The 57,671-nt window shown below is 34.3% G+C and carries 55 protein-coding genes, 1 tRNA gene and 1 other annotated feature (1 of these 57 running past the window's edge); of the genes, 47 read left to right on the forward strand and 9 right to left on the reverse strand.

Annotation, left to right across the window (positions count from 1 at the left end; genetic code table 11):
• Positions 1–103 carry the final stretch of a L,D-transpeptidase family protein gene (locus tag ACYUJ6_RS01025; protein ID WP_461844049.1) on the forward strand. The gene continues 737 nt to the left of window position 1, outside the view, so only the last 103 of its 840 coding nucleotides appear in the window; its start codon lies beyond the left edge, outside the window; the stop codon is at positions 101–103.
• A gap of 219 nt (positions 104–322) precedes the next feature.
• On the opposite strand, the gene ACYUJ6_RS01030 is transcribed toward ACYUJ6_RS01025, so the two are convergent.
• On the reverse strand, positions 323–1,312 hold the full coding sequence (locus tag ACYUJ6_RS01030; protein ID WP_461844050.1) for a YeiH family protein: 990 nt from the start codon (positions 1,310–1,312) through the stop codon (positions 323–325).
• A gap of 106 nt (positions 1,313–1,418) precedes the next feature.
• Here ACYUJ6_RS01030 and ACYUJ6_RS01035 point away from each other — a divergent pair, with 106 nt between their 5' ends.
• The 14 genes from ACYUJ6_RS01035 (at position 1,419) to ACYUJ6_RS01100 (ending at position 16,095) form a co-directional block, all read left to right on the forward strand.
• Positions 1,419–2,294 (forward strand): LysR family transcriptional regulator, encoded by an 876-nt coding sequence (locus ACYUJ6_RS01035; RefSeq protein ID WP_461844051.1) that lies wholly within the window; start codon positions 1,419–1,421, stop codon positions 2,292–2,294.
• 186 nt (positions 2,295–2,480) lie between these two features.
• Positions 2,481–2,630, forward strand: a complete 150-nt coding sequence (locus ACYUJ6_RS01040) for a hypothetical protein (protein ID WP_461844052.1) — start codon at positions 2,481–2,483, stop codon at positions 2,628–2,630.
• A gap of 301 nt (positions 2,631–2,931) precedes the next feature.
• Positions 2,932–3,486: a cob(I)yrinic acid a,c-diamide adenosyltransferase gene (locus ACYUJ6_RS01045; protein ID WP_461844053.1), complete on the forward strand. Its 555-nt coding sequence runs from the start codon at positions 2,932–2,934 to the stop codon at positions 3,484–3,486.
• 36 nt (positions 3,487–3,522) lie between these two features.
• Positions 3,523–5,220, forward strand: coding sequence for a methylmalonyl-CoA mutase family protein (locus tag ACYUJ6_RS01050; RefSeq protein WP_461844054.1), 1,698 nt, complete (start codon positions 3,523–3,525; stop codon positions 5,218–5,220).
• A 26-nt stretch (positions 5,221–5,246) separates the two neighbouring features.
• A complete protein-coding gene (locus tag ACYUJ6_RS01055) occupies positions 5,247–5,651 on the forward strand; it encodes a cobalamin B12-binding domain-containing protein (RefSeq protein WP_461844055.1) in 405 nt (134 codons plus the stop codon).
• Between the two features lie 5 nt (positions 5,652–5,656).
• On the forward strand, positions 5,657–6,613 hold the full coding sequence (meaB, locus tag ACYUJ6_RS01060) for a methylmalonyl Co-A mutase-associated GTPase MeaB (protein ID WP_461844056.1): 957 nt from the start codon (positions 5,657–5,659) through the stop codon (positions 6,611–6,613).
• Positions 6,614–6,638: 25 nt separating this feature from the next.
• On the forward strand, positions 6,639–7,826 hold the full coding sequence (locus ACYUJ6_RS01065; protein ID WP_461844057.1) for a M24 family metallopeptidase: 1,188 nt from the start codon (positions 6,639–6,641) through the stop codon (positions 7,824–7,826).
• Positions 7,827–7,874: 48 nt separating this feature from the next.
• Positions 7,875–8,852, forward strand: a complete 978-nt coding sequence (locus tag ACYUJ6_RS01070) for a CoA transferase subunit A (RefSeq protein WP_461844058.1) — start codon at positions 7,875–7,877, stop codon at positions 8,850–8,852.
• Positions 8,853–9,665, forward strand: coding sequence for a CoA-transferase subunit beta (locus tag ACYUJ6_RS01075; RefSeq protein WP_461844059.1), 813 nt, complete (start codon positions 8,853–8,855; stop codon positions 9,663–9,665).
• Between the two features lie 255 nt (positions 9,666–9,920).
• Entirely contained in the window at positions 9,921–10,913 is a 993-nt protein-coding gene (locus tag ACYUJ6_RS01080) for an NADH:flavin oxidoreductase (RefSeq protein WP_461844060.1), read from the forward strand.
• 62 nt (positions 10,914–10,975) lie between these two features.
• Entirely contained in the window at positions 10,976–12,094 is a 1,119-nt protein-coding gene (locus ACYUJ6_RS01085; protein WP_461844061.1) for a DUF362 domain-containing protein, read from the forward strand.
• Between the two features lie 326 nt (positions 12,095–12,420).
• Complete coding sequence (locus tag ACYUJ6_RS01090) at positions 12,421–13,521, forward strand: 2-hydroxyacid dehydrogenase (RefSeq protein ID WP_461844062.1); 1,101 nt, start codon at positions 12,421–12,423, stop codon at positions 13,519–13,521.
• Positions 13,515–14,351 (forward strand): class II fructose-bisphosphate aldolase, encoded by an 837-nt coding sequence (locus tag ACYUJ6_RS01095; RefSeq protein ID WP_461844063.1) that lies wholly within the window; start codon positions 13,515–13,517, stop codon positions 14,349–14,351. Before ACYUJ6_RS01090 ends, ACYUJ6_RS01095 begins: the two co-directional genes overlap by 7 nt.
• A gap of 238 nt (positions 14,352–14,589) precedes the next feature.
• Complete coding sequence (locus ACYUJ6_RS01100; RefSeq protein WP_461844064.1) at positions 14,590–16,095, forward strand: FGGY-family carbohydrate kinase; 1,506 nt, start codon at positions 14,590–14,592, stop codon at positions 16,093–16,095.
• Between the two features lie 33 nt (positions 16,096–16,128).
• On the opposite strand, the gene ACYUJ6_RS01105 is transcribed toward ACYUJ6_RS01100, so the two are convergent.
• Complete coding sequence (locus ACYUJ6_RS01105; RefSeq protein ID WP_461844065.1) at positions 16,129–17,571, reverse strand: aminotransferase-like domain-containing protein; 1,443 nt, start codon at positions 17,569–17,571, stop codon at positions 16,129–16,131.
• A gap of 78 nt (positions 17,572–17,649) precedes the next feature.
• Positions 17,650–18,273, reverse strand: coding sequence for a LysE/ArgO family amino acid transporter (locus ACYUJ6_RS01110; RefSeq protein WP_461845403.1), 624 nt, complete (start codon positions 18,271–18,273; stop codon positions 17,650–17,652).
• Positions 18,274–18,640: 367 nt separating this feature from the next.
• Between ACYUJ6_RS01110 and ACYUJ6_RS01115 the strand changes: the two genes are divergently transcribed.
• Positions 18,641–19,489: a MurR/RpiR family transcriptional regulator gene (locus tag ACYUJ6_RS01115; RefSeq protein WP_461844066.1), complete on the forward strand. Its 849-nt coding sequence runs from the start codon at positions 18,641–18,643 to the stop codon at positions 19,487–19,489.
• Between the two features lie 117 nt (positions 19,490–19,606).
• On the opposite strand, the gene ACYUJ6_RS01120 is transcribed toward ACYUJ6_RS01115, so the two are convergent.
• Positions 19,607–20,014: a hypothetical protein gene (locus ACYUJ6_RS01120; protein ID WP_461844067.1), complete on the reverse strand. Its 408-nt coding sequence runs from the start codon at positions 20,012–20,014 to the stop codon at positions 19,607–19,609.
• 189 nt (positions 20,015–20,203) lie between these two features.
• On the opposite strand from ACYUJ6_RS01120, the gene ACYUJ6_RS01125 reads away from it, so the two are divergent.
• From ACYUJ6_RS01125 to ACYUJ6_RS01155, 7 genes are all read left to right on the forward strand, one after another.
• Complete coding sequence (locus tag ACYUJ6_RS01125; protein WP_461845404.1) at positions 20,204–22,096, forward strand: sigma-54-dependent Fis family transcriptional regulator; 1,893 nt, start codon at positions 20,204–20,206, stop codon at positions 22,094–22,096.
• 343 nt (positions 22,097–22,439) lie between these two features.
• Positions 22,440–23,501, forward strand: coding sequence for an NAD(P)-dependent alcohol dehydrogenase (locus ACYUJ6_RS01130; protein WP_461844068.1), 1,062 nt, complete (start codon positions 22,440–22,442; stop codon positions 23,499–23,501).
• 415 nt (positions 23,502–23,916) lie between these two features.
• Positions 23,917–25,062, forward strand: coding sequence for a 1-propanol dehydrogenase PduQ (locus ACYUJ6_RS01135; RefSeq protein ID WP_461844069.1), 1,146 nt, complete (start codon positions 23,917–23,919; stop codon positions 25,060–25,062).
• Between the two features lie 163 nt (positions 25,063–25,225).
• The gene (gene eutS / locus ACYUJ6_RS01140) at positions 25,226–25,576 is read left to right on the forward strand and encodes an ethanolamine utilization microcompartment protein EutS (protein ID WP_369705281.1); all 351 of its coding nucleotides are present in this window, start codon (positions 25,226–25,228) and stop codon (positions 25,574–25,576) included.
• A 19-nt stretch (positions 25,577–25,595) separates the two neighbouring features.
• Entirely contained in the window at positions 25,596–26,027 is a 432-nt protein-coding gene (locus tag ACYUJ6_RS01145) for a EutP/PduV family microcompartment system protein (RefSeq protein WP_461844070.1), read from the forward strand.
• Between the two features lie 133 nt (positions 26,028–26,160).
• Complete coding sequence (locus tag ACYUJ6_RS01150) at positions 26,161–27,144, forward strand: type I phosphomannose isomerase catalytic subunit (protein ID WP_461844071.1); 984 nt, start codon at positions 26,161–26,163, stop codon at positions 27,142–27,144.
• A gap of 148 nt (positions 27,145–27,292) precedes the next feature.
• Positions 27,293–27,838 carry an NADH peroxidase gene (locus ACYUJ6_RS01155; protein ID WP_461844072.1) on the forward strand — a complete coding sequence of 182 codons (546 nt, stop codon included), beginning with the start codon at positions 27,293–27,295 and terminating at the stop codon, positions 27,836–27,838.
• Between the two features lie 77 nt (positions 27,839–27,915).
• Here ACYUJ6_RS01155 and ACYUJ6_RS01160 read toward each other — a convergent pair whose 3' ends face one another.
• Positions 27,916–29,262 carry an Ig-like domain-containing protein gene (locus ACYUJ6_RS01160; protein ID WP_461844073.1) on the reverse strand — a complete coding sequence of 449 codons (1,347 nt, stop codon included), beginning with the start codon at positions 29,260–29,262 and terminating at the stop codon, positions 27,916–27,918.
• A 333-nt stretch (positions 29,263–29,595) separates the two neighbouring features.
• On the opposite strand from ACYUJ6_RS01160, the gene ACYUJ6_RS01165 reads away from it, so the two are divergent.
• Entirely contained in the window at positions 29,596–30,423 is an 828-nt protein-coding gene (locus ACYUJ6_RS01165) for a YihY/virulence factor BrkB family protein (RefSeq protein WP_461844074.1), read from the forward strand.
• A 48-nt stretch (positions 30,424–30,471) separates the two neighbouring features.
• On the opposite strand, the gene ACYUJ6_RS01170 is transcribed toward ACYUJ6_RS01165, so the two are convergent.
• Positions 30,472–31,875, reverse strand: a complete 1,404-nt coding sequence (locus ACYUJ6_RS01170; protein WP_461844075.1) for an FAD-dependent oxidoreductase — start codon at positions 31,873–31,875, stop codon at positions 30,472–30,474.
• A gap of 212 nt (positions 31,876–32,087) precedes the next feature.
• Positions 32,088–32,330, forward strand: a binding site (T-box leader).
• A gap of 82 nt (positions 32,331–32,412) precedes the next feature.
• Here ACYUJ6_RS01170 and cysK point away from each other — a divergent pair.
• From cysK to nth, 5 genes are all read left to right on the forward strand, one after another.
• Positions 32,413–33,324 (forward strand): cysteine synthase A, encoded by a 912-nt coding sequence (cysK, locus tag ACYUJ6_RS01175; protein ID WP_461844076.1) that lies wholly within the window; start codon positions 32,413–32,415, stop codon positions 33,322–33,324.
• 118 nt (positions 33,325–33,442) lie between these two features.
• Entirely contained in the window at positions 33,443–34,039 is a 597-nt protein-coding gene (gene epsC / locus ACYUJ6_RS01180) for a serine O-acetyltransferase EpsC (RefSeq protein ID WP_461844077.1), read from the forward strand.
• 25 nt (positions 34,040–34,064) lie between these two features.
• On the forward strand, positions 34,065–35,039 hold the full coding sequence (gene queG, locus ACYUJ6_RS01185; RefSeq protein ID WP_461844078.1) for a tRNA epoxyqueuosine(34) reductase QueG: 975 nt from the start codon (positions 34,065–34,067) through the stop codon (positions 35,037–35,039).
• A 60-nt stretch (positions 35,040–35,099) separates the two neighbouring features.
• Complete coding sequence (locus ACYUJ6_RS01190) at positions 35,100–35,804, forward strand: lysophospholipid acyltransferase family protein (protein WP_461844079.1); 705 nt, start codon at positions 35,100–35,102, stop codon at positions 35,802–35,804.
• Positions 35,805–35,816: 12 nt separating this feature from the next.
• The gene (gene nth / locus ACYUJ6_RS01195; protein WP_461844080.1) at positions 35,817–36,488 is read left to right on the forward strand and encodes an endonuclease III; all 672 of its coding nucleotides are present in this window, start codon (positions 35,817–35,819) and stop codon (positions 36,486–36,488) included.
• 86 nt (positions 36,489–36,574) lie between these two features.
• On the opposite strand, the gene ACYUJ6_RS01200 is transcribed toward nth, so the two are convergent.
• Entirely contained in the window at positions 36,575–37,813 is a 1,239-nt protein-coding gene (locus ACYUJ6_RS01200; RefSeq protein WP_461844081.1) for a competence/damage-inducible protein A, read from the reverse strand.
• 175 nt (positions 37,814–37,988) lie between these two features.
• Here ACYUJ6_RS01200 and ACYUJ6_RS01205 point away from each other — a divergent pair, with 175 nt between their 5' ends.
• The 3 genes from ACYUJ6_RS01205 (at position 37,989) to ACYUJ6_RS01215 (ending at position 40,595) form a co-directional block, all read left to right on the forward strand.
• Entirely contained in the window at positions 37,989–39,146 is a 1,158-nt protein-coding gene (locus tag ACYUJ6_RS01205) for a VanW family protein (protein ID WP_461844082.1), read from the forward strand.
• A gap of 61 nt (positions 39,147–39,207) precedes the next feature.
• Positions 39,208–39,294, forward strand: a tRNA-Leu gene (locus ACYUJ6_RS01210).
• Between the two features lie 416 nt (positions 39,295–39,710).
• On the forward strand, positions 39,711–40,595 hold the full coding sequence (locus tag ACYUJ6_RS01215; protein WP_461844083.1) for a DMT family transporter: 885 nt from the start codon (positions 39,711–39,713) through the stop codon (positions 40,593–40,595).
• Positions 40,596–40,613: 18 nt separating this feature from the next.
• Here the strand turns inward: ACYUJ6_RS01215 and ACYUJ6_RS01220 are convergent, their stop codons facing one another.
• The gene (locus ACYUJ6_RS01220; RefSeq protein ID WP_461845405.1) at positions 40,614–41,195 is read right to left on the reverse strand and encodes a hypothetical protein; all 582 of its coding nucleotides are present in this window, start codon (positions 41,193–41,195) and stop codon (positions 40,614–40,616) included.
• 177 nt (positions 41,196–41,372) lie between these two features.
• Here ACYUJ6_RS01220 and ACYUJ6_RS01225 point away from each other — a divergent pair, with 177 nt between their 5' ends.
• The 15 genes from ACYUJ6_RS01225 to ACYUJ6_RS01295 all read left to right on the forward strand — a co-directional run bounded on the left by ACYUJ6_RS01225 (position 41,373) and on the right by ACYUJ6_RS01295 (position 57,087).
• Positions 41,373–42,110, forward strand: coding sequence for an N-acetylmuramoyl-L-alanine amidase family protein (locus ACYUJ6_RS01225; RefSeq protein WP_461844084.1), 738 nt, complete (start codon positions 41,373–41,375; stop codon positions 42,108–42,110).
• Between the two features lie 359 nt (positions 42,111–42,469).
• Positions 42,470–42,937: a tRNA (uridine(34)/cytosine(34)/5-carboxymethylaminomethyluridine(34)-2'-O)-methyltransferase TrmL gene (gene trmL / locus ACYUJ6_RS01230; RefSeq protein ID WP_461844085.1), complete on the forward strand. Its 468-nt coding sequence runs from the start codon at positions 42,470–42,472 to the stop codon at positions 42,935–42,937.
• Positions 42,938–42,956: 19 nt separating this feature from the next.
• The gene (locus tag ACYUJ6_RS01235; RefSeq protein ID WP_461844086.1) at positions 42,957–43,796 is read left to right on the forward strand and encodes a DegV family protein; all 840 of its coding nucleotides are present in this window, start codon (positions 42,957–42,959) and stop codon (positions 43,794–43,796) included.
• A gap of 200 nt (positions 43,797–43,996) precedes the next feature.
• Complete coding sequence (gene rpoN, locus ACYUJ6_RS01240; RefSeq protein WP_461845406.1) at positions 43,997–45,358, forward strand: RNA polymerase factor sigma-54; 1,362 nt, start codon at positions 43,997–43,999, stop codon at positions 45,356–45,358.
• A gap of 130 nt (positions 45,359–45,488) precedes the next feature.
• Entirely contained in the window at positions 45,489–46,514 is a 1,026-nt protein-coding gene (locus tag ACYUJ6_RS01245) for a sugar-binding transcriptional regulator (RefSeq protein ID WP_461844087.1), read from the forward strand.
• Between the two features lie 52 nt (positions 46,515–46,566).
• Positions 46,567–47,574, forward strand: coding sequence for a type I glyceraldehyde-3-phosphate dehydrogenase (gap, locus tag ACYUJ6_RS01250; protein WP_461844088.1), 1,008 nt, complete (start codon positions 46,567–46,569; stop codon positions 47,572–47,574).
• Between the two features lie 108 nt (positions 47,575–47,682).
• Positions 47,683–48,879, forward strand: coding sequence for a phosphoglycerate kinase (locus ACYUJ6_RS01255; RefSeq protein WP_461844089.1), 1,197 nt, complete (start codon positions 47,683–47,685; stop codon positions 48,877–48,879).
• A gap of 21 nt (positions 48,880–48,900) precedes the next feature.
• Positions 48,901–49,647: a triose-phosphate isomerase gene (gene tpiA / locus ACYUJ6_RS01260; RefSeq protein ID WP_461844090.1), complete on the forward strand. Its 747-nt coding sequence runs from the start codon at positions 48,901–48,903 to the stop codon at positions 49,645–49,647.
• Between the two features lie 21 nt (positions 49,648–49,668).
• The gene (gpmI, locus tag ACYUJ6_RS01265) at positions 49,669–51,201 is read left to right on the forward strand and encodes a 2,3-bisphosphoglycerate-independent phosphoglycerate mutase (RefSeq protein WP_461844091.1); all 1,533 of its coding nucleotides are present in this window, start codon (positions 49,669–49,671) and stop codon (positions 51,199–51,201) included.
• 92 nt (positions 51,202–51,293) lie between these two features.
• Positions 51,294–52,586 carry a phosphopyruvate hydratase gene (eno, locus tag ACYUJ6_RS01270; protein ID WP_461844092.1) on the forward strand — a complete coding sequence of 431 codons (1,293 nt, stop codon included), beginning with the start codon at positions 51,294–51,296 and terminating at the stop codon, positions 52,584–52,586.
• Between the two features lie 214 nt (positions 52,587–52,800).
• Positions 52,801–53,034: a preprotein translocase subunit SecG gene (secG, locus tag ACYUJ6_RS01275; protein ID WP_461844093.1), complete on the forward strand. Its 234-nt coding sequence runs from the start codon at positions 52,801–52,803 to the stop codon at positions 53,032–53,034.
• Between the two features lie 188 nt (positions 53,035–53,222).
• The gene (gene rnr, locus ACYUJ6_RS01280; protein ID WP_461844094.1) at positions 53,223–55,352 is read left to right on the forward strand and encodes a ribonuclease R; all 2,130 of its coding nucleotides are present in this window, start codon (positions 53,223–53,225) and stop codon (positions 55,350–55,352) included.
• Positions 55,353–55,388: 36 nt separating this feature from the next.
• On the forward strand, positions 55,389–55,859 hold the full coding sequence (gene smpB, locus ACYUJ6_RS01285; protein ID WP_461844095.1) for an SsrA-binding protein SmpB: 471 nt from the start codon (positions 55,389–55,391) through the stop codon (positions 55,857–55,859).
• 257 nt (positions 55,860–56,116) lie between these two features.
• The gene (locus ACYUJ6_RS01290; RefSeq protein WP_461844096.1) at positions 56,117–56,470 is read left to right on the forward strand and encodes a sigma factor-like helix-turn-helix DNA-binding protein; all 354 of its coding nucleotides are present in this window, start codon (positions 56,117–56,119) and stop codon (positions 56,468–56,470) included.
• Positions 56,471–56,502: 32 nt separating this feature from the next.
• Positions 56,503–57,087: a RuBisCO large subunit C-terminal-like domain-containing protein gene (locus tag ACYUJ6_RS01295; protein ID WP_461844097.1), complete on the forward strand. Its 585-nt coding sequence runs from the start codon at positions 56,503–56,505 to the stop codon at positions 57,085–57,087.
• 136 nt (positions 57,088–57,223) lie between these two features.
• Here the strand turns inward: ACYUJ6_RS01295 and ACYUJ6_RS01300 are convergent, their stop codons facing one another.
• Positions 57,224–57,664, reverse strand: coding sequence for an iron hydrogenase small subunit (locus tag ACYUJ6_RS01300; protein WP_461845407.1), 441 nt, complete (start codon positions 57,662–57,664; stop codon positions 57,224–57,226).
• Positions 57,665–57,671 lie beyond the last annotated feature (7 nt).

The following is a 57,671-nucleotide window of genomic DNA, read 5'->3' on the forward strand; positions in this document are numbered from 1 at the left end:
ACTTGGCAGATCTGCTTCTCATGGTTGTATAAGATTAGCTCTTGAAAATGCAAAGTATATTTACGATAATGTTCCCATAGGATCAGGAATCCTGATACAATGATTTCAGTCAGCACTATTAAATTACTGGAACTTGGTAATTTAATAGTGCTTTTTTTGCATTTTTTCAAGTTTTCATATTGATAAATATTAAGTAAGATTTATTAGTAAAATAGAGTTGCCTTTATGGAATATATAATAAAACAAATTGCTGAAAGGGTTCAATTGACAGGATATACACTTAAGGTATTACCTGGCATATATTTAAACTAATCAATTACTTTTATTTCAGCATCACATGCTGAACACCAAGTGAGGTAAGGGCCAGAACTACCCAACATATAAATCCCAGAAGAATTGGCTTTCCGCCGTTTTTCACAAGTTTAACAAGATTGGTGTTTAGTCCAATAGATGCCATTGCCATAACAATAGTAAATTTGCCTAAATTTGATAGAACACTGCTCATTCCAACTGGCATGGAAGCAAAGGTGTTGATCACTGAAGTTATTATAAATCCCAGTACAAACCATGGAAATATTTTTATGATATCGTAGCTGCTATTTTTATGTCCTGCTTCTTTTTTAGAAGTATATACAGCTAAAACAAGCGTGACGGGAACAATCATTAATGTTCTTGTCAGCTTTACAATGACTGCCAGGTTGCCTGCGGAATTGCTGAAAGAGTAGCCCGCGGCAACTACTGAGGAAGTATCGTTAATTGCAGTCCCAGCCCATAGGCCAAAGTTTTGATTGCTCATACAAAGTACATGTCCAAGGAAGGGAAACAAAAATGCGGCAATTACATTAAAAAGAAATATGGTGGAAATGGAATGGGCAACTTCTTCCTCATCTGCATGAATAACAGGAGCCGCTGCTGCAATGGCTGATCCACCACATATTGCGGAACCCACACCAATAAGAGTTTTTATATTTCCATCCAGTTTTAAAAGTTTTCCTGCAGCAAAGGCGGTGATAAATGTTGCTGACAGTGTGAAAACCATTAAAACAAGCGTTTGTTTTCCAACCCTGAAAACATTAAAAAGATTCATGTCAAACCCCAGCAGAATAATGGAATACTGCAGCAGCTTTTTTGAGGTGTAGCTTATACCATCATTAAATAAGCTCGGCCTTTTCCAAAATGCCAAAAGCATTCCAAATAGGATCCCAAGTACCGGGCTTCCAATAATAGGAATGGTTTTACCTATCAGCCATGCCGGGACTGCTATGAAGCCTGCAAGTACTACACCTGGTAATCTATTGATTATTGTTTTCATAATGTCTTCTCCTCTCTGTGGTCTATCATACGCCTTGACATAATATAAGTAAAATATTATTATTTAATCATTACAATAAGTAAATAGTAATGTATGAGGTGATATTATGACTTTAAGGCATTTTAAAATATTTGTGGCGGTGTGCGATACCATGAATATGACTTCCGCTGCCAAAATACTTTTTATGTCACAGTCTGCAGTTAGTCAGGCAATTGCTGAACTCGAGAATTATTATGATGTCCGGCTTTTTGAAAGGTTATCCAGGAAATTATACATAACCAGAGCAGGTAAAAAGCTTTTAAGCTATGCCCGTCACATTATTCGGATAAACGTAGAGGTGGAAAACGATATGAAATCTTTGCGTAAGAACGGTTACATACGGATTGGTGCCAGTGTTACTGTGGGAGCTCACGTATTGCCAAAGCTTGTCTCGCATTTTAAACAAATAGATCCACAAGCTGATATCCGGGTATTTGAAGATAATACTGAGAAGATTGAAAATATGATTATTCACGATGAGATTGACATAGGTCTTGTGGAAGGTGAAACAACCTCACGGGATGTTTTGAATATACCATTTATGAATGACGAACTGCTGCTCATTTGTTCAACCAATCACCGATTTGCTCCATTTTCAGTTATAGAACCGAGAGAACTTGAACAGGAAAAATTTATTATCCGTGAAAAGGGCAGTGGAACCCGTAAAACATTTGAGGACAGGATGACAGCCAATAATTTGACCTGGAAAGTTACTTGGACATGCAATAATGCTGATACTATCAAAATGGCTGTTGAGGAAGGACTTGGTGTGTCTGTTATTTCCAAGCGTGCCGTTGAAAACGAGGTGGCCGCTGGACGGCTTTGTCAAATAGCTGTGAAGGGAATTGAATTTAAAAGACAGTTCAAGATCATCTATCATAAAAACAAATATTTTATGAAATCAATGAAACAGTTTATAGATTTATGCATTAAAAATAAATAAGAGCGGACCTGTATTTTTTATAATTGCATTTACATAGTTTTATTGGTATATGATAAAATTATTGATATTAAAATAGTTTGTTGAATCAATTATGGAGGGTTGGAATATGTGAAAAGTACTTTAAGGTTTTTAAGGAATTTTATGATTTTTATGAAAAGGCCATAGAGGTATAGGGGTATTTCAAACTTGCAAAAAGCAAAGGTTTCTGATAGAATAAATGGGAATGAATACTGTGTTTTACTCTGTCTATATTTTGGATTGTTAAAAAAAGAACAATTATATACTGATAAATTTCTTCATCTGAAAATATATGTTTCAGATGCTGTTTTTGCATAGAAAGCTTTTCCTCTATATTCATAAGTTTTAGATTTATAAAATCAGGGGAAAATCCTATGATATATATTTAATTATCAAATGATTCTTGGGTTCAGGCAGGGAACTTGTCTATAAGGAATGATGATTTTCACACCTGAATTATGGAATAACTTATCCGGGGTGAGGCATTGATTATCTCACATTTTATTAAGTGCGGGCCTTAACAATGTTAAACGTCGGATGGATAACAGACTGGAAAACAATAGAACAAGGGATTTAGGATTATGTTAAATTAGCACAATTTGAGAAAGAAGGTGATAAGATGTCGACAGTGGAATCAGTGCAATCAAATATTGCCAGACATGGCCTGGTAATGGTGGTTACAGGTAATGGTAAAGGCAAAACGACTTCTGCATTCGGTCAGGCCTTACGTGCCATTGGCCATGGGTATAAGGTATTTATCCTTCAATTTATGAAGGGCAGGAAATATGGAGAAATTATAGCTGCAGAAAAGTATCTTCCGGATCTTACGATTGTTCAATGTGGTCTTGATAGTTTTGTTATGAAAGACAATCCGGCTCCAGTAGATATTGATCTTGCACAGAAAGGTTTTGAGAAGGCTAAAGAAGCTGTAAAAAGCAAGAAATATAATCTGGTTATACTAGATGAGATTAATGTAGCTGTGAATTTCAATTTAATTTCTGAACAAAAGGTTATAGATTTAATTAAGCAAAAGCCACCTGAACTAAACCTGTTATTAACTGGAAGATACGCTTCAGACAAAATTGAGGAAATTGCAGATATGGTAAGTGATATAACTGAGATTAAACATCATTATAATGCAGGAATTAAAGGTCAGGCAGGCATTGAATATTAAATAAATATTTTTGTAACATATTTCTTTAAACTAAGAATGGAGGTAAGAAAATTGTTCGATAAAGAAGTTCTCGATAAATCTAGCCAATTACGAAAAAAATGGGAAGATGAAGTTAAAAAGACAATTGCTAAACATCCGGATCAAAAAGAAAATTGGACTACAGTTTCCGATGAACAGATAAAAAGGGTGTATGGCCCTGAAGATATTAAAGATATGAATTTTGAAAAAGATATATCATACCCGGGGGAGTATCCGTTTTTAAGGGGTAATCAGCCTACAGGCTATCGTGGAAAGTATTGGACCTTCAGAATGTTTTCAGGCATGGGTACAGCTGTAGAAACTAATGAAAGATGGCATTATCTTTTATCTACAGGACAGACTGGATTAAGTACTGCCTTTGATTTCCCAACTCTCATGGGTTATGACAGTGATTCACCTAAATCCAGGGGTGAAGTTGGAAAATGTGGAGTTGCCATAGATACTATTGCAGATTTTCAGGATCTTATAAAGGGTATTCCCTTGGATAAAATAAGTACTTCAATGACTATTAATCCTCCTGCAACAATACTATGGGCCATGTACTGCGCATCAGCACAGATGCAGAATGTTCCACTTAATAAAATAAGCGGTACTATTCAAAATGACATGCTTAAAGAATTTATTGCTCAAAAGACTTTTATGTGCCCACCAGAACCATCTGTAAAACTCATCAGTGATACAGTGGAATTCGGTACTAAATATGTGCCTAAGTGGAATACCATAAGTATCAGTGGATACCATATCAGGGAAGCAGGTTCAACAGCTGTCCAGGAACTGGCTTTTACTTTAAGGGATGGTGTGGAATACGTAGAAGATGCCATAAAACGTAAAGGATTAAATGTAGATGATTTTGCACCTAGATTGTCATTCTTCTTTAATTCTCACATCGATTTCTTCGAAGAAATTGCAAAAATGAGGGCTGCACGTAGAATGTGGGCCAAGATTATGCGTGAGCGTTTCAAAGCCAAAAATCCTCGTTCACTGTGGATGAGATTCCATACACAAACTGCAGGATGCTCACTGACTGCTCAGCAGCCTTATAACAATGTTGTTAGAACTGCAGTTGAAGCTTTAGCTGCTGTTATGGGCGGAACTCAGTCCCTTCACACCAATTCATTAGATGAAGTTTTATGTCTGCCTTCTGAACAGGCAGTACAGATTGCTCTTAGAACTCAGCAAATTCTTGCAGAGGAGACTGGAGTGGCAAATACTACAGATCCACTTGCAGGCTCATACTTTATTGAATCTCTTACTAATAAAATGGAAGAAGAAGCATGGGAATATATCAATAAGATTGATGAAATGGGAGGAATGGTTGCTGCTATAGAAAAAGGATTCCCTCAAATGGAAATATCAGATGCAGCATATAAGTTCCAGCAGCAAATAGATGCTAAGAAAAAGATTGTAGTTGGAGTTAATAAATATGTGGAAGAGAATGAAAAAGTGGATATCCCAATGGTTGAGATTGATGAATCCGTGGAAAAGGAACAGCTTAAACGTTTAGCTGATGTTAAAAGACAGCGTGATGGACGTCAGGTTTCTAAATGTCTCAAAGATTTGGAAACGGCATGTAAAAAGGGAGAGAATGTTATGCCTTATTGCATAGAAGCAGTTAAAAGCTATGCAACTGTTGAGGAGATCTGTAATGTTTATAGAGAAGTTTACGGTGAATACCGTGATCCTGGCATATATTAATAAAATAACTTAAGGAGGAAAATGTAATGTCAAATAGAAAGATTCGTGTGTTGTTGGCTAAACCAGGACTTGATGGACATGATCGTGGTATTAAAGTACTGGCTAGATGTTTTCGTGATGCTGGTTTTGAAGTAATTTATACAGGATGCCATCAGACTCCTGAACAAATTGCATCTGTTGCTATTCAGGAAGATGTAGATTTAGTTGGATTGAGTTGTTTATCGGGTGCACATAAAACCTTATTTCCAGAAGTAACTAAAATATTGAAAGAAAAGGGTGCAGGAGATATTTGTGTTATAGGTGGAGGTATTATTCCTGAACAGGATATGGATGCACTATACAAATCTGGAATCAAGGCTATTTTTACTCCAGGAACTCCTTTAGATGAAACTGTTGACTGGATTAATAAAAATGTAACTCCAAGGGTGTGAATATGATGAGCGAAATAAGTAAAAAAGTTTTGAATGGAGATGTGCGTTCAGCTTCACATATTATAAGAAATTTAGAAGATCAAATTCCAGGTACTGAAGAGATTATGAAAGATCTATTTACGGCCTCTGGTAAATCCCACATAGTGGGATTTACCGGTGCACCGGGAGCTGGTAAAAGTACCTTGATTGATGAACTTATTACAGTATATCGTAAAAAAAGAAAAACTATTGGCGTATTGGCAGTTGATCCAACCAGTCCTTTTACAGGAGGGGCAATTTTAGGAGATCGAATTCGTATGATGAATCATTCTGAAGATACAGATGTATTCGTTAGGAGTTTGGCTACCAGAGGTTATATGGGGGGATTATCCAAGGCCGTCGGTGAAGGAATTCATGTTATGGAGGCTCTTGGAAAAGAAAAGATTATTGTAGAAACCTGCGGAGTAGGACAGCAGGAGGTAGATGTATTTAACCATTCCCATACAGTAGTTGTTGTCCTTGTACCAGGCATGGGCGATGAAGTTCAGGCTATTAAGGCAGGTTTGATGGAGATTGCAGATATTTTTGTAATTAACAAAGCTGATAGGGATGGCACGGGTAAACTTTATCAGGAACTTATAAATATGATATCTATGTCCTCCAAAAACCCAGGTTGGAAGATTCCTGTTATTAAGGTGGCGGGATTCAAGGAACCTAAGAAATTTTCTGAAAACGTTGAAGAATTATGCAATAAGATAGATGAACATTATGAATACTTGGTTAAAAGCAACCTTTTGTCCAGTCGTGCAAGGAGAAAAACTGCAGCAGAACTCAACGAGGCATTATGGGCTAAAATACTTCAGCCGGTGCTGGATGATTTGAATTCCAGGGGAGAAATGGAAAAGATGGTTGACAGGTTGATTAATAAGGATACGGATCCATATACGCTAGCCGAAGAAGTGGCTCGTAAATATATGAAATAAGTAGATACGAAAGGGGAAAATTGATATGAAACATACTCCCGAGTCTGAAATATGTACTAGAATTTCACATTTCCAAAAAAAGCTTCAGGAAAAGAATATTCAAGGATCAATTATTTTATTAAATAGTGATATGTTTTATTTTACAGGCACAGTTCAAAATTCATTTTTATATATACCTGATATCGGAGAACCTATACTTATGGTAAAAAGGAGTATGCGCCGGGCATTAGATGAATCACCTCTTAAAAATATCGTGTCCATTAAAAGCCCCAAACAGATTCCTCAGATTTTATCGGATTTTGGTTATAATTCCATAAATAAGATAGGGCTTGAATTGGATGTACTGCCAGTTAATCTGTATAAAGCTTATGAAAAGATATTCCCCAATATTGAGTTTTACGATATTTCTCCTCTTATAAGAGGGATGAGATCTATAAAGTCACCTTATGAAATACAGCTTTTACGAAATGCAGTAGGTGTAATAGACGAATCGTTTTTGCAAGTACCTTCTTTTCTTCGTGAAGGTATGCCGGAGGTGGAACTGGCAGCATTATTTGAGGCTGAAATGCGTAAACGTGGATATTCCGGATATTGCAGGACTAGAGCATTTAATCAGGAATTTTTTTATGGAAATGTATGTACTGGAAGCAGCGGATTTTGTCCCAGCTTTTTTGACGGACCTGTAGGGGGATCAGGAGTTTCGGTATCCCATCCCCAAGGTGCAGGATGGAAAAAAGTAAACAGGGATGAAGTTGTTTATATAGATTACACTTGTATTATTGAAGGATATGCAGGTGATCAGACAAGAGTGTTCTGTATGGGCCAGCTTACACCCAGGATGGAAAAGGCTTTTAAAGATGCGGTGCTTATTGAATCGGAAGTAGCTAAAAGTATTAAACCGGGAATGCTGGCTGAGGAACCATATTTTTTAGCTCTCAAAATGGCAGAAGAAATGGGTTATAAGGATAATTTTATGGGTTATAAGGAAGATAGAGTTAAGTTTTTAGGACATGGTATAGGCCTGGAATTGGATGAATGGCCGGTGCTTGCAAAGGGAGCCAGAATTCCGATTATGCCTGGAATGACTTTTGCCATGGAACCTAAATTTGTATTTCCTGAAGGTGCTATTGGTACGGAAAGCAGTTTTGTGATGACAGAAACAGGATTGGAGAATATGACCACAATTCCTGAAATAATTACTTACTTAAAATAAATGCGGTGAAAGATAAAATTTATTGTTGAATTAAAAGGGGGAAATAAATTGAGCAGACCTAAAAAGATTACATTAAAAGAAGCGGCTTCTTTAATTAATGATGGTGATGAATTAGCTTTTAGTGGTTTTACCATTTGGAGACGTCCTGTGGCAATTTGTTATGAAATAATTAGACAGCATAAGAAAAATCTGCATTTATTTGAGGTACAAGGTGGGTTCCACAGTGACTTATTGGTTGGTGCAGGATGTGTAAGCATTTGGGAAGGTGCCTGGATGGGACAAGAGATGTTAGGAAAGATAGGAGAGAATTTAGCACGTAAACAGATGAACGGTGAAATTCTAGTGGATGATTATAGTCATGGTCAGACCGCAGGAAGACTTATGGCAGGAGCATTGGGACTTCCCTTTTTCCCTTGTGCATTATCCATGGGTACTGATATATTTAATCCTGAATACGATCAGCTGGCTAAAGCAGGTTTAAGAGATGGGAAACATCGTAATATACCAGCCAAGAAGTATGTAATGGCGGATGATCCTTTTTTCGACAGAGGAAAATGTGCATTGTTTCCAGCTGTGAATCCTGATGTGGCTTTGGTTTATGCACCTATAGTAGGAGATGAAGGTACTGTACGTGTACTTGCACAGCCTTATAATGATGAAGAAGTTATTAAGGCATCTAAGAAAGTAATTGTAATATGCGAGGAGATTGTACCTGATGAATATTTGAGAAGAGAACCCAATGCCAATATAGCTTCCGGATATCAGGTGGATTATGTGGTGGAATGTCCATGGGCGGCACATCCAACGGGATCACAATACTATTATGATACGGATGCCAAGTTCTTAAAGGACTATAACCGTAATGTACGTGATCAGAAAGCATTTGATGAATTTGCAGAAAAATGGATATTTAGTGTGGACAGTCATGAAGAATATCTGGAAAAACTGGGTGTAAGAAAGTTGGAAGAGCTGCGTGCTAGTTCTATTATGGGTTATTCAACTAGGGCCAAAAGGGGGAAGAGATAGATGGTTAATTCAGAGGAATATTGTAAACCCGGGGAGTTTAAGCCTATAGATTTGCTGGCTGCTGCAGCTGCCAGGGAAGTTCATGATGGCGATGTTGTATTTGCAGGAACTGGACTGCCTATGCTTGCCATAACTTTGGCCCAGCATCAGCAGGCACCTAATGCAGTATGTGTATACGAGGGCGGAAGCATTGATGGAAGACCCCTTAATATACCTACTTCCGTAGGCGATGCCCGATGTGTTTATCAGGCTTCCAGGGCTACGGGATTATTTGATGCCTTTTATGGACAGCTGCATTCCGGTTATGTGGATTTAGGTTTTTTAGGCGGAGCTGAAATTGACAAGTACGGAAATGTAAACTGCACAGTAATAGGTGATTACAACCATCCTAAAAAAAGATTTACAGGAAGTGGTGGTAATGCGGATATCTGCTCTTTTGCCAAAAAAACTGTATTTATTATGGTACAGGAAAAACGTAGATTTAAAGAACATGTTGATTATGTAACTTCGCCGGGCTGGAAGGTAAGAAATTGGCCGTCTGGAGAGTGGGTTTCCAAGAAAGAAGTTTATGGATCATATTTTAAAGGTGGAGTTTCTGCTGTAATTACAGATATGGCAGTATTTCGCTTTGACGAAAATGGCGAGATGTATTTAGATACCGTACATCCTGGTTTTACTGTACAGGATGTTATTGATCATGTAGGTTTTAAGCTTAATGTATCCAGGGTGTCTGGAGAAACATTGCCGCCTACCAAAAAGCAGGTTGAATTACTTTATAAGGATATTGATCCGGAAGGCATATTTTTGCCATAAGTTATTGATGTTTATAATTCAGCAAGAATAGAATTTAGAAAAAAATTTAATACTCAATATAAAAAGGCAGAGCGGATTATAGTGAAATAATCTAGCCCTGTCTTTTAATGTTGATACTATTTGAATATTAAAAAGTGTATATTTAACTATATAATAGTTCTTTAGTGAAATATGTACTGGTTGATCAATAAAAAATTTAATATACGATATGATATAATATTATTATGAAAAAAATCATGATTGGGGGTATTGAATATGTCATATTTACTTGCACCGCTTAAAAGAGGCAAATTAGTTTTAAAAAATAGGCTGGTTATGCCGCCTATGGCTACTTCAAAATCTGGAGAGGATGGCAAGGCAAGTGAAGATATTTTAAAGTATTATGATGAAAAGTCCAAGGGAGGATATATATCACTTGTTATTATTGAACATAGTTTTATTGCTCAGGCAGGAAAAGCCAGTGAAAGACAGCTCTCTATAGCAGATGACAGCGTAGTGGAAAACTTAAAGAAATTATCGGAAATTATCCATAGAAACGGATCCAAAACTGTAATGCAGATTAATCATGCCGGCAGTGCTGCAATGAGAAGCATTACTGGTACTGAGGTAATTGGCCCTTCCGCTGTGGCAAATCCAATAAAGGGAGATATGCCGAGAGAGCTCACTTGTATGGAAATTGGGGATATAGTTCAGGAGTTTAAAGCGGCATCACTTCGTGTAAAGGCAGCAGGATTTGATGGGGTTGAAATTCATTCTGCACATGGTTATTTTTTAAATCAATTTTTTTCTCCTCTTACCAATAAAAGAACTGACGAATATGGAGGAGATGTAAAAGGCAGGATTAAAATACACCTGGATGTTATCAGGGCAATTCGTGAAGCTGTAGGTGATGATTTTCCGGTTCTTTTACGTCTGGGTGCTTCTGATTATATGACAGGGGGAAGCACTGTTGAAGATAGTAAAATTGCAGCCCGGGAGTTTGAAAAAGCAGGAGTGGATATTCTCGATATTTCCGGTGGATTTTGTAGATATACCATACCAGGAAATACTTCACAGGGATATTTTTCACCTCTCACTGAAGCAATTAAAAAATCAGTATCTATTCCAGTGATTTTAACTGGAGGCATTACAGAAGTTCAAGCTGCTGAAGCGTTGTTATCTGAAGATAAAGCGGATCTTATTGGGGTGGGCAGAGCTGTATACAGAGATTCCAATTGGGCTAAAAGGGCCATTGAAAGTCTTCAATGATTAATAAGGTATTGAATTTTCAAGCTGATAGGTTATGCTATAAAATATTATGAGGTGATTTTATGAAAAGCAACGTATATTTTGTGAATTTGAGAGCCAGGAAGGCAAAACAAAATAAAATAACGAAGATAAGAAAGCTATTTGACAGGGGTGAATTCAAGGATCTGCTTAATAAAGGAGATCTTACTGCCGTAAAGATTCATTTTGGAGAACTTGGCAGTGATGGGTATATCAACCCTGTATTTGTAAGGCAGGTGGTTGACAAGATAAAGGAAACTGGTGCCAATCCATTTTTAGTGGACTCAAATACATTGTATTCCGGGAGCAGATCAAATGCGGTTGATCATATGAATACGGCAATACTGCATGGGTTTAACTATGCTGTGGTAAATGCCCCTGTAATAATAGCAGATGGGTTAAAGGGTGAAAATGTAAAAGAAGTAAGAATAGACAAAAAGCATTTTAAAAATACGAGAATATCCGGTGCCATAGCTGGAGCCGACAGTATGATTGTCATGTCCCATTTTAAAGGTCATGAAGCAGCTGGATTTGGAGGAGCTATTAAAAATTTGGCTATGGGATGCGCAAATCCTGATGGAAAGAAAGATCAACATTCCATAAGACCCAGTGTAAATGTAGAAAAATGTATAGGCTGTGAACAGTGTGCGAAGGTATGTCCTCAAAAAGCCATAACTATTGAGGACAAGAAATCGTCTATAGACAAAATGAGATGTATTGGATGCGGTGAATGTATGACAGTCTGTCCAGTCAGGGCCATTGAATCAGGCAGTGAAATAGAAGCAAAAATATTTACAGAAAAACTTACGGAATATGCCTATGGAGCAGTAAAGGGAAAAGAGGGAAAGGTGGGATATATAAATTTCGTTATTAATGTAACGCCTGATTGTGATTGTGTTCCATGGAGCGATGCACCTATAGTACCGGATATAGGAATATTGGCATCGACAGATCCTGTAGCTCTGGACAGTGCATGTTATGATTTGGTGAATAAAGCAGCAGCGTTGAGTAATACTTTTCTGAAAGACAATGAAGTTCACAATGATCATAAGTGTGAAGATAAATTTAAAGCTATGAGAAAAAATACTTATGGCCAGGTTCAGTTGATTTATGGAGAAGAAATAGGTCTTGGCTCCAAGGAGTATAAGTTAATAAGCATATAAGTTGAATTTTTATTATATGCAGGTATTTGTGGATTTATAATATGATTTAAATAAATCATATTATAAATCCATATTAAATTGCTTATATTTTTGGCCTTAAATTTACGTAAGAAATAGGTATTGACAAATAAAATGTAATATGACATACTGTATTTAGTAATAAATTTACTGCTATATGTATCATAACGTAGTAAATAAACTAATATAAAAATAATATTTTATATTATTAAAAATAAAATATATTTAGTATATCTAAAAGATAAAAGGTATTGATGTATATTGAAATTAAAATTTAAAATAAATTATTTTAATAAGGAGGACGTAATATGACAAAAAAAGTTAAGGCATTGTTAATTGGAGATGCTATGATTCCAGGAAAAAGTTTTGAGGGAGCTTGTGAAAAATATTTAAGTGATTTCGTAAAGGATGTTAAAGTTGGTGATTGGGAATCTGACTGGGGCAAACTTCAAAATAGAAGATTGGAAGTAGAAAAGAAGGGCCCAGAAATAGAAGAAGTTGATTCCCTGATAAAAGCTGAAGGAAAAGATGCTTCTCTGCTTATGGGATTATTTCTGCCTGTTTCCTCAAAAGTTTTTGAGGCCATGCCAAATTTACGTATTGTGGGAGTATCACGTGCAGGACTTGAGAATGTAAATGTTGAAGAAGCTACAAAAAAAGGAATTCTTGTTTTTAATGTTAAAGGAAGAAATGCAGAAGCAGTTTCAGATTATGCAGTGGGAATGCTGTTAAGTGAATGTAGAAATATTGCAAGAGCCTTTCATTCAATTAAAGGTGGAAAGTGGAGAAAAGAATTTTCTAATTCCAGCTGGGTTCCAGAATTAAAGGGAAAAAATGTTGGTGTTGTTGGATTTGGATATATAGGAAGACTTGTAGCTAAAAAACTTTCAGGTTTTGAAACAAATACCATGGTTTATGATCCGTTTGTAGATCCTAAAGTTATAAAGGAAGCAGGCTGCACTCCTGTTGATAAGGAAACTTTATTTAAGGAAAGTGATTTTATAACACTGCACGCTCGTTTAAGTGAAGAAACTAAAAACCTTGTAGGTGAAAAAGAATTGGCACAAATGAAACCTACAGCATATCTTATAAATACTGCAAGGGCAGGGCTTGTAGAGGAAAAGGCACTTTTAAAGGCATTAAAAGAAAAAAGCATAGCTGGAGCAGGCCTGGATGTATTCTGGACGGAACCTATACCTGAAGGCAGTGAATTCTTAGAATTGGATAATGTGACTTTATCAACTCATATAGCAGGTACCACTAAAGAGGCATTGAGCAGATCACCAGAGCTTCTTATGGAGGATATTGGGAAACTATTAAAGAATGAAGAAACTAGATTTATGGTAAATCCTGAAGTTATTAAAAATGAAGAATTTAAAAAATGGCTTAATGAGGTGATAGGATGCTAGTTAGTTTATCATCAATGTTAAAAGATGCCCATCTAAGGAAATATGCAGTAGGATCTTTTAACGTCTATAATTTTGAAACTATAAAAGGTGTACTGGAATCAGCTGATGAATTAAAAAAGCCCGTTATAGTAGCGTTTGGAGAAAAGTATTTGGGTAATATGGATGTAGATACGGTTTATGCAGTGGTAAATTCTCTGGCAAAAGATATCAATACTCCAGTTGCGCTTCATTTAGATCACTGCAAGTCTTTTGAACATATTATACAGGCTGTCAGGGCAGGTTTTACATCAGTAATGTTTGATGGATCCAGTCTTAGCTTTGAAGAGAACTTAAAAAAGACAAGGGAAATAACATCAATTGCACATGCAGTAGGTGTAACAGTAGAAGCAGAGCTTGGAGCACTGTCCCGTGGAGAGTATTCAAATGAAGATGAAGGAAAACAAATTTATACAGATCCAAGTCAGGCTGAAGAGTTTGTAAAAAATACGGAAGTAGATGCACTTGCTGTGTCAATAGGTACTGTTCATGGTATGTATAAAGGAGAACCTAAGATAGATATAGGAGTATTGAAGGAAATATCTTCAAAGGTAGATACACCTTTAGTACTGCATGGGGGATCAGGAACTCCTGAGGCCACTATTAAAGAATGCATATCAAATGGTATCTGTAAAATAAATGTAAACACTGAAATATCAATGTACACTGTAAATAAAATAAAAGAAGCATTTAAATCAAATACAAATTATCATCTTTCAAAAATATCTTTAATGGAAGTAGAATACATTAAAGAAGTTGTAAAAAAATATATGAATATGTTCTATGGCGCATAAGTATTTATATAATTTGTATTTTTAAAATTAAGATATTGAACTATTTTCAGAGGAATATATGTATGTATTCCTCTAAAAAATAGTTTAATTAATACCTTATGAATAGGTTCCACCTGAATCCAAGAATTATTTGATGAATTGGCAAAGGTGGACAAACTGTTAAATAATTAGGAAGGTGTATTTGTTTCAAGATGAATACGTTTTTATATAGAATTGGTTTAAAATTTGGAGGTAGATTATGGAGTATATAATTATAATTGATGTAGGTACATCCAGTCTAAGATCTATAGTTTATAACTTAAAAGGCAAGATTATACATGAAGAGTCTAAAGAGTATCATACGGTAATAACAAATGGCAATAATGTGGAGCAGGATCCTGAAACCTGGCATGACGCATTGTTTTTTGCACTTATGAATACGGCAAGATATGTGGAGAAAAATAAGTTAGATATACGCACAATTGCCGTGACCTCCCAGAGGGCATCCGTAATTCCGGTGGATATAAAAGGACAGCCATTGTACAATGCCATCATGTGGCAGGATAAAAGAAGTACCGTACAGTGTTCTGAGATCTCAAGTGTAATAGGTGTTAATGATCTTTATCATAAAACGGGATTAAGGCTGGATCCGTATTTTTCAGCTCCGAAAATGTTATGGCTCAAGGAAAAAGAGCCTGAAATATATAAAAATGCATATAAGTTATTAGGTGTACAGGATTTTATTATACATTTGCTTACGGGTAAATTTATTACTGATTGGACACAGGCATCAAGAACTATGCTTATGAATATAAATGATTTTAATTGGGATGAAGAATTGCTCAGTGGAATTGGAATAGATGCAGAATTGTTACCTGAACTCTGTGCTCCTGGTTCCATAGTTGGAAATCTGACAGAGGAAATGTCACAAATTACTGGGTTGAAATCTGGTATTCCCATAATTATAGGAGGCGGGGATCAGCAATGTGCAGCGTTGGCTTTAAATGTGTTAAGGCCGGGTTCTGCGGAAGCCAATACAGGTACAGGCTCTTTTGTAATTGCATTTTCTGAAAAACCTGCTTTTGATAAAGATATGAGGACATTGTGCAGTGCTTCTGCCATGCCTGGTAAATGGATAGCTGAAGCAGGCATTTTTAATACAGGCGCTATATATAGATGGGTTAAAGAACAATTTTACAGTGAAAGTGCTGAAGGTTCTTTTAAAATATTAAACAATGAAGCTTTAGAATCTACAGTAGGCGCAAATGGTGTATTGCTGCTTCCGCACTTTCAGGGAAGTGCAGCACCTTATTGGAATCCTATGGCAAAGGGAGTAATCTTTAACCTTACTTTGGGAACTAAAAGAGGTGACTTGGCAAGAGCTGTACTTGAAGGAATTGCCCTTGAAATAGCCGATAATATTCATCTTATTGAAAATATTTCTGATGAAATCAATATGGTCAGTGTAGCAGGAGGAATGACTAAATTTGATTTGTTTGATAAAATTCAGGCCAGTACATTCAACAAAAATGTGATTAAATATGAGAACAGTGAAGCAAGCTCACTGGGGGCATTGATAAGTTCGGCGGTTACATTGGGTATTTATGATAACTATAATGAGGCATTTGAAAATATATGTAACGGCAAGCAGAAAATATTTGAACCTGATAAAGATAATGCAATCAAATATGCAGAACTTTTAAAAAGAAAAAACAGTCTTTATAATGCCTTGGAAAAAGGTGATATTTATAAGTTATTTAGTTGAAACTATTCACCGGGGTCTTGACCCCGGATTGCCCTATAAACTTCTGATTATATCTGAAAGTTTTTTTAGACCAAATTGCAAATCATGTATTGAAGCATAAGAATAGGAGATTCTTATATTGTAGTTTTCAGTAAAATCATATATGTACCCGGGATTGATCAGTATTCCATTTTTACAGCACTTGCAAAACAGCTTTTGCATGTCTAGCTTATTTTTCAATTTCAGCCATATGTAAAATCCTCCTTTTGGAACATTCCATCCAGCTATATCTGAAAAATATTTTTCAAGAACTTTTAGTGTAATCTGCCTTCTTAATTTAAGTCTTTCTCTGAGTTCTTTTAGATATATTTCATATAATCCACTTTCTATCCATTCTGCAGCTGTGTACTGTGAAATAGAGCTGGCGCCATAGTCTGTCTGCATTTTAACATCTCCAAGACGTTCTATAACGGGTTCAGGCCCTATGACCCATCCGATTCTCATTCCTGCTGCTAGAGATTTTGAAGTAGTTCCCATGTATAGTACAACTCCCTCTTTATCCCTTGACTTTAAAGTTTCAGGGGGAATTTCATCCAGCCATAATTCCCTATAGGCATCATCCTCAATAATAGGAAGTCTTTCACGCATACATAAATTTAATAATTTATCTCGTCTGTCCCCTGACATTACTATTCCCGTAGGATTATGAAATGTAGGAATAGTGTATAAAAGAGAGGTTTTCTTATCTAAGTTTTTTAAAAACTCATTTAATATAACCCCATCTTTATCCATGGATATTCCCTTTAATTTAATTCCCCAGGACTCAAATACATGAATTGATTTTATATAAGAGGGTTTTTCCACAAGAACAGTAGAGCCAGGTTTTAATATACTCATTGAAATTAATTGAAGTGCTTGAAGTGAGCCTGAAACAATTAATATGGAAGCAGGTGATGCATTTATATGAAATTTCTTTACATATTGACTTAAAACTTTTCTTAAATATAATGAGCCCCTGGGCCTTTCATATCCCAGCGATTTTATTTTACTGGAAATGCTGACAAATACTTTTTTCATCATTTTTTGGGGGAATAGTTCCGGTGAAAGTTCCCCAGTACCAAGCCGTATTATATTATCTCTGTACTCCAGTTTGTTTATAATTTGAATTGTAAATAAATTGGGTTGTTGTATTCCGTTTTTTATATAGTGATCCCAACTTTCGGCGGATGTTGAAGCCATTAAAGACCAGGTATTATTTACAATTACAGTTCCATCTTTACCTCTGCCCTCAATTAATCCATCTGCCTTTAATTCGTCTAAGGCTTCTACCACAGTACTTCTGTTTACTTGAAATATTTTTGCCAAGCTCCTCTGTGCTGGGAGTCTGGAGCCTACAGTCCACTCTCCGTTTCCTATCTTTTCTTTTACGTAATTTACAATTTGCCTGTACAGGGAAATGGAAGATTTTCTGTCAGGTTTCCAATCTATATTTAACATACATATTCAGATCCTTTTATCTATAATATAGCAAGTGATTCTTAGGGCCAAGTGGAGCCTGCCCAGCGGTGTTTGCTGCTAATTTAGCAATGGCAGCGTTCGTATAAAATTAAGGCCAAGTTTTAGTCCATAATAAATTATTATTATACCACATATCATGTTAATTATTTTTATGGACTTTTTATTAAAACTATGTTTAAAGTTAGATACAATAGTCGTGAGAAATATAAACCAAAAGGCTGATGCGGTACAAGAGCCTAATATAAAAAACGAGGAGGCTTCATGGGAAAGGGAGGATTTAAATCCTCCAAGAAGCAGTGAACCGTCAATAATAGCTTGAGGATTCATCCAGGTTACAATAAAACAGGATGTAATTATCTTAATTAAATTCCTCTCTTTAACTGTTTTATTGTCAGTATGTGGTTTGTTTATTATAAGGCTTAGTCCAATATATATGACCACAATACAGCCAACCAATAGAACAATGCCTTTTAAAATTTTTGACTTTTGAATTACAGTTCCCATTCCCCAAAAACAAGTAAGTGCAAGGGAAATATCAAAAAATATTGTTATGAAAGCCACTTTATATGCGTCAGTTTTTTTATTCCATAGGGCAGAATTGATAACATAGAGATTTTGCATACCTATTGGTGCAACATAGGAGATTCCCAGCAAAAGACCCTGTATAAAATATTTCATTATTTTTAACCTCCAGGCATTTGTATTTCATATAATCAATTATATTTATTGGATAGGGTCATGTCTGCAACCAGAAATTAAAAATTATACCAACCAAAACTCATGCATAGTTAGTGGAAAAATAAAATTAAGGTAGATTGTAAATAAATTAATAGAACACAAGTTTATATATGGCAGGGAAAAAAGTCACTCCTTTACAGAGGCCTTAATTCAGCATATCATGATTATTGACATTTATAAAATAATGTATTATCATTGATTATAGTAAATTAATTACTGCTTTTGGTGTAAAATGGTGGTATATTTACTATAATTGATTTGTTGTCTACTAGAATATAATAGTTTAATTAATGTTAAGGAGAAAATTAGTGTGAATAACAATGTATTTACTATAATAAGAACAAAATATAATTTATTATCCCCTGTACAAAAGAATATTGCAGATTTTATTTTAAATAACAGAAATGAAGTTATTCTTCTTTCTATAAGTGATCTTGCCGGACAGTGCAATACCAGTGAAACAACTATAATGAGATTTTTAAGAAAAATAGGGTTTAGTTCATATCAGGTATTTAGAGTGAGAACTGCACAGGATATATCTGCAGAATCAACTCAAGCCATATATGAAGAAATCAAACCTGATGATAGTACCGGCGATGTTAAAGAAAAGGTTATATTTTCCACGGTAAATTCTATAAAAGATATTAGTAGAATGGTAGATGATGAATCAATTGATAGGGTGATAGATTTGATTTTTAATGCCAGGAGAGTGCTGTTTTTTGGAATGGGTGCCTCAGGAATAATTGCAAAAGATGCATTTCATAAGTTTTCACGAATTGGGTTAAATGTTTTTACCTGTGATGATTCTCATATAATGAATATAGTATGTGCTCATACAGTCCCATCTGATCTTTTATTTATAGTTTCACATTCGGGGGAGAGCAGTGAAGATTTAGATTGTATAGATATAGCAAAGGAAAATGGCAGTAAAGTTGCAGCTTTAACAAGTTATATACATTCCACAATAACCAAAGTTGCAGATGCAGTATTGTTAAGTTCCACAAACGAGACGAAATATCGTTCGGACGCAATGGTTTCACGAATTGTACAACTTGTTATCATAGATATACTTTATGTAAAATTGATTTTAAAAATGGGACCTTCCAGTATAAAAAGAGTTAACAAGTCACGTTTGGCTGTAGCCAGGAGAAAACGATAACTTATAAAGTAAAAGGCCTCTTTCAGGTTAGCTGCTAAATTAAACTGAAAGAGGTTTGTAATATTGTATTATTTTTTTAGAATGAATTATAGATATAATATTGTCCACGAAAGTTTTCTAATAGCATATAAAACTTTCTATTTGATTTAAGTCCATTCCGAAGTATGCCCATCTGCCCCGGTACCATCTATATCCGGAAACGGATCTTTTTCCTACAGTAGTTATCCATGCCCAGAATGGATTTCCCCTTTTTGGCCAGATATACACGTATTTGAATACACAGGGCCTTAAAGAACCGGAATCAACTGCTTTTGGTTGAGGACCTGATTTTAAATTGGATTTTTCTTTTGAAGGGACATTGGATGGAGGAGGGCCCGGAGGAAGTTTATTTTGTTGTCTCGTCATTTGCATAGGATACTGGGAGACACAAAATTGGCAGTAAGGACAGTAAAATTGATGAAAGGATTTGTCATCCATCTCATTATCGTATTCATCTTCAAATCTAAAGCAATTATAATCGTACATGTACACAACTCCTATTTTTACTCTTACTCTAATGATATGTTTATGTCTATATTATAGTTACAGATTGAAAATATTATTTAAAAAAGTTGTTATATGAAATTTTAAAGTTGTATATTATAATTTAGATATAGGTAATTTTATTATAATTTATCCTATATTTTCTTTAAATATTAAAGGGGAAGTGTTATTATTTTTCAGATTGATGAAGAAATATCGGAATCTCATAAAAGATGTATTCAGTATGGAATAGATAAAGACAGAGTCTTTCCAACAAAAATACTTAAGGATAAGGAATTTCATGTAGTAGTGGAAAAAAATAGAGGGCTTATAAAAGTTGTAAAACCCTTTATGAAAATACTATATAAATTCTTGAAAAATTCAGGATTTTCACTGTATCTTACGGATGAAAGGGGCATTGTTCTAACTATTATAGGTGATAAAGATATAATAGAAGAAGAAAAAAAGATGGGTATTGTAGAAGGTGCTGACATGAGTGAAAAAAGCACAGGTACTAATGCCATAGGTGTTGCCCTTTATGAAAATTGTGCAGTTCAGATTTCAGGAGAAGAACATTTTATAACTACATATTATACCTGGACTTGTTCAGCAGATGTCATCCATAATGGAGAAGGCAGTATAATAGGATGTTTAAATTTAACGGGAAGACGTCAGCTGGTGCATCCTCATACTTTAGGACTTGTAGTTGCATCAGTAAGATATGTTGAAAACCAATTAAAGGTGGAAGAGACTCAGTATGAATTGTTTCAAGCTCATCAATATATGGATAAAGTTATAAATTCCATTAGCTCGGGGATTCTTGCCGTTGATGATAATGGAAAGATAAGAGCTATAAATAATAGTGCCTGTGATATCCTATATGTAAAAAAAGAAGTGGTTGGCAAGAGCGTGGACAATATTTTAAATAATTGGGAAAATATATTCAGCGAATTAAAAAGAGGCAAAATTTATGAGAATAGGGAGATATTATATTCTTATGGGGATAAAAGGCAAAGGTTTAATTTAAATGTATATCCTATAAAAAATCAAGATGGTACTATAACAGGAATGGTGGCCATGTTTAAAAACATGAATAAAGTATACAATCTTGTAAACAAATATATAGGTAAAACGGCTACTTATACTTTCGATGATTTAATAGGGGAAAGTGAAATAGTACGTAAATTGATAAATCAATCAAAAAATATAGCAGATAGTCCGTCTACAGTTTTAATTCAAGGTGAAAGCGGGACAGGTAAGGAACTGGTTGCTCAATCAATTCACAATGGAAGCAGCAGAAGAAATAATCCATTTGTAGTTATAAACTGCGGTGCAATACCTGAAAATTTAATAGAAAGTGAATTGTTTGGATATGAAGAAGGTGCCTTTACGGGAGCCAGAAGAGGTGGACGTGCCGGAAAATTTGAGCTTTCAGATGGTGGAACCTTATTTTTGGATGAAATAGGTGAAATGCCATTGGATATGCAGGTGAACTTATTGAGGGTACTTCAGGAAGGATGTGTTACAAGACTTGGTGGAAACAGATGCATAAGTGTGGATGTAAGGATTATTGCAGCAACCAATAAAAATTTGAAAGAGGAAGTTGAAAAGGGAAATTTCAGAGAGGATTTGTATTATAGATTAAGTGTAATTCCGCTTTATGTTCCACCTCTTAGATACAGGGAAGGAGATATAGAAATACTAATTAAACATTTTTTGAAAGTTAAATCTATTAAATTAAAAAAAACTATACCCATAATAGATGGTGAATTATATGAAAAACTTTTGAATTATAATTGGCCCGGCAATGTTAGAGAACTTGAAAATTGTATTGAAAACATTGTGAACATGAATGGAAATACTTCATTTAGTTTTAAAGATAAAAGCTGTTGTAAAATGAAAGTAAATCATGAACAAAAAGGTTTTAAGTATAATATGTACTCGCTGGAGCAGTGGGAGGAAATGGCTATAGCGGACTGCATACAAAAATGTAATTATAATATTACCAGGGCTGCCAGGGTTTTACAGATAAACAGGAGCACCCTGTATAGCAAAATAAAAAAATTCAACATAAAAATCCGATGATAAATATTTATCAAATATTTATCTCCTATGATTTAAAATACCGTATAAAAAGACAACAGTGTTGTAAAACACCACAATTTTTAAATAAGTATTGTAGTATTTTACAACACTCATGTTAAAAAATTAGTATATAAATAAATGATCAAAGATTTAATTTATTTTAAACTTGGTTTATACGGTACACAGGTGCAATATTAATTGTTTTTGTGATGCAAATAAACTTCTCATAAAGTTAAAAACCCCATTTATGCGATAATATGGTTAAAATTTTAACATCCTGGAATGAATCTTGCTTTTATAATAATGAAGATATGACATTTTATAAATTAGGAGGTTTTATTTTATGAAAGGTTTTGCGATGATAGGTGCTGGTAAGACGGGATGGATTGAAAAAGATAAACCAAAAGCAGGTCCATATGATGCTATAGTTTCTCCACTAGCTGTTTCACCATGTACATCTGACATTCATACTGTATTTGAGGGAGCCCTTGGAGAAAGAAATAATATGATTTTAGGACATGAAGCAGTAGGAAAAATAGTTGAAGTAGGAAATATGGTTAAAGATTTCAAGCCGGGTGATAGAGTAATAGTACCATGCACTACACCTGATTGGGGAACATTAGAATCTCAGGCAGGGTTTCCGCAGCATTCAGGTGGAATGCTTGCAGGATGGAAATATTCAAATTTTAAAGATGGAGTTTTTGCAGATTATTTTCACGTAAATGAAGCAGATGCAAATCTTGAAATTTTACCGGATGAAATACCTGTGGAAAGTGCTGTCATGATAACAGATATGATGACTACGGGTTTTCATGGTGCAGAGCTGGCAGAAATAGAATTAGGACAAAGTGTAGTAGTTATAGGTATAGGGGCAGTTGGACTAATGGCCTTGGCAGGAGCCAGACTTCGTGGAGCAGGGAGGCTTATAGGTGTTGGAACAAGAAAAATTTGTGTTGAAGTTGCCAGGAGTTATGGAGCAACTGATATAGTAAGTTATAAAGAGGGAGATATTGTTGATCAAATCATGAATCTGACCCATGGAGAGGGCGTTGATCGTGTAATCATAGCTGGAGGGAATACTGATACTCTGGCACAGGCTATAACCATGGTTAAACCCGGGGGAGTGGTTTCCAATGTAAATTATCATGGAAAAGGAGACTTCCTGCCTATACCTCGTGAAGCATGGGGATGCGGGATGGCTCATAAAACCATAAAGGGGGGACTTTGCCCCGGAGGAAGGCTGAGAATTGAGAGATTAATAGATCTTGTAAGGTATAACAGGGTTGATATAAGTAAACTTGTCACTCATGTATACAACGGTTTTGAAAATATAGAAAAGGCACTTTTGCTTATGAAAGATAAACCTAAGGATTTAATTAAACCGGTAGTTGTAATAGAAAAGTAGTTTTTAAAACTATCAAGTGATTTTTAGTCAGGGTGAAGCTTTCTTATAAGAAATGATTTTCATACCCAATCTTAGAAAAATTTATTCGGGGGCGCAGCATTGCTTATCATCTCCCAGCATACAAGCCTATGGCTGTCAGCAATGGCAGCCATAGGGTAAACTCAAAGTCCAAAAGTCCAATCTTAACCTCTATCTTTTTCTTAAATAATAGCTGATGCCTAAAAATTGCTTTTGCATCAGATTATCTGATTCTCCATAAATTTGAATTTTAACTCACATGATTAATTTAAGGTTGTATTTAAAATATTGAAGAATAATATATTTCTATATTTTACATAATAATTGTAATAATATTTTTTTAATATAGCAATGGGATAAAATAGAAGCTGTTTTTTACACTAAGGGAGGAAAATTTATGAGTGATTTTAAGGTTCAAACTCAAGTATATTTTGGAAACAGCCCTCTGCAGAGGTTAAGTAAATTTAAAAATGAGAGGGTATTTATAGTGACAGATCCATTTATGGTTAAGTCTGGAGCTATAAATATGATAACTGATGAATTAATAAAGGCTGGGGCTGAATATCTGGTGTTTTCAGATATAACTCCCGATCCATCTACAGAAGTGGTGGTAAGGGGCTCGGAAGCCATGATAAAATTTAATTCTAATATTATAATAGCATTAGGAGGAGGTTCGGCTATAGATTCGGCAAAGGCCATAAAATATTTTAGCTTAAAAGTAAAGAAAACAAATAATAAGGAGAAGATAAAATTTGTAGCTATACCCACCACCAGCGGAACAGGTTCAGAGGTTACTGATTTTTCAGTTATAACAAATACAAAAAATAATATAAAATCCACACTTGTAGCAGAAGAACTTTTACCTGATGAGGCAATATTGGACGCAGATTTAGTAAAGACAGTTCCAGATTTTGTTACTGCAGACACCGGAATGGATGTCCTTACTCACGCCATAGAATCATATGTGTCAACTAAAGCCAACGATTTTACTGATGCCTTGTCAGAAAAGGCTGTAAAACTTGTTTTTGAAAATATTTTGAAGGTATATAAAAATGGAAATGATTTAGAGGCCAGAAAAAAGATGCATAATGCATCCTGTATGGCAGGTATGGCCTTTAATAATGCTTCATTGGGATTGAACCATGGCATGGCTCATACCATTGGTGCCAGATATCATATATCTCATGGAAGAAGCAACGCAATAATATTGTCTCACGTAATAGAATATAATGCGGATATTATGGACTTTAATTCAAGCCAATATACAAAGACAGCTCAAAGATATGCATATCTGGCAAACATTATTGGAATGCCTTCTACAAGTATAAGGCAGGCTGTTAGAAATCTTATGGATGCTGTAAAAGATCTGCTGAAGAACATGAATATACCTGATTCATTGAGAGAGTTTGGGGTTCCAAAAGAAGAATTTTATAACAGTCTGGAGGAAATGGCTCAAATAGCTATAGAGGACAGATCCACCAGTACAAATCCAAAAAACCCCAAAATAGAGGATGTAAAAAAATTATTTAAAGATATTTATTAATAAATAGAAGGATTTTCATCTTTAATGCCATGGAGTAATGAATAGCCGGAAAGGGATAATTATTGACAAATATTTAGTTCAAGTATAAAATTTAAACATAAGAATACAAGGATGGTATTTATGGAAGGTATATCTTTCAATATTTGTAAAGGTATTTATGGTGATGATTATGGAAGAAAAGCAGAGGGTAATACAAGAGTATGTTCCAGGAAAACAGGTTACACTAGCACATGTAATAGCAAATCCCAATAAAGATTTATACAGGAAACTTGGACTGATAAGTGAAAATATGAACGCCATAGGAATACTAACTATAACTCCCAGTGAAGCGGCAATTATAGCAGCAGATGTAGCCACAAAAGCAGCACAGGTTTATATTGGATTTGTAGACAGATTCAGTGGATCCTTAGTTATAACTGGAGATGTTTCCAGTGTGGAATCTGCACTGAGAGAAGTGATTAATGTTTTGAGCAAGATACTTAAATTTTCTGTGGCTGATATAACTAAATCATAGGGATTGCAGGGGAATTATTATGAAAACTTTATTATTGATAGGCAAAGCGGGATCCGGGAAAACTACTTTTTGCCAGGTTATGGCGGACCAGGAGATAACTTATAAAAAAACTCAGGCCCCGGAATTTTTAAATGGCACATTCGTAGATACACCGGGAGAATATATAGAGAACAGGCTCTATAGTGCAATTTCAGTTCTTTCGGCAGATTGTGATGCAATAGCTGTTTTTCAGGAGTGTACAAATTTGGATATCATATTTCCACCTAGTTTTGCAGGTATGTTTGCCAAGCCTGTTATAGGTATAATAACTAAAACAGATCTTTGTGAAAGAAGCAGTGACATTGAGATTGTAGAAGAAATTTTAAATATGGCAGGTGCTGAACCCGTGTTTAAAGTCAGTAGTTTAGATAAGACTGGTTTTGAAGAAATAAAAAAATATATTGAAGATTAAATCATAATATATAGAAAAACTTATCCGGCGGATAAAATTTTTCTGTGTATTATTTTTTTATAATGATGAAAATAGCCTGTTTTGTAGAGTTATAATATAATTATGTAGTTCTAATATAAGGAGATGGGTTACTTTGTATCCTATAAAATTTGAAAATTTGTATTATAAGAAAATTTGGGGAGGAAGAGATTTAGAAGCTTTCAGGAATAACCTTCCGGAAGGAAAGATAGGGGAAAGCTGGGACATTGCATGCCATAAAAATGGTACAGGAACAGTAGCTAATGGAAAATTAAAAGGAGTTAAATTTGACAAACTCATTGATACACTGGGGGAGAAACTTTTAGGAACTGAAATTAAAAAAGAAAGATTTCCCCTTCTCATAAAATTAATCAATGCTACAGATAAACTTTCCATACAAGTTCATCCAAATGATATGTATGCTAATAAGGTGGAAAATGATTCCGGCAAATCGGAAGTGTGGTATGTTGTAGATGCTTTTGAAGGTGCCAGTTTAATAGTGGGAACTAAAAGAGAATGTACTATGGATCAGTTTAGAAATGCTATTAAACAGGGAAATCTGGAGAAGTTTATGAATAGAGTGCCTGTTAAAAAAGGTGATGTATATTTTATAAAAAGCGGGCTCGTTCATGCTATATGCCAAGGAGTTATTATAGCGGAGATTCAACAGAGCAGTGATGTGACTTATAGGGTTTATGATTATGGCAGGGGAAGAGAACTTCATGTTAAAAAGGCACTGGATGTAGTAGATTTGAATTTAAAAGGGGAAAAAAGCAGGGGAATAACTTTAAAAAGAGATGGTTTTGAAAAAACTTATTTGTGCCTCGCAAAGGAGTTTTCGCTGGAGTTGTATGATATTTATGATAAAGCTTCAGAAACAAGTGATAGGGAAAGGTTTTATATATTTACCTGTGTTGACGGGCAGGGACAGATAATATATGATAATGGAGCCGAAAACATATTTAAAGGAGATAGCTTTCTTATCCCTGCATTTTTAGAGAATTATACATTGAAAGGGAAGATGAAATTACTTAAAAGCTATGTGCCGGACTGCAGCAAAGTGGAAAATGATATATTGAAAGAAATTGTAAAGTTTTAAATCAGGGGTATGCATATGTCATGCCTCCATTTTTTTATAGAATTTTATTAAAAACTCTTGCAAAATAATAACTAATGTTATATAATAATAATTGTTCAAGAGAGTTAATAAAATTAATTACATAAAATGAATTTAGGAGGAATTTTATATGAAAAAGTTTGTTTGTTCAGTATGTGGATATGTTTATGAAGGAGAAAAGGCACCTGAAAAATGTCCTGTATGTGGTGCTCCATCAGATAAATTTGTAGAAAAATCAGAGGACTCGGATAATTGGGCGGATGAGCATAAAATAGGTGTTGCAAAGGGAGTAGATCCCGAAGTACTAGAAGGATTAAGAGCTAATTTTACTGGAGAATGTTCTGAGGTAGGAATGTATCTTGCTATGAGTCGTCAGGCTGACAGAGAGGGATATCCAGAAGTTGCGGAAGCATACAAGAGAATAGCTTTTGAGGAAGCAGAACATGCATCTAAATTTGCTGAATTATTGGGAGAAGTTGTGGTGCCGGATACAAAGAAAAACCTTCAGATGAGAATAGATGCGGAAGCAGGAGCATGTAAAGGTAAAAAAGATCTGGCAACTCTGGCTAAAAAATTAAATTATGATGCAATTCACGATACAGTACATGAGATGTGCAAGGATGAAGCAAGACATGGATGTGCATTTCAAGGATTGTTAAACAGATATTTCAAATAAACGCAATTAACGATTGATATTGTTCCCCATAAAAAAGGATCTGTATACATGTACAGATTCTTTTTTTATGAGTTTATTTAAGCTAAATACATAAAATAGGACAATTTATCTTTTGTTGAAGTTTCAAAATCTATATTTCTTATATGGTATGCATTGCCTCCATAGTCATAACCCTGATTGTCACATATGTATGCATAGTCAAAGCTGGAGGGGTCCGCCCATTTCATAAAGGTATATGTGTGAGTAGGACCATTTCCGTAACTTGTGGTAAAACATATATCGCCGGGCAGAAGCAGAGATAAATCATAGCCGATTTTCCAGCCCATGCTTTCCAGTACAGATGTAAGGGTGAGAGTATTTGCCACATAGGCTGGAACATCAAGTCCGGCTCTTCTAAGGGCTTCACTGGCAAAATATACACAATTGTTGCTGGTATCCCCATCATGAAGCTCTATAGCTCTTTCCAAAACTGACTGCCTGTTGTCATAATTCATAAGATAATTATAGAGGCTTGTACCTATTGATGACTGAGTCCTATAATCATTTGAAATGGACTGCACAGGTACAAATGGGTTTACAGTTACTTGTAAAGTTACTGTTTTACTGTAGCCTTCTACTGTGCCTTTAAAAACATAGTTTCCCGGTATACTTGTCATATTTGAGGGTTCATCCTTATCCCAGGACACATCTACGGAGCTTGTGGAATTGTCCGACATTTTCGCAGGTAATTTTGCAGGCAAACTGTAATCATCTTCTTGATCTATAGTCGTATTTATATCGTCAATGGATACTATAGAGGGGACTGTTCTAAATTTTACCACAGTAGGATTTCTGAGTTTCCTGTTATATAAGGATACTATATCTTCTCCTATAGTCAGAGTGTAGTCGGAATCATAGTCATAATTAACTGTAGGTGTTACAACAACGGATTTATTGTTATCTGCTGAAGACAAGGCTATGGGAATTTCCTTATTGTTTTTATCAACTACTTTTATTTTATCTTTTAAAGAGGCTATATCCACTGGCTCATTAAATTCTATTTTCCAGCTTTTATTAATGGGAGTAGCGGATTTAATTATAGTATTGTAAGTTGTATTTTGACTAGTACTTGCATCATATGTATCATTTTCATTAGATAAACTTTGTGCAGAGGCTGAATCAACATTAGATACAGTATTTTCATCCGCGGATTTTTTCTCTGATGAATTCTGCACAGAGCTTAAATTAGCTGCAGATGAGGTATTTTCACTGCTGTTATCTGTGGAATTGGAAGAAGTATTAGGTAAATTAGTTGTACTGGTGATGGTAGATTTTGCAGAAGACTTGTCCAAATTATCTGATGCCAGTACCGTAGTGTAATGAAATCCTTGAACAAGCATATAAATTCCACAAAATAATAGAAATCTTTTTATGAAGTTTTTCAATTGCATTCCTTCCTTCTATTTTTATTTATGTGAGAGTTTTATTTTATACAAAACTCCTCGACAATAAGTTTAATTCTTTTAAGACATAAGTTCAATAGTGTTATTAATATTATAATTTAACATTTAAATGGATAAATTATAATATTAATAAAAATACAGCATACTATTTATAATATCAAGCGATTTTAGATTCAGGTGAAGAGTTTATCAGGGGGTACAGTATTTGATTATCCATTGATTTACAAGGCCTTGGGTGCTAGCAATAACAGCTATGGGATAAAAATTAAATTGTTATTAAGTAAAAGGTTGGTAAATGAGAAAGGAGAGATGTAGTTGACAAAAAAAAATGCAGATAAGCTAAAAGAGTTTATTATTAGATTTATGGAAGATGATGTTCTAGCACTTGCTTCTCAACTTGCTTATAGTTTGATATTTTCTTTCTTCCCCTTTTTAATTTTTATTATAAGTTTTATAGGATACAGCGATGTAAACAGCAGTGATATATTAACTGTACTAGGCTATATATTGCCTAAAAATATATTGGAATTAATAGAGAGCACTGTGGTTAGAATTACAACTACCAAAAATACCCAGATGGTATATCTAAGTTTGATTTTTACAATATGGGCTTCTTCCAGTGGGTTTCACGCAGTGATAAAGGCACTTAATAAAGCATATAATCAGAAAGAACACAGGACTTTATTTAAGATATATGCTGTATCAATATTATGTACTTTGGGAATAACGGTGATAATGGTAATTACTATATTATTTTTGGTATTTGGAGGAATGCTTGGAGGTATGTTGGCCTCTAATTTGGGATTTTCCCAGGAATTTAACTTTATATGGGATATATTAAGATATGTGATTATGTTTGTTTCCACTGTATTTATCTTTGCAGCTGTATATATTTATACTCCCAGTGTGAAGCTTACATGGAAAGAAATAATTCCAGGAGCGGTTTTTTCTGCAGCAGGTATTGTAGTAGTATCTATAGGGTTTGCATTTTATGTAAATAATTTTGCAAATTATTCTATAATCTATGGAAGTATAGGAGCTGCAATAGTTCTTTTGACCTGGCTTTTTATTTTATCTGTCATAACTATTTTAGGAGGAGAGGTTAACGCAGTTTTATTTAGATATGAAGAGAAAGTAAACTGACTGTATGCAGCATATAAAAGCCAGTCTACTTACCTTCAAGTTATCAAACTAAAGAAGAAAATTCTCTTTTATCATGTCCTGCATGGTTTTTCCACCTTGTATTGCCAGCATGATTTTTCCTGATTTTTTTGTGTTTCCCATTAATATTCCACCTACCAATTTGTTGTTTTCAAAGAACAATTTTTGGTAGTTATTATTTGAAGGATCTTTTAAAGACAGAATTTGAGAATCAGGTGAAATTGTACCACAGGAAAACAAGTTTGTGTTCATAGAAGTAAATATCGAAGAAGATATAAAGTCTGTAAAATGTATTTCATCGCCTGAGGCATTGGCCCCGGCAACTTTACCCATCTGCTCTGAAGCAGGCCAGTTTCCATAAACTCTTCCTCTATACTGGCAGATGTCTCCGCAGGCATATATATCTTTTATAGAGGTTTCCATTTTATCTGTTACTATTATTCCCTTATCCGTTTTTATACCTGTATTTTCAACTAATTGTTTATTAGGACGTACGCCTACGGAAAATAAGACCATATGGGTTTTTATAATTTTTCCGCTTTTTAATCGTACACCGGATACTTTTTCTTCTCCCAATATTTCTTCTACGGAGTCTCCTAATATTACCTGTACACCTGATTTATCAACAGCTTCTTTAAAAAGCAGGGCGCCTTCGGAGTCCAATTGACGTGGCAGCAGTCTGTCTGAAAATTCTACTACTGTAACATCCAAACCAAAGTTCTTAATTGACCATGCAGCTTCAAGCCCCAACAGTCCTCCACCAATTATTACTGCATTTTTAGACTTAGACATGTAGTTTTTTATATTTTTTGCATCCCACAGGTATTTTAGAGAAAATACTCCTTTTTTATCTCTGCCCTTTATTGGAATTATAAAATTGGAGCTTCCGTTTGCAAGTATAAGTTTATCATATGAAAATTCTTGTCCATTTTCTCCAATTATTTTTTTTGAACTTGTATCTATATTTTTTACAGTGCAGTTTAAAATAAGTTTTATATTATTGTTTTTATACCAATTTTTATCAGAAAGATAGAAATCCTTATCAGGTACAGGTTTTAAAAGATAATCTGAAAGTTCAGGTCTATAATAAGTAATAGTGTTTTCAGAAGAAATAATAGATATACTGCAGCTCTTATTTCTCTTTCTTATGGAATCAGCGGCATGGTACCCTGCAGCACCATTTCCAATTATTATAAAGTCCTCATCTTTATCTGCACTAAAATCTCCAGGACTTTTTTCAGATACTTCTACAAATTGACTGGCATCGGCACCGCATACTGGACAAACCTCCGGTGGTTCATTTCCTTCAAATATTACTCCACAAACAAGACACTTCCATTTTTTTATAGATTTAAAGTTTTCATCTTTAACCTTTTTATTTGAGTCCTCATTAATCTTTCCTTCATGACTTTGTTGAAGTTTATAATTTGACATTAAATCCTCCCCTAGATATATTTGTTTTAATTATTAATAAATAATTGTTATTTATATTATTATATTATATATGGAAAGTAAAATCAACTGAATAGGCTGAACATTTCATGTGCAATAAATTTTGTAATTATTTTATTAAATAAATTAAAAATAATATTGACAAAAGTTCTTCTAGTTGTATAATATATAATATAAATCATAGTAAATTACTCAGAAATACTTTGAAAAAGAAAAGTAACTTAAATAAAAGTTATACAGAGAAAAAACTATAGGCTGAAAAGTTTTTTAATGGAGTTTAAGTGAAGTGCTCTTTGGAGTTATGTACCGAATCAGTAGTAGGTTACATCGGGATCACCCGTTATAGTGATAGAACATAGCGCTGTGTTTGATTAAGAGTGGAATCCTCAATGGATTCAAAGAGAGTGGGACCACGGAGTATAAGCTTCGTCTCTATATTAAAATGTAGAGAGGGAGTTTTTTTGACGTCAAAATAAAATTATTTGAAGTTGTTGAAATAAATTATTGGGAGGAAAAATAATGATATTTAATAATGCCATAGATATGATAGGAAATACACCTTTATTTAAATTGGATAATTTTAAGGATGCAAATTCAGCTGATATATATATTAAACTTGAAAAATATAATCCGGGAGGAAGCATTAAGGATAGAGCTGCTCTTGGAATGATTGAAAGAGCAGAAAGAGAAAATCTTATAGAGGCGGGAGGAACAATAGTTGAGCCTACTAGTGGAAATACAGGTATAGCTCTTGCCATGATAGGAAAATTAAAAGGATATAAAGTCATAATCGTCATGCCGGAGACCATGAGTGTAGAGAGAAGAAATATGATAAAGGCCTATGGAGCTGAATTGGTTCTTACAGATGGAACCAAGGGAATGAAAGGTGCTATAGAAAAAGCTTATGAAATTGTCAAGGGTAAAAAAGGATACTATATACCACAGCAATTTGTAAATGAAGCAAATCCTCAAAAACATTATGCCACTACAGCTGAAGAAATATTAAAGGACTTAAATGATGTTGATGCATTTATAGCGGGCGTTGGTACTGGTGGAACATTAATAGGAGTGGGAGAAAATTTAAAAAAGCACAATAAGAATACGAAAGTAATCGCAGTGGAGCCTGCAGCTTCACCGGTTTTATCAGGTGGCCAGACAGGACCTCATAAAATACAGGGAATAGGTGCAGGATTTGTACCGGATATATATAAATCAGAACTTGTGGATGAGATTATCACTATAGCAGATGAAGAAGCATTTAAATATGCTAGATTGATGGGAAAAGAAGAAGGAATATTAGTGGGAATATCTTCAGGAGCTAATATATCCGCAGCTATACAGGTAGCTAAGAAGTTGGGAAAGGGCAAGAAAGTAGTTACAGTAGCACCTGATGGAGGAGAGAAGTATCTTTCCATGGGATTGTATGATTAATTTGCAGCAGATTTTGATATTTTAGATAACTTTTCACAGGGATGTGTATTTCCCTGTGAGAAGATATTTACACTTAAATAAAAAATTGAAATAAAAGTTTAAAAAGGGTGATATAATAATGAAAAATCCATTTAGATTATTATCTTATGATATTAAAAATGCCATGAAAAATGATCCGGCTGCTAGAAATCCAGTAGAAGTGTTTTTGGTATATCCATTTATACACGCCTTGATACACTATAGAATATCTCATTTTTTCTATAAAAGAAAATGTTTTTTTATTGCCAGATTAATATCGCAGATATCCAGAATGCTGACTGGTATAGAAATTCATCCAGGAGCTAAAATAGGCAAGGGATTGTTTATTGATCATGGAATGGGGGTCGTAATAGGAGAAACTGCCGAAGTAGGTGACAATGTAACGTTGTACCATGGAGTAACCCTGGGGGGAACTGGGAAGGATACAGGCAAGAGACATCCTACTATCGGAAATAATGTATTGATAGGAAGCGGTGCTAAGATATTGGGACCAATAGTTGTAGGAAATAATGTTAAAATAGGTGCCAATGCCGTAGTTCTGAAGGATGTACCTTCCGATTGTACTGCAGTTGGAATCCCTGTAAGGATTATATATAATAGAAAGAGCGCAGATGTTATAGAAATAAAAGATTATGCAGGACAAAGAAAAAAGATATATAATGAAATGGTAATATAAGATTTTTGTAAGAGTAGGTGAAACATTGGATTACAAGGAGAAAATATTAGATTATTGCCATAAAATCGGATTGGATACTGTAGGATTTACCAGATGCAGAATATATACTGAGCTTAAAGGCTGCCTTTGTTATAGAAAAGAAAATTTATTGGAAAATGAATTTGAAGAAATTGATATTAAAAAGAGGATTAATTATTATGAATATATGGATGGGGGAAAGACAATAATATCTATTGCCTTTCCCTATTTGTTTAAAAAGGATGATGGGCGGAAGGACGTAAAATTTTCAATGTATACCAGGGGAAAAGATTATCATAAGGTGGTAAAAAATTATTTGAAAAGGGTATGTGGTTTTATAGAAGGTCTGGGGGGAAAAGCCAGATATTTTGTAGATAGTAATTTCCTGCCTGAAAGATATATAGCTTTTCAATGCGGGATAGGATTTATAGGAAAAAATAATATGCTTATTACAGATAAGTATGGCTCCTATGTGTTTTTGGGAGAAATAATAACTGATATAGAAATGAAAAGTGATATGCCTATGAAAAGTAAATGTGGCAGCTGCAGATTGTGTGAAATTGCATGCCCCACAGGGGCTCTTATCGGATCCAAGAATTCCAACAGGTGTATGTCCTATATTACTCAAAAAAAGGATATAGACAGCAAATGGTTTACAAAATTTCAAGGAAGACTATTTGGGTGTGATACATGCCAGAAAGCCTGTCCACACAACAGTGATGCTGCTTATTCCAGCATAAAAGATTTTAAGCCCTTTGATTTTATGGAAAATGTAGATTTGAATGAAATTGTAAATATAGACAAGAAGATGTTTATAGAAAGGTACAGTAATACTTCCTGTGGATGGAGAGGTAAAAATATCATCCAGAGAAATGGTATAATAAATGCACTTATTTTAGGCAGGGATGTTAATGTAAAAAATATAAGGTCTGCTTATGTAAAAAATTATTATGATAGACTTTTGCATATTTTAAAATTATAATTTATATAATGGTATTATTTTAAAATTATATGTTATATAAAATGAAAGGTGGCTTTATTTATGATTTCTCCATGGATGGCTAGGCTAATTGGATGTTTACCCCAAGGATTAGTCAGGTACATTTCAAAAAAGGTATTGATAGGTTACTTAAATAAGTATGCAAGTATAGAGGTTAAGGGTATGGAACATTTGGATGGAGTTGAAAGACCCGTTATATTTATATGTAATCATTTAAGTAATTCAGATGCGCTGGTGCTTGGACATATATTTAAGAAGGAAGATTTAACCTTTGTATCAGGTAGAAAGTTAAATGACAATTGTCTTACTAAATTGGGAATGAGCATGACGAAGACCATAGGCATAATGCCGAACTCAGCAGATAAAGGTGCCATTTCCAATATAGTCAGAACACTGAAATCAGGTGAAAGCATACTCATATTTCCTGAAGGCACCAGGAGCAGAACAGCTACTATGAATAAAGGCAAGAGAGGGGTAGTACTTATACAGAAATTATCCAGAGCCAAGGTGATTCCCGTAGGTATATACGGCACTGAAAAACTTCTGCCCATAAATAATAAAGATATGGCTTTGGAAAGTTTTCATTCTGCCAAGGTGGTGGTGAATATAGGAAGGGAACTGCAGGTACCCAGAAAAAATAAAGGGGAAGAAAAACATGAATACGATAATAGGGTAATTGATTTTTACATGTATGAAATTGCAAAGCTTTTACCTGAAAAATATAGAGGAGTTTATAAATTACAATGAAGGTGACAAGTATTGGATAAACAAGATGTAGATAAAATATTAAAAATATTAAGTGAAACATACCCTGAGGCAAAATGTGCTTTGAGTTTTAATTCACCTTATGAATTATTAGTATCCACCATGCTTTCAGCCCAATGTACAGATGTGAGGGTAAATAAGGTTACAAGTGAATTGTATAAGGAATTTAATACTCCTGAAAAAATGGTTTCATTGACGGAGGAGGAACTGGGGGAGAAAATAAAAAGCTGTGGATTTTTTAGAAATAAGAGCAAACATATATTGGAAACAAGTAGAGAAATTATAGAAAATTATCAAGGACATGTTCCAGATACCATGAAGGAATTAATTAAGCTGCCTGGAGTAGGAAGGAAAACTGCAGATGTAGTTTTATCCAATGCTTTTGGAGTACCGGCTATTGCAGTGGATACCCATGTATTCAGAGTATCTAACAGGTTGGGAATAGCAAGGGGAAATACACCTCATAAAGTTGAGATGGAGCTTATGAAAAATATACCTAGAGATATGTGGAGTGATTCCCATCATTATTTAATATGGCATGGAAGGCGCATATGTAAATCCAGAAAACCTGACTGCGAGCATTGTCCTGTAGCTCCTTATTGTGAATATTTCAATCATCCTGAAGAACAGGAAAAAAAGACAGAAACCAAAAATAAAAAAAACTAAATATAACCTGAGCTTATTTAGGGTATAATGCTATATCAAGTGTTATACCCTTTTGTAAATAAGTTTTAAATCTAGATTTCACATATCTATATATTTATGATTTCTCTTCGTATCCAGTCAAGGGCACTCATTGCAGCTCTTCTTCTTATGGCAGCTCTGCTTCCAAAGTACTGGAACTTTTTAACCTGAGTTTTACCCTTGATATAAAGCCCCATATACACTAGACCTACAGGCTTTTCTGGGCTGCCTCCATCGGGACCGGCAATTCCGGTAGTAGATATACCTATGTCTGTATTAGATGTCTTGGCTATACCTTCAGCCATCTCTCTTGCAGTTTCATAACTTACAGCACCGTATTTATCCAGGGTACTTTTTTTAACTCCAAGTCTATTGATTTTAGCTTCATTGCTGTAGGTAACAGCACCTTCTTTAAGTACTGCAGATATACCCGGGTAGTTTATAAGTTTTGCAGCCACTAATCCACCAGTACAGGATTCCGCTGAAGATATGGTATAGTTTTTATCTATAAGCATTTTACCCAGTACTTCTTCCATCTTTATATCGTCTTCACCATAGATATTTACTCCAAATTTTTTCCTGAGCTCAATTTCCACAGGTTTTATAAGATCCAGGGCCTCATTTTCTGTAGAAGCTTCTGCCGTAATTCTAAGTATTGTGTCTTCTTCTTTAGCATAAGGAGCCACAGTGGGGTTGGTATTATTGTTTATAATATCTGACGCCATTTCTGCCATGATACCTTCACCTATTCCGCAAATTCTCAGTACCTTGGATTTTATTATTCCACTGCTGTATTTTCTCAAAAGAGGTATTACATAATTGGCAAACATGGGTGCAGCTTCTTTTGGAGGGCCTGGAAGTATTATCAGGATTTTGCCCTCTTCCTCCATAGCACATCCAGGAGCGGTACCATGAGGATTGGGAAATATGGTAGAATCCTTAGGAAAATAGGCCTGCTTTATATTGTTCCCCTTTGAGTAGGATCTGCCCATCTTATTGAAATGATCCTTTAGATCCTCCAATGAGCTTTTATCTAAAATCAATTCCCTATTGAAAAATTCAGCTCCGGTTTCTTTAGTTAGATCATCTGGAGTAGGTCCAAGACCTCCTGTTGTAATTATAATGTCTGATCTTTTAAAACCATTTTCTAATTCATCTAAAAGTCTTTTGGGATTATCCCCAACTACAGACTGGTGATATACTTCTATACCCAGATCCGCCAGCCCTTTGGAAATAAATTGGGCATTGGTATTAACTATATCTCCGAGTAAAATCTCTGTTCCTACGCATAGTATTTCAGCTTTCATGTATTTTTACCTCCGTATTTAGTTATTTGCAGTACCATTAGATATTTATATAATTTTATGATACCATAAAACTGCATTTATTTTAAAAACAATATAATAAATTAATAATTTTTTACATACAAAAAATCATTACACTATAGTATAATAACTATGTGAAAGTAAAGAGGTGATGAAAATGGCTCAAAAAAGGCAGTCAAAAAAATCAAAGAAAGTTTTAAAAAACAAATTGATAGTATCAGCTATATGTGTTTTAGCTATTTTTATAAGTATAAGCTGCGGATTTATAGTATATCATTATAATGATATAAAATACTGGAATGACTTGGTTTACCCTAAGGTTTTTGTAAATAATGTGGACCTCTCGGGAAAAACCAAAGCAGAGGCCGAGAGCATAATAAAAAAGCAGTATTCCGATAAAATACAGCAGAAGAAGATTTATGTAATTGTGGGAGATAAAAAATACGAGCTGCCATATTCAAAATTAAGCCCGGGGTACAATATAGATGAAGTGGTAAGTGAAGCTTATTCCTATGGAAAAGATGACAATATATTAAAAAAATACAGTCTGCTGAAAGAACCTAAGGTTGTAAACTATAAATTAAAATTTTCTTATAATGTAAAGCCGGTAAAAGCTTTGGCAGATGAAATTGAAAATGAAGTCAACTCAGATCCTGTGAATGCATCTTTGAGGATGGGGAGCATTGGTTTTGAGGTAACACCGCAGCAGGATGGTATTAAGCTTAAAAAAGAGGATTTGGAAAAAGAATTATCTTCTAAGATAGATGGAAGTATAGGTCAGAATTTAAGTGTAAAAGCAAAGTTAGAAACTATTCCAGCTTCAATAAAGCAAGATGAACTTAAAACTGTAGATACATTGATATCAAGTTTTAGTACAAACTATGGTTCCATATCTTCTTCTGAAAGAGCAAATAACATAGCACTTGCTACTAAAAGTATAAATGGGTGCGTAATAATGTCAGGGGGTACTTTTAGCTTTAATGGGGTTGTAGGACAGAGGACTGCGGCTAAAGGTTATGAAGCGGCTCCGGTTATTATTGGCGACAAGGTGGAATCAGGGCTGGGTGGAGGAATATGTCAGGTGTCCACAACTTTATATAATGCCGTATATAAAGCAGGGCTTACCTCTACGGAAAGAGTACATCACACTCTTCCTGTGCATTATGTGGGAGAAGGAATGGATGCTACAGTAGATTATGGGAACATAGATTACAAATTCAGAAATGACTTTAAATACCCTGTATATATAGAAGGATATACTTCTGGGGGAAATGTAGTGTTCAATTTGTATTCAAATTCTGCTGTGGCAAAATAAAAAAATGTAATTATATATTAACTTATTTAAAAAAGTGTGATATAATAATTAAGTAATTTGTGCGGATATGGCGGAACTGGCAGACGCGCTAGATTCAGGTTCTAGTGAAAGAAATTTCATGCAGGTTCAAGTCCTGTTATCCGCACCAATTTAATTGGCAATACAATGTGCGGCTTTTTAAGTCAGTATTTATAAGAGTTGAGGGAGTTTTGAATGAAAAATTCAAAACTCCTATTTTTTATGTATTAAATTAAATTCAAGGCTGGTAACCTGGTGAGTAGCCTGCTCTTTGCTTAATCCAATATATGCGGAAGCTGTGAGTGGAATCAGCAATCCACCAGGACAGCAGGGGTCCTCGTATATATAAAGTACTATGGACAAAGGGTGTATAATATTTTATATATCATAATAATGAGGGGGTAAATAAAGTGTATTATTTTAACTTATTTGAGAATGATCAACCAGCTGCTCATCTTTAAACCGAGATGAGGATTAACAGTTAAATCAATATGCCTCGTCTTGGATATTATTTTACATAAAATAATGAGATAGAGGTATTTAATAATGAAAAAAAGATTGATTGGTTCCATATATTTATTTTTAGCAGCTGCTATATGGGGAGGAATGTATGTAGTCAGCAAGTATATACTGCAATTTGTACCACCTGTCACTTTAGTATGGCTTAGATATGTTATTGCATTTACAGTATTGTTTATAACACTTATGTTTATTCAATATAAAAAGGGATCTAAAGTGGTTATGAAAAAGAAGGACTGGCTCCTCATAGCATGGATAGGGTTTATAGGCTATTTTATTTCCATATGTCTGCAGTTTATAGGCACAAAGTTGTCCGATGCCCATATGGGCTCTTTGATCACAGCGTCAACACCTGTTTTTGTAATTTTATTTGCCAGATTTATTTTAGGTGAACTATTTACCAGAAAAAAAATTATTTCACTTGTACTTGCCACAGCAGGAGTTATTATAGTCATTGGATTGGATGCCATGTTTATGAAACATATTTTAGGCAATATAGTTCTTGTTGGAGCTGCAGTTACCTGGGCCCTATTGTCTGTTTATGTGAAACTTGCATCCAAACGATTGGATTCTCTGAGTATAACTACTTATGCCACATTGTTTGCATTGATATTTACTACACCATTTATGATGGCACAACATAATAATTTTTCATTGATTTTGGGTAATAGACAGATTATGCTGGGCTTGATTTACCTTGGAATTGTAGCTACTGCCGGTGCATTTTTTTTGTGGAATAAGGGAATTGAAGTTATGGATGCTGGAATTGGTTCTCTATTTTTATTTTTTCAGCCTGTTACAGGTTCAATCTTAGGGTGGATTTGTCTTGGAGAAAAACTTACTTCCAGCTTTTTTATAGGTGGAATGTTTATAGTTATTGCAGTGTGCATAGCTGCTAAAGAAGATAATTAAAGTTAATAAAAAATGCTATTACATAGTTTTCTGATGTAATAGCATTTTATCTATAATATCATGTATCTGTTCCCAATTGAAAACTCTTGTTATATTTTCGTCTAATTCCATCTGATTGTAGTTTGTATTCATTAAAAGTACTTTGAATCCACTTTGAGACAGCTGTAGAGAATTTTCATAACTGTCTTCTATAAAGATATCACAACTTAATTTTTTGGCCATATCCACTTTATAAGTAGTACCTAACACAAAAACATTGTCATAGGGAATGCAGTTCTTTTTCAAATAGTGGTGAGTTAAAATTTCCAGATCCTTGTCTCTGGCAGTTACAAAATAAATATTGTGCTCCTCTATGAGTTCTTGAATTACTCTTTTTGCATCTTTACGTATATGCTCTTCTTTGCCGTGAAGCCTGAATTTGTTTTTATTGTAAAAGTCTATATACTCACTTTTGGGTATGCCCATGGCTTTACTGATATCATATTGTGTTATTTCATCAACAGTCAGATTTTTATTAAAGTAGGTATTTGCACTATTCAGCCAAAAATATGGATCTGTAATTGTTCCATCAATGTCAATGCATATATTCAGTGTTTTCATCATTTATCACCTCTATATATTATATTAATATATAATTATTAAGCATATATTAAAGTTAAGTTAAATATCCATTTATTTTGAAGAGAAAACAAAGTAAATACTTTATAGAAGGCTAAGGAAATAAATGGTATAATAATTATATTATGGTAATAAAGTACTGAGGAGGATGGTGATATTATGAGAATTAATGGCAGAAAAAATTTTATGTTTCCATGCATTTTTTTTGTATTGCTAATGCTTATTTTCAGCAAGAGTATGAAAATATTAAATGTAAATAATTCAATCAATATGATGGCAGCTCCTATTGATAAAGAAATAGATGAACAAAATGTCTATAATAAACATGTTCCGCTTAAAAAGTATTATATAGTAATTGATCCTGGGCATGGAGGAATAGATAAAGGTACAAGTTATGGAAATATGTATGAAAAAAATTTAACTTTAAAAATAGCTAGATATGCTGCATCATATTTAAAAAATAAAGGGAGTGTTGTGTTCCTTACTCGAAATAAGGACAAGCTATTAGGCCTTGATGAAATAGGGGACAAAGCCAATTCTTCTTATGCAGATGTATTTGTCTCAATTCATGTGAATTCTTTAAATGATAAAGGTTTTGGTGGAATAACTACATTATATTATGATGTAAATGGATATCAGAAAGATGAAAGGATAAAGTTGGCCAGAGCAGTAGAAAAAGAATCTGTAAAAAGTGATAATTGGGAAAACAGGGGAATAAAAAGACAAAATTTAGCGGTACTTAGGTACAGCAAGATACCGGGAGTGTTAGTAGAATGCGGTTTTATAACTAATTCTCAGGATAGAATCAGGCTGTCAAATGAAGATGTGTTAAAGAGACTTGGACAAAATATTTCAAATGGAATAATTGATTATTTAAATGAAAATAATAAAAAATAGTGTTGCAGTTTTTTCACTGGCAAAAACAGTTAAAAATTATGAAGGCTAAGTCATATAATATAATTTAGTAATCTGCAATTCGTAATTTGAAGTTAAATAAAAGTTATTCAACGAAGTAATACAGCCTTAGGCCATTTTAAAAGCTGATATTTATACAAAGGCATTGAATATTTAATGTATAAATTGTATATTACGATTTGCAGTTAGTAATACCTCCTCTTTACTGTAACATTAATATGGAGTAATATATTTAATAGGACTTTTGTACTAGCAAGTCTAATTTTAAGATTACAGATCATTATTGAATTTTATTTTTACATATTTTATGTATTGATTATAAATCAGAGGAGGAAATAAAATTGAGCTTGAATATAGTGTTATTTGAACCTGAGATACCTCAGAACACAGGTAATATTGCAAGAACATGTGTACTTACAGGTTCCAGGCTTCATCTGATAAAACCATTGGGGTTTAGTTTGGATGAAAAACATTTGAGAAGAGCAGGGCTGGATTATTGGAAGTATTTGAACCTGAGTTTATATGATTCTTATGAAGAACTTAGAGAAAAGTATAAACAAGGCATTTTTTATTTTTCTACCACTCATGGTAAAAACTTTTATTATGATGCTGAATTTAAGGATGGAGATTTTATAGTATTTGGGAGAGAAACTTGCGGGCTGCCTGATGAAATAAGGGATAGCGATCCCGAGAGATGCATAAGAGTGCCTATGATAAAAACCAGTACTAGATCCTTAAACTTGTCTAATACTGTGGCAGTAGTTGCATATGAGGCTTTAAGACAATTAAACTTTCCAAATATGAAGTAAGGAAGGGGCTATATTAAAAATGGAAAAGATAAAGATAATTACAGACAGTACAGCGGATCTCCCTGAAGACATAATAAAAAGGTATGATATAGAGGTGCTGCCTCTTATTATTAACTTTGGTGAAAAGTCTTATAGAGATGGAATTGATATAAATATTCATACTCTTCTAGGTAAAATGGAGAAAAGTAATGTCTTTCCCATAACAGCTCAAGTAAATCCCCAGATATTTTTAGAATGTTATAATTCATATATAAAACAAGGGTATAAGATAGTTTCCATTCATCTTTCATCTAAAATGAGCGGAACATATCAATCTGCATGTATTGCTAAAGAAATGCTTGATACAGAAGATATAGCTGTAATTGACAGCTTAAATGTAACCTCTGGATTAGGACTTCAGGTTATTAAAGCTGCAAAATTGAAAGAAGCTGGATTTGGAATAAAAGAAATAGAAAGAGGAGTGGAAGAGGTTTCTTCCCATATTAGGAGTACTTTGTTTTTTAATAGTTTGGACAATCTTGTAAAGGGAGGACGTCTGCCTAAAGCATCAGGGGTTATAGGTAATATTTTAGGAATAAAGATAATAGTTGCAGTTGAAAATGGTGAGATGGCTGTGATTGACAAGGTAAGAGGAAGTAAAAGAGCACTTAGAAGTATGATTGAGTATATTGATAAAAAAGGGATTAAAAAGGGGGAAGCTGCAATACTGCTTCATGTTGGAGAAACAGATATATTAAATACATTGAGAGAAGATCTTAAATATAGGAAAATAGATTTTATAGAGTGTGAGGTGGGATGTACAGTTGGGGTACATTCGGGTACAGGAGCCTGCGGGGTATTTTTTGTGGAAAGTTACTAATAGGATTAATAGAGAAAATTTTTTGAACTGCAGTAAAAATAGGATTTAATACTAGAATAAAATTAATTTTATTCTAGTATTAAATCCTATTTTTATAGTACGTATTAAAAAACTCTCATTAATTTTATAACTTCATGATATAATAAAGATAATAAAGTCAATTTAATAATAATTGCGAATGGAGGTGGGTAAAGGTGAATATGGATTTTAGCCTTAATTTAACTCAAGAACAAAAATTGGTGATGACTCAGCAGATGCAATTATCTGTAAAATTGCTTCAAATGTCAAGTTTTGAGCTTCAAGAATATGTGGAAAAAGAAATTCAAGAAAATCCAGTGCTTGATGTTAAAGAATCCAATGTTAATGAAATAGAAAAAGATAAATTGGATTATAAGGAAATTATAAAAAATCTTGACTTTGATAATTACAGCCATCATGGTTATGAAAAAAATGATGATAATGAAGTATCACCATTTAATTTTATTTCTGAAAAAAAGTCTTTAAAAGAATATTTAAAAGATCAGATAAGGGATCTTGATGAAAATGAGTATGTAAAAGCAATATGTTTATATATTATAGAAAATATAGATGCTAAAGGATATTTGGTGCTGGAAAATAGAGAAATAGAAGAGGAACTTAAAATTTCAGAAGAACTTGCGGCACATTGTGTAAACGTAATCCAGGATCTGGAGCCTTATGGAATAGGTGCAAGAAACCTGGCAGAATGCTTAAAAATTCAAATAATACAAAAAGGAATAGATGATGAAAATATATTTATAATAATAGATAGATATCTAGAGATGATAGCAGAAAATAAATATAATATTATAGCAAAGGAATTAAATATAGATGTAAAGCAGGCTCAAGAATATGGTGATTTAATAAAGACTCTTGATCCAAAACCTTCTAGGGGATTTTACACAGGGGAAGATGTAAGATATATAACCCCGGATGCATATATAAAGAAAATTGATAATGAATATTATATAATTATGAATGATGATTTATCGCCAAGATTGACTATAAATGCAATGTACAAGGATATAATAAACAAAGAGAATGACAAAGATGCAGTGAGTTATGTAAAAGAAAAGTTAAATAGTGCATTGTTTTTAATAAAAAGTATACAACATAGAAAAAGTACTATATATAGAGTTCTTGAAAAGATATTGGAAATGCAAAGGGATTATTTTGATTATGGAGAAAACTATTTAAAACCCATGACTTTAAAAGAAATAGCAGACAGTATGCAGATGCATGAGTCTACTATAAGCAGGGCTATAAGGGATAAGTATATATACACAAGCAGAGGTACAATAAAAATAAAGGATTTATTTACTACAGGAATAGTGAGAGGCTTTAATGGGGAAAATGTATCGGCATTGATTATTAAGAATAATATTAAGAAAATGATAGATGAAGAAGATAGGAAAAAGCCATTATCGGATCAAAAGATATGTGATTTGATAAATGAACAGGGTATGAATATTTCCAGAAGAACTGTGGCAAAATACAGAGAAGAGATGGGTATAAAATCATCAAAAGGGAGAAAAAGATTTTAATTCTCCCTATATAGTTAAAAATAGTAATAAAAATTTTAAAATACTATTTAAAAAAATCCATATATGTTTTATAATATGAGTGGGACAATTAGTAGTGCAGTGGGACAAATAATGGCCAGGAGGTGCAAATTTGGAGAACATACTTAAATTTCAACAGAAAATAGTACCTGAATTAATAGGATTGTTGGAAAAAAGATATGATGTTTTAAGAACCATATATTATAATCAACCTGTTGGAAGAAGAGTATTGGCAAATGATTTAGGTATTGGTGAGAGGATAGTTAGGACAGAAATAAATTTCTTGAGAATTCAAGGATTTATTAAAATAAATACCCCTGGTATGACAGTGACAAAAGAAGGGGAAGAGATTATTAATGAACTTAAAGATTTTATACATGAATTAAGAGGATTGTCTGAAATTGAAAAGCTCATAAAAGATAATCTTGGGTTGAAGGATATTATAATCGTTCCAGGAGATTGTGATAAAGATAAAACTGTGATGAATGAAATAGGCAGAACCGCAGCAAATTACCTTAAAGATATATTAAGGGATAATAATATAATTGCACTTACAGGCGGTTCTACTATAAAGAAAGTAATTGATAATATTCCTGAGGTTTCTAATTTGAGGAATATATTGGTAGTGCCGGCTAGAGGAGGCATGGGAAGAAATATGGAAACTCAGGCCAATACCTTATCTGCCAGATTGGCAAATAAAGTTGGAGGTACTTATAAATTACTTCATGTGCCTGATAATTTAAGTGATCAGGTTGTAAAAACTATTATCAAGGAAAAGGATATAAAAGATATAGTAAAAAATATATACAATGCGGATGTACTTATATATGGTATAGGCAGGGCCTATAAAATGGCCAAGAGAAGAGGAATTCCGGAAGATAAAATAAATAAAATACAGTTGGAAGGTGCAGTGGGGGAAGCTTTTGGATATTATTTTGATAAACAGGGCAAAATAATATATTCAACCCCCAGCATAGGAATAAAGAATGAAGAAATAGGAAAAATCAAGACACTGATAGCCGTGGCAGGAGGAAGCAGTAAGGCAGAGGCAATATTGTCCACTGAGAGAAACAATCATAATAGTATTTTAATTACCGATGAGGGAGCTGCCAGGGAAATTATGAAATTTATCAACTAGCTGTTAATTTAATATTAAACATAAATATTTAATTATTTAGGAGGAATTATAAATGGTCAAAGTTGGGATTAATGGTTTCGGAAGAATAGGAAGAAATGTATTCAAGGCACTGGTCAAACATTATACAGGTGAACTGCAAATCGTAGGTATCAATGATTTAACCAATGCGAAGACATTGGCACATCTTTTAAAATATGATTCGTTATACGGAAAATTTGATGGAACTATAGAAGCAAAAGAAAACTCAATAGTTGTAAATGGAAATGAAATAAAGATATTTGCAGAAAGAGATCCTAAAAATATAGACTGGAATTCATTGGGTACTGAAATAGTTATAGAATCCACAGGATTGTTTACGGATGCTACAAAAGCCAAGGTACATCTTGGCGGAACAGTTAGAAAGGTTTTAATATCCGCTCCGGCTAAAAATGAAGATATAACCATAGTCATGGGAGTTAATGAGGGAAAATATGATGCCGATAAAGATAATATAATTTCAAATGCTTCCTGTACTACAAATTGTTTGGCACCATTTGCCAAGGTTTTGGATAGAGAGTTCAAGATAGTAAAAGGATTAATGACTACTGTTCATTCGTATACAGGAGATCAGAGATTGCTGGATGCTCCACACAAGGATATGAGAAGAGCAAGAGCAGCAGCAGAATCAATGATTCCAACAACTACAGGAGCAGCAAAGGCAGTTGCACTGGTACTGCCGCAATTAAAAGGAAAATTAAATGGATTTGCACTTAGGGTACCTACACCTACGGTATCATGTACGGATTTGGTGGCAGAGTTATCCAAAGACATTACAGTAGAAGAGGTAAATGCAGCATTTAAAAAGGCTGCTGAAACTGATATGAAGGGAATACTTGGCTATAGTGATGAACCATTGGTATCTGTAGACTATAGGGGAGATGAAAGATCTTCTATAGTAGATGGATTGTCAACTATGGTTATAGAGGGAAACATGGTAAAGGTTATTGCCTGGTATGATAATGAGTTTGGATATTCAAATAGACTGGCAGATTTGACTAAGTATGTAGCTGACAGATTATAATTATTATAGGGCCTGGTTTTGTAGTTTTGGCTATAAGGCCGGGCCTCTTTGCTATGTACTTAATGATGAATATATAGTAAAATTTTAGTAAAGGAGTTGAATGCAGACATGGTTTTTAATAAAAAGACAATTGAGGATATAGACGTGAAGGGAAAGAGAGTATTAGTAAGGTGTGATTTTAACGTTCCCTTGAAAAATGGTAAAATAACAGATGAGAATAGATTGACAGGGGCTCTTCCCACTATAAAATATCTTATACAAAATGATGCAAAGGTTATACTTTGTTCACATCTTGGAAAACCAAAGGGAGAGCCAAAACCGGAGATGTCACTGAGACCGGTTGCAGAAAGACTTTCAGAGATGTTAAAAAAAGAGGTTGTGTTTGCGGCAGATGATAATGTAGTTGGGGAAAACGCAAAAAATGCTGTTCAAAATATGAAAAATGGAAATGTAATACTATTACAAAATACACGATATAGAGTGGAAGAGACTAAAAATGAAGATAATTTTTCAAAGGAGCTGGCATCCCTTGCTGATATTTTTGTAAATGATGCGTTTGGAACGGCACATAGGGCACACTGCTCCACAGTAGGAGTTGCTAAATTTTTAAATACGGCTGTATGCGGTTATTTGATCCAAAAAGAACTTAAATTCTTGGGTAATGCAGTTGAAAATCCAACCAGGCCTTTTGCTGCCATATTAGGTGGTGCTAAGATTTCAGATAAAATAAATGTAATAAACAACTTGCTTGAAAAAGTAGATACATTGATAATAGGTGGAGGCATGAGTTATACTTTTTCTAAAGCCCAGGGATATACTATAGGGAATTCCCTTGTGGAAGAGGATAAAATAAAATATGCGGGAGAAATGATAGAGAAGGCAAAAGCTAAAAATGTAAGGCTGCTTTTACCTGTGGATAATATAGTGGCAGACAAGTTTAGTGAAGATGCAAAACCGTTTATAACAGAAGATGAGAATATAAAAGATGGGTATATGGGACTGGATATTGGACCGAAAACTTGTAAATTATATGAAGATGCCATAGCAGATGCCAAAACCATAGTTTGGAATGGACCTATGGGAGTGTTTGAATTTAAAAATTTTGCAAATGGAACTTTTGCTGTAGCTAAGGCCATGGCGGAATCCGGAGCTGCTACAATTATAGGCGGAGGAGACAGTGCAGCCGCAGTTAATCAATTGGGATTTGGAAACAAGATGACGCATATATCCACAGGGGGAGGAGCTTCTCTGGAATTTTTGGAAGGAAAAGAACTGCCAGGAATAGCAGCTTTAAATGATAAATAGAAATTAATGGAGGTAATTCGTATGAGAAAGCCAATAATAGCTGGAAATTGGAAGATGAATAAAACTGTAGATGAGGCGTTGAAATTAGTAGAGGAATTAAAGCCTCTTGTAGAAAATGCAGAATGTGATGTAGTGGTATGCCCTCCTTATGTTTGTTTAGATTCAGTAGTAAAGGCAGTAGAGGGGACAAATATAAAGGTTGGAGCACAAAACATGTATTATGAGGAAAGTGGAGCCTATACTGGTGAAGTAGCTCCTCAGATGCTTAAGTCCATTGGGATAGATTATGTTATAATTGGGCATAGTGAGAGAAGGCAATATTTTGCTGAGACGGATGAAGCTATTAATAAAAAAGTTAAAAAGGCTTTCGAACATGATATGATTCCAATAGTTTGTTGCGGGGAAACTCTCAGGGAGAGGGAAACCAATATAACAGAAGAAGTTTTGGGAAAGCAGATAAAATTGGATTTGGCAGGGCTTGAAAAAGAGCAGGCGGAAAAAGTGGTAGTTGCATATGAACCGGTGTGGGCAATAGGAACAGGGAAAACACCCACAAATGAACAGGCCAACGAGAATATAGCTTATGTAAGAAGCATAATTGAAAAGATGTATGGGCAAAATACAGCACAAAAAATCAGGATACAATATGGTGGTTCTGTAAAGCCTGCTACAATTAAAGCTCAGATGGAACAATCAGATATAGATGGAGCGTTAATTGGAGGAGCTAGTTTAAAAGCAGCGGATTTTGCAGCAATAGTAAATTACTAAGTTTTATATTTGGAGGTAAAAATGAAAAAGAATCCAGTAATGCTTATGATATTAGACGGTTTTGGAATTTCTGAAAAGAAAGAGGGAAATGCAGTCAAGGCAGCATATAAACCTAATTTTGACAAGTATTTCAGACAATATCCCCATACGGAGCTGGCAGCTAGTGGATTGAGTGTGGGATTGCCGGAAGGACAGATGGGTAATTCGGAAGTAGGCCATTTGAATATAGGAGCGGGAAGAATAGTATATCAGGATTTATCTAAAATTACAAAATCCATAGAAAATGGGGACTTTTTCGAGAATAAGGCTTTAAACAAGGCCATGCATAATGTAATTGCAAACAATTCGGATCTTCATCTTTTGGGACTTTTATCACCAGGAGGGGTACACTCTCATATGGAGCATTTAAAAGGACTGCTGCAGCTTGCCAAAAAAAGAGGCATTGGCAGTGTATATATTCATGCTTTTACAGATGGAAGGGATGTTCCGCCATCTTCAGCTGCTGTTTATATAAAGGATATAAATCAGTATATTGCAGAAATCGGCATAGGAAGGATAGCAACAGTATCAGGCAGATATTATGCCATGGACAGGGATAAAAGATGGGAAAGAGTACAGCTTGCATATAATGCACTGGTATACGGCAAGGGCAATAAGGCAGACAGCGCTTTGGAAGCTGTGGAAACTTCCTACGAAAATAACAAAACGGATGAATTTATAATTCCAACTGTAATTGAAACAAAGGGGGTTCCTGTGGCCACTATAAAAAATGGAGACTCTGTGATATTTTTCAACTTCAGGCCTGATAGGGCAAGACAGCTTACAAGGGCATTAAATGATGATAAATTTGAAGGCTTTAAGAGAGATAAGCTTAATTTGGAATTTGTAACCATGACTGAATATGATGCTACCATTAAAAATGTAGATGTAGCTTTTCAAAATGAATATTATAAAAATACCTTAGGGGAATATGTGAGTAACATGGGGAAAAATCAATTGAGGATAGCGGAGACTGAGAAATATGCACATGTGACTTTCTTTTTCAACGGTGGGATTGAAGTGCCTAATAAAAATGAGGATAGGGTTCTTATCCCCTCACCTAAAGTTGCCACTTATGATTTAAAACCTGAAATGAGTGCCAGAGAGGTTACCGATAAGCTTCTAGATAGACTGGACATGGATAAATATGATATGATAATATTGAATTTTGCAAATCCTGATATGGTAGGGCATACAGGAATCTTTGAAGCAGCTAAAATTGCAATAGAAGTGGTGGATGAATGTCTGGGCAGAATTGTAAATAAAGTATTGGAAAAAGACGGAACAGTATTTATAACTGCAGATCATGGAAATTGCGAAGAAATGATAGATTATTCTACACAAAAACCTATGACGGCTCATACTACAAATAAAGTACCATTTTTATATATATCAAAAAGTGCTGAAAAGTTAAAAAAAAGCGGCATATTAGCAGATATCGCCCCTACAATGCTTGAAGTTATGGGGCTTGCGAAACCTGAAGAAATGACTGGCAGAAGTCTCATTCTAAAATGATAAGTTTAAAAAGCTTCTAGGTATACTATAGAAAAATAAAAAATTGAAGGGAGTTGAAAAGGCCATTATAATTTCCATAATGGCTGATGTTTATGAAAAATTATATAGAAATAGTGGACGTAACTGCAAGACAAATCCTTGATTCAAGATCAAATCCTACTGTAGAAGTAGAAGTTTTACTGGAGAATGGTACTATAGGCAAGGCAGCAGTACCCTCAGGTGCATCTACTGGAGAATTTGAAGCTGTGGAACTCAGAGACGAAGATGCTGAAAAATATAAGGGGAAAGGTGTATTAAAAGCCATTGACAATGTAAATAACTACATAGCAGAAGAGCTGATAGGAATGAATGTATTTGATCAGGTGCTGATAGATAAAACCATGATAGAATTGGATGGCACTGACAATAAAGCAAAATTAGGGGCTAATGCTATTTTAGGTGTATCACTGGCATGTGCAAGAGCTGCTTCTGAATATCTGGGATTAAGTTTATATCAATATATAGGGGGAGTAAATGCAAAAGTTCTCCCCATTCCAATGATGAATATATTAAATGGAGGAAAACATGCGGACAATAATGTGGATCTTCAGGAATTTATGATAATGCCTGCAGGTGCACCAAGTTTTAGTGAGGCTCTTAGAATGGGCTCAGAGGTTTATCACACATTAAAGTCTCTCCTGAAATCAAAGGGATATGATACTGGAGTGGGTGATGAAGGAGGATTTGCACCAAATTTGAAATCAAATGAAGAGGCAGTACAGATTATAGTTGAGGCTATAGAAAAAGCTGGATATACACCAGGAAAAGATATATATATAGCACTTGATCCTGCTTCATCGGAATTTTATGAAAATGGCAAATATAATTTAAAAGGCGAGGGAAAGGTTTTAACTCCTGAAGAAATGGTAGATTTTTATGTTAAAATTGCAGAAAAATATCCTATAATTTCACTGGAAGACGGTATGGCAGAAGAGGACTGGGAAGGATGGGCAATATTAACTGAAAAGCTGGGAAGTAAAATTCAGCTGGTAGGTGATGATCTTTTTGTAACAAATACCAGGAGACTAAAAAAGGGTATAGATAAAAAGGTTGCAAACTCCATATTAATAAAATTAAATCAAATAGGGACACTTACAGAAACATTAAATGCTATAGAAATGGCAGAAAGGGCCGGGTATACGGCAGTAGTATCACATAGATCCGGTGAAACAGAAGATACAACTATTGCAGATTTGGTGGTGGCTGTAAACGCAGGACAGATAAAAACCGGAGCACCAGCTAGAAGTGAAAGGGTTGCAAAATACAATCGACTCTTGAGAATAGAAGAAGAATTAGGGGAAGCAGCTGAATACAGAGGATTGGATGCATTTTATAATGTGAAATAAAACAGATAGTTAATTTATATGAATTGAGTCCAGGCAGACTTTAAATAAAAACTCTTAAGATTCAAGTGAAATTATTATTTCTATAGGTCTTAAGAGTTTTTACATATCTATTAAAAAATGAAAATTGAAATTAATACGTATATATGTTAATATTAAATGTATATTAATTTTGACAGGACAATATTTTACATATACTAGCAGGAGGTGGAGAACCATGCATGCTTTTCTCATAATTTTACAACTAATAATAGGTGTTATGCTTGTAGCAGTTGTGCTTATGCAGCCGGGAAAAACCAATGGATTGAGTGGCTTTATATCTGGCGGAGCAGCTGAAAGCTTTTATTCAAGAAATAAATCCAGAACATCAGAAGCTATGTTGTCTAGGGTAACGGTTTTTTTGTCTATAATATTTGCAGTTATATGTGTAGTGCAAAATTTAATGAAATAATTGTATTTGACAGTAGTTTATATGAATAGAGTATGATTTACTCTATTTATTTTTTATAGAAATTTATGTGGCTGAAATGCATTGATTTTTAAAATAAGATTAATATGTTATTGAATTAAGGTGAGAAATTTGGGTCATATTGAATATTTTTTCTCACTAATGTCAATATAATAAAAGGTGGTGAAAAAATGAATATAAAAGAGACAATTATAAATTTTATGAAGGAACAGGCATATAAGCCTCTGACCATAAAAGAACTGGGAAAGGTGTTTTCCATAAGAAAAAATGAAATAAAAGATTTTAAGAAAGTGATGGATCAGTTGGAAAAAGAGGGATTAATAATTAAAACCCGTACTAACAGATATGGCATACCCGATAAGATGGGACTTGTAACAGGAAAATTTCAGGGGCACCAAAAGGGATACGGATTTGTTATACCGGATAATGAGGGAATGGATGTGTTTGTATCTTCTTCCTCCTTGAATGGTGCCATGAACGGGGATAAAGTTGTAGTAAAAGTAACTAAGGAAGAAAATAGAGGAAAAAAATGTGAGGGTGAAATAATAAGGGTACTTGAAAGAGCAAATAAGACAATTATAGGTACATTTGAAAATAGTAAGAATTTTGGATTTGTTGTACCGGAAGAAAAACGCATAGATCAAGATGTATTTATACCTAAAGAATGCAGGAAAGATGCGGAAACAGGAGATATAGTAATTGTACAAATAACTAAATGGTCTGATAATAGAAGAAATCCAGAGGGAAAAATAGTAGATATATTAGGCAAAAGAGGAGAAAAAGGTATAGATATATTGACTATAATAAAAAAGAACAACCTTCCGGAAGAGTTTCCTCCAAAGGTTTTGAAATATGCAGAGAATATCTCTGAAGAAATACCCAAGAGGGAATATAAAAGAAGAGTTGATTTAAGAGATGTGCTTACAGTTACAATAGATGGTGAAGATGCAAAAGATTTAGATGATGCTGTATCTCTAAGAAAGCTTGAAAACGGAAATTATTATTTAGGTGTTCACATAGCAGATGTCTCCCATTATGTAACAGAAAAATGTCCATTGGATAAAGAAGCATTAAAAAGAGGGAACTCAGTATATCTTATAGATAGGGTTATACCAATGCTTCCTAAAAAATTATCAAACGGCATCTGCAGTTTAAACCCCAATACGGATAGATTGACTTTAAGCTGTCTTATGGAGATAGACAAAGATGGCAGAGTATTAAAGCATGATATTGTAGAGAGCATAATAAAAACTAATGAAAGAATGACTTATACAGATGTTACTAAAATACTTAGAGATGAGGATCCTGAAACTATAAAAAGATATGATTATTTAGTGGATACATTTAAGCTTATGGAAAAGCTCTGTAAAGTCCTAAATAGAAAGAGAAAGGTAAGAGGTGCCATAGACTTTGATTTTCAGGAATGTAAAATAATTCTGGATTCATTGGGAGTACCTGTAAAAATTGAGCCTTATGAAAGAGGAATATCAAATAGAATAATAGAAGAATTTATGCTGGTGTGTAATGAAACCATAGCTGAGCATATGTTCTGGACCAATACGCCTTTTGTATACAGAATACATGAGGATCCTGATGAGGAAAAATTAATGCGTTTTAACGAATTTGTCCATAACCTGGGTTATACAATTAGATGGGGACAAGAAGTTCATCCTAAGGTTCTTCAGGATATTATAGAGAAGGTAAAGGGAAAAAAAGAAGAAACAGTGGTAAGCACTCTGCTGCTCCGCTCCATGAAACAGGCCAGATATTCACCAGAGTGTGTAGGTCATTTTGGATTGGCAGCTAAATATTATTGCCATTTTACTTCACCTATAAGGAGATATCCGGATTTAATAATCCACAGAATAATTAAGAAGTTCATAAATGGGCAATTAGATGAGAGCGGAATAAAGAGGCTGGCTAAAGAAGTTGATTATGCATCAAGACAATCTTCTGATATGGAGAGACTGGCTCAGGATGCTGAAAGGGAAGTAGATGATCTGAAGAAGGCAGAGTATATGAGCAAAAGAATTGGTGAAGAATTTAATGGTATAATATCTTCAGTTACCAATTTTGGAATGTTTGTTGAACTTTCAAATACAATTGAAGGATTGGTTCACATGAGCACTTTAGAAGACGATTATTATATATATGACGAAAAGCATCTTAGCCTTATGGGGGAAAAAACCAGGAATATATATAAATTAGGAGACGAAGTTAGAATTCGTGTGTTAAAGGTGGATATGTCCGCCCATGAAATATATTTTGAATTGGTAGAAAAAAATGATATTGAAGAATAGAAACTGAATGTTGAAATGAAAAGGGGATGGATTATTATGGCTAAAGTCAAGTCTAATAATAAAACTCTTGCGGAGAATAGAAAGGCAAGACATGATTATTTTATTGAAGAGACTGTGGAGGCCGGAATAGAATTAGTGGGAACAGAGGTTAAGTCTATAAGAGAGGGCAAGGCCAATTTAAAAGATAGCTATGGTGAGATAAGAAATGGAGAAATATTTATACGCAGCATGCATATAAGTCCCTATGAAAAGGGCAATATTTTCAATAAGGATCCTTTAAGAGACAGAAAATTACTTCTTCATAAAAAAGAAATAGTCAAATTGGCTGGATACACAGCTCAGCAGGGATATACCATTGTCCCATTGGCTCTTTACCTTAAACATGGAAGAGTAAAGGTGAATTTAGCAGTGGCAAAAGGAAAGAAAAATTATGATAAAAGGGATGCACTTTTGGAGAAAGCTGCCAAGAGAGATATAGACAGGCAGATGAAGCAGAAATACAGATAAAAGGAAGCAGCCAATAGTTAACAGTTAATAGTGGATGAAGATTTTTGGTGACCACCGAAAGTAAGCCGGAACTGTTAACTATTAAAATTCAATTAGCAGCTCTTAAATATGCTTTTAATTCTACAATTAATACAACACATGAAAAGCGTATTAATTGTGAATAGTGAAAATATTTTCTATACTGATAATATATTAATTGAATATTATAATGTAAATCATAATATAGAATAGAAATTATAATGAAAGCAGGAGTAAATATGCGACCTGAAGTTTATAACCAGTCTACATTTATAATTCTAAAGGCAGCATATCTTTATTATATAAAAGATATGTCTCAAAATGAAATAGCCGATATACTGAACATATCCATAACTACTGTTTCACGTCTTATAAAAAAAGCAAAAGATGAAAAAATAGTTGAATTCGTTATTAGAGATCCATATATAAAATGTATACATTTAGAAGAAAAATTGAAACAAGCTTTTAAATTAAAAGAAGTCATAATAGCTCCTAATCCTGTAGATAATTCTATGGATAATTTAAAAGTGGAATCAGAAAATATAAAAAAACTTGTTGCTTTAGAAGGAGCTAGGTACATACAGTTAATATAACTGATGAAGTATCAAGCCTTAAAGAAGATGCCATGAAAGTAATAAATGCAGGAGCCAATTGCATAATGGTTGATACATTTTGTGTAGGGCTGTCGGCACTTAGAGCTTTAGCAGAAGATCCTGAAATCAACGTACCTATATTATCCCATTGCTGTTTTGGTGCTTCCTGGACCATATCCCAGTATCAAGGCATAAGTTCTGTTGTATTAACTAAATTAACTAGAATGTGCGGAGCAGATACAATGCTTTTGGAAGCTCCTTATGGAAAATTTGATATTACTGTATCTAAATATATAAAGAACCTGATAGCCTGCACCGGTAAATTTTATGATTTGAAGCCTTCTCTTCCGTTTATGGGAGGCGGAGTAATACCTGGACTGGTGCCTAGGATTATGGAGGATGCAGGTAATGACTGCATGCTGGGAGTTGGAGCTGGTATTCATGGGCATCCAATGGGGCCGGCAGCAGGAGCAAGAGCATTCAGGCAGGCAATAGATGGGTATATGAAAAGCATGGATTTAAAAGAAACAGCCAAAAATCATGAGGAATTACGTGCTGCAATTGAAAAGTGGAGTATTTATGGAGAAGATGATGTAAAGGGACTTTATGCAATTTAAAAAGTAAAAGGGAGATGAGCACAGAATTGGTTTTTATACAAATCTATGCTCATCTCCAATGGTTATAACTGGATACATATAACCAGCAAGTACAAGTTCCTTTGGCATGAAGCTTGTATTATAAAAATTAGAGGCTTTATTCAGAAACTGTCAGCTCTTCAAACTGGTCTGCACCTACGCCGCAAAGAGGGCACTTGTAATTTTCCGGAAGGCTGTCACCCTGGTATATGTATCCACAAACCTTACATCTGAATTTTCTTTTACCTAGATCAGGAATAGTATGTTCAACTTTTTCATCTTCCTGTCTACTTTTTTTAATCATGCCCTTCTCGCCAAGGCTCATACTCCTATTCAAATAAGTTGTATGAAGCAGCTGCTCTGAAAGGCTGCCCAGAGGTTTTCCATAAAAGTTTCTGTACACACGTTTGATATCTGGGTTTTTATAACTTAAACGCAGGAGTTGTGATTTATCCTTGCTGTATAAAGATGAAATTCGCTGGCAGCGGATTTCATCGCTCATGGGTACAGTTGTCTTTGGCTGGCCACCGCCTCCTATGCAGCCTCCCCGGCAGGTCATTACTTCT

The organism is Clostridium sp. JNZ X4-2 (genome assembly GCF_054889485.1).

Bases quoted from the DNA above. Each gene is read 5' to 3' on its own strand.
- eutS (WP_369705281.1), top strand. From the start codon at position 25,226: ATGATTATGGAAGAAAAGCAGAGGGTAATACAAGAGTATGTTCCAGGA.
- smpB (WP_461844095.1), top strand. From the start codon at position 55,389: ATGGCTAAAGTCAAGTCTAATAATAAAACTCTTGCGGAGAATAGAAAG.
- eno (WP_461844092.1), top strand. From the start codon at position 51,294: ATGAAAAATTATATAGAAATAGTGGACGTAACTGCAAGACAAATCCTT.
- ACYUJ6_RS01055 (WP_461844055.1), top strand. From the start codon at position 5,247: ATGTCAAATAGAAAGATTCGTGTGTTGTTGGCTAAACCAGGACTTGAT.
- rnr (WP_461844094.1), top strand. From the start codon at position 53,223: ATGAATATAAAAGAGACAATTATAAATTTTATGAAGGAACAGGCATAT.
- ACYUJ6_RS01145 (WP_461844070.1), top strand. From the start codon at position 25,596: ATGAAAACTTTATTATTGATAGGCAAAGCGGGATCCGGGAAAACTACT.
- ACYUJ6_RS01090 (WP_461844062.1), top strand. From the start codon at position 12,421: ATGACAAAAAAAGTTAAGGCATTGTTAATTGGAGATGCTATGATTCCA.
- ACYUJ6_RS01220 (WP_461845405.1), bottom strand. From the start codon at position 41,195: ATGAAAACACTGAATATATGCATTGACATTGATGGAACAATTACAGAT.
- gap (WP_461844088.1), top strand. From the start codon at position 46,567: ATGGTCAAAGTTGGGATTAATGGTTTCGGAAGAATAGGAAGAAATGTA.
- ACYUJ6_RS01095 (WP_461844063.1), top strand. From the start codon at position 13,515: ATGCTAGTTAGTTTATCATCAATGTTAAAAGATGCCCATCTAAGGAAA.
- gpmI (WP_461844091.1), top strand. From the start codon at position 49,669: ATGAAAAAGAATCCAGTAATGCTTATGATATTAGACGGTTTTGGAATT.
- secG (WP_461844093.1), top strand. From the start codon at position 52,801: ATGCATGCTTTTCTCATAATTTTACAACTAATAATAGGTGTTATGCTT.
- ACYUJ6_RS01065 (WP_461844057.1), top strand. From the start codon at position 6,639: ATGAAACATACTCCCGAGTCTGAAATATGTACTAGAATTTCACATTTC.
- ACYUJ6_RS01255 (WP_461844089.1), top strand. From the start codon at position 47,683: ATGGTTTTTAATAAAAAGACAATTGAGGATATAGACGTGAAGGGAAAG.
- ACYUJ6_RS01075 (WP_461844059.1), top strand. From the start codon at position 8,853: ATGGTTAATTCAGAGGAATATTGTAAACCCGGGGAGTTTAAGCCTATA.
- ACYUJ6_RS01205 (WP_461844082.1), top strand. From the start codon at position 37,989: ATGGCTCAAAAAAGGCAGTCAAAAAAATCAAAGAAAGTTTTAAAAAAC.
- ACYUJ6_RS01130 (WP_461844068.1), top strand. From the start codon at position 22,440: ATGAAAGGTTTTGCGATGATAGGTGCTGGTAAGACGGGATGGATTGAA.
- ACYUJ6_RS01035 (WP_461844051.1), top strand. From the start codon at position 1,419: ATGACTTTAAGGCATTTTAAAATATTTGTGGCGGTGTGCGATACCATG.
- ACYUJ6_RS01030 (WP_461844050.1), bottom strand. From the start codon at position 1,312: ATGAAAACAATAATCAATAGATTACCAGGTGTAGTACTTGCAGGCTTC.
- ACYUJ6_RS01100 (WP_461844064.1), top strand. From the start codon at position 14,590: ATGGAGTATATAATTATAATTGATGTAGGTACATCCAGTCTAAGATCT.
- ACYUJ6_RS01170 (WP_461844075.1), bottom strand. From the start codon at position 31,875: ATGTCAAATTATAAACTTCAACAAAGTCATGAAGGAAAGATTAATGAG.
- cysK (WP_461844076.1), top strand. From the start codon at position 32,413: ATGATATTTAATAATGCCATAGATATGATAGGAAATACACCTTTATTT.
- ACYUJ6_RS01235 (WP_461844086.1), top strand. From the start codon at position 42,957: ATGGAAAAGATAAAGATAATTACAGACAGTACAGCGGATCTCCCTGAA.
- tpiA (WP_461844090.1), top strand. From the start codon at position 48,901: ATGAGAAAGCCAATAATAGCTGGAAATTGGAAGATGAATAAAACTGTA.
- epsC (WP_461844077.1), top strand. From the start codon at position 33,443: ATGAAAAATCCATTTAGATTATTATCTTATGATATTAAAAATGCCATG.
- ACYUJ6_RS01085 (WP_461844061.1), top strand. From the start codon at position 10,976: ATGAAAAGCAACGTATATTTTGTGAATTTGAGAGCCAGGAAGGCAAAA.
- ACYUJ6_RS01120 (WP_461844067.1), bottom strand. From the start codon at position 20,014: ATGTACGATTATAATTGCTTTAGATTTGAAGATGAATACGATAATGAG.
- ACYUJ6_RS01050 (WP_461844054.1), top strand. From the start codon at position 3,523: ATGGAGGTAAGAAAATTGTTCGATAAAGAAGTTCTCGATAAATCTAGC.
- rpoN (WP_461845406.1), top strand. From the start codon at position 43,997: ATGGATTTTAGCCTTAATTTAACTCAAGAACAAAAATTGGTGATGACT.
- ACYUJ6_RS01105 (WP_461844065.1), bottom strand. From the start codon at position 17,571: ATGTTAAATATAGATTGGAAACCTGACAGAAAATCTTCCATTTCCCTG.
- meaB (WP_461844056.1), top strand. From the start codon at position 5,657: ATGAGCGAAATAAGTAAAAAAGTTTTGAATGGAGATGTGCGTTCAGCT.
- ACYUJ6_RS01200 (WP_461844081.1), bottom strand. From the start codon at position 37,813: ATGAAAGCTGAAATACTATGCGTAGGAACAGAGATTTTACTCGGAGAT.
- ACYUJ6_RS01155 (WP_461844072.1), top strand. From the start codon at position 27,293: ATGAAAAAGTTTGTTTGTTCAGTATGTGGATATGTTTATGAAGGAGAA.
- ACYUJ6_RS01225 (WP_461844084.1), top strand. From the start codon at position 41,373: ATGAGAATTAATGGCAGAAAAAATTTTATGTTTCCATGCATTTTTTTT.
- ACYUJ6_RS01080 (WP_461844060.1), top strand. From the start codon at position 9,921: ATGTCATATTTACTTGCACCGCTTAAAAGAGGCAAATTAGTTTTAAAA.
- ACYUJ6_RS01045 (WP_461844053.1), top strand. From the start codon at position 2,932: ATGTCGACAGTGGAATCAGTGCAATCAAATATTGCCAGACATGGCCTG.
- ACYUJ6_RS01295 (WP_461844097.1), top strand. From the start codon at position 56,503: ATGAAAGTAATAAATGCAGGAGCCAATTGCATAATGGTTGATACATTT.
- ACYUJ6_RS01190 (WP_461844079.1), top strand. From the start codon at position 35,100: ATGATTTCTCCATGGATGGCTAGGCTAATTGGATGTTTACCCCAAGGA.
- ACYUJ6_RS01215 (WP_461844083.1), top strand. From the start codon at position 39,711: ATGAAAAAAAGATTGATTGGTTCCATATATTTATTTTTAGCAGCTGCT.
- ACYUJ6_RS01300 (WP_461845407.1), bottom strand. From the start codon at position 57,664: ATGACCTGCCGGGGAGGCTGCATAGGAGGCGGTGGCCAGCCAAAGACA.
- ACYUJ6_RS01290 (WP_461844096.1), top strand. From the start codon at position 56,117: ATGCGACCTGAAGTTTATAACCAGTCTACATTTATAATTCTAAAGGCA.
- ACYUJ6_RS01135 (WP_461844069.1), top strand. From the start codon at position 23,917: ATGAGTGATTTTAAGGTTCAAACTCAAGTATATTTTGGAAACAGCCCT.